We start from the raw sequence: 44,102 nt of genomic DNA, 5'->3' as shown, positions 1-44,102 counted from the left end.
TCTCGTGGGCGACCTGTTCACGGTCGTGCCGGAACTCGTTAAGGAACTCGGCTGAAGCTGGCCGGTGAATCTTGCGACGAGCGCCGCGATCATGATTGAGTGCGCGGCGTGAGACGAAGCAACAAAGGGGCGCTGCGGCGCCCCTTTGTCATTTGAGGAGTCGCACTCTGGAAAGGGGAGGAGACTGACATGTACCAGGCGCCAACGAGCGACATGCTGTTCGTCATGAAGGAATTGGCCGGTCTCGAAGAGATCGCGAAGCTGCCGGGCGGCGAAGACGCCACGCCCGAGACCGTCGAAGCGGTGCTGCAAGAAGCGGCCAAGCTATGCGGTGAAGTGCTGGAGCCGCTGAACGCCGAAGGCGACCGCAATCCGAGCCGCTGGGAAAGCGGCAACGTGCATGCCACGCCCGGTTTCAAAGCGGCATTCCGGCAGTACGTGGAAGGCGGCTGGCAGGGCGTGCAACATCCTCAGGAATACGAAGGACAAGGTTTGCCGAAGCTCGTCGGCACACCGTGCGTGGAAATGCTCAACGCGGCGAATCTCTCGTTTGCGCTGTGTCCGCTGCTCACCGACGGCGCTATCGAAGCACTCCTCACCGCCGGCAGCGAAGTGCAAAAGCAGCGCTTCGTGCCGAAGCTCATCTCGGGCGACTGGACCGGCACGATGAACCTCACCGAGCCGCAGGCGGGCTCGGATCTCGCGGCCGTGCGCACGCGCGCCGAGCCGCAAGGCGATGGTACGTTCAAACTGTTCGGCACGAAGATCTTCATCACGTGGGGCGAGCACGACATGGCGGAGAACATCATCCATCTCGTGCTCGCGCGCACACCCACTGCGCCTGAAGGCGTGAAGGGCATTTCGCTTTTTATCGTGCCGAAGTTCCTCGTCAACGAAGATGGAACGCTCGGTGCGCGCAACGACGTGCACTGCGTGTCGATCGAGCACAAGCTTGGCATCAAGGCGAGCCCGACCGCCGTGCTGCAGTTCGGCGATCATGGCGGCGCGATCGGCCAGCTGATCGGCGAAGAGAATCGCGGCCTCGAATACATGTTCATCATGATGAACGCAGCGCGTTTCGCCGTGGGCATGCAGGGCGTGGCCGTTTCCGATCGCGCGTACCAGAAGGCGCTCGCCTATGCGAAGGAGCGCGTGCAAAGCCGCCCGGTGGATGGTTCTGCGAAAGCGGCGGTGAGCATCATCCATCACCCGGACGTGCGCCGCATGCTTGCGACGATGCGCGCCCTCACCGAAGCCGCGCGTGCACTCGCTTACGTGGCGGCGGGCGAGAGCGATCGCGCGCATGGCGATCCCGATGAGGCGGCCCGCGCGCGGCATCAGGCGCGTTACGAATACCTCGTGCCGATCGTGAAGGGCTGGAGTACCGAACTCGCGCTGGAAGTGACGAGCCTTGGCGTGCAGGTGCATGGCGGCATGGGCTTCATCGAGGAAACGGGCGCGGCGCAGTTCTACCGCGACGCGCGCATTCTGCCCATCTACGAAGGCACGACGGCGATTCAGGCGAACGACCTCATCGGGCGCAAGACGCTGCGCGACGGCGGCGCGGCGGCGAAGGCGTTGCTTGCCGATATCGCGCAGACCGTCGACGCGCTAGCAGCGCAACAAGGCGCGGCGTTCGAGTCGATGCGCAAGCATCTTGCACTCGGCCGCGAGGCGCTCGCCTCGGCCGTGGACTTCGTGCTCGCGAAGGCGAAGAGCGATCCGAACGCGGTGTTCGCGGGCAGCGTGCCGTATCTGAAGCTGGCGGGCATCGTGCTGGGCGGCTGGCAGATGGCGCGCGCCATGCTCGCCTCACAGCGTCTCATGCAGGACGACCCGAAGTTCCATGGCGCGAAGATCGCCACGGCGCAGTTCTTCGCGCAACACGTCTTGCCCCAGGCTGTGGCGCTCGAAGCGGCGATCGTCAGCGCAAGCGGCAGCGAGGGCGTGCTGGCGCTGGCGGAAGATCAGTTCTGACGCCGCGCGCCAATCGTAGCGAGCGAGTCGAGAAATGAAACACGGCGCCCCAGAGGCGCCGTGTTCGTTCATGCTGAAAGCGTTGCTTCAGGCATAAGCCGGGCGATGCGAGCCCTGCGTGTCGCCGAGATAGCGGTGAACCGAAAGATCGTCGGCGCGGATCGCGGGTTGCTTGCCCGAGATCAGGTCGGCGAGCAGTTGGCCCGAACCGCACGACATGGTCCAGCCGAGCGTGCCGTGGCCCGTGTTCAGGAACAGGTTCGAGATCGGGGTGCGGCCGACGACCGGCGTGCCGTCCGGCGTCATCGGGCGCAGGCCGGTCCAGAAGGTGGCCTTCGTCGTGTCGCCGCCGCCCGGGAACAGGTCGTTCACGCACATTTCGAGCGTTTCGCGACGGGCTTGCTTGAGCGACTTGTCGAAGCCGACAATCTCGGCCATGCCGCCCACGCGGATGCGATCGTCAAAACGCGTGATCGCGATCTTGTAGGTTTCGTCGAGCACGGTCGAGACCGGCGCGGCGTCGGCGTTGACGATCGGCGCCGTAATCGAATAGCCCTTGAGCGGATAGACCGGAATCTTCACGATGTCCGCGAGCATCTTCGTCGAGAAGGAGCCGAGCGCGACCACGAACGAATCCGCGCGCACCAGTTCCCTGCCGCATTGCACGCCCGCGATACGGTCGCCTTGCAGGAAGAGCTTGTCGATCGGCGTGTTGTAGCGGAATTTCACGCCCAGCTGTTCGGCCATCGCGGCAAGGCGCGTGGTGAACATCTGGCAGTCGCCGGTTTCGTCGCCGGGCAGACGCAGGCCGCCCGTGAGCTTGCCCGACACCGCGGCGAGCGCGGGTTCGGCGCGGCCCAACTCGTCGGCGGTGAGCAGTTCGTACGGAACGTTCGCGTCCTTCAGCACGGCAATGTCCTTCGCCGCGCCTTCGAACTGCTGCTGTGTGCGGAACACCTGGAGCGTGCCGCCCGTGCGGCCTTCATATTGAATGCCCGTGTCGGCGCGCAGTGCCTGCAGGCAGTCGCGGCTGTATTCGGCGAGGCGCACCATGCGACCTTTGTTGAGCGCGTAACGCTCGGCCGTGCAGTTCTGCAGCATCTGCCACATCCACTGCAGCTGGAATTTCGTGCCGTCCAGACGAATAGCGAGCGGCGCGTGCTTCTCGAACATCCACTTGATCGCCTTGAGCGGCACGCCAGGCGCGGCCCACGGCGCAGCGTAGCCCGGCGAGATCTGGCCGGCGTTCGCAAAACTGGTCTCGAGCGCGGGACCGGCTTCGCGGTCGATCACCGTCACTTCGTGGCCCGCGCGGGCGAGATACCAGGCGCTGGCCACACCGACCACACCACTGCCCAACACGACGACTCGCATAGCTGCTCCGTATAGATTCGTTGGGGCTACGCCGTGTTGCCGGGGCCCTGGAAGCGGTGTTTTGGCACCGATAGGGTGGAAGGCATGAAAATTCGCGTGTAGCCAGTATTTGTAGCTATGCTATTGTTGTATGCCTAGGTTTTGTTATCGTATTTTTCAGATTTTCGGGAAGAAATCATGAGAACGCAACGCCAGCCGGTCCGCGCGCTCGACCGGCTCGATCACCGCATCCTGAAACTGCTCCAGGAAGACGGCCGCATGGCCATGAAGGACCTCGCGGAGCAGGTCGGGCTTTCGGTGACGCCGTGCATCGAGCGGGTGAAGCGCATGGAGCGCGACGGGGTCATCACGGGCTATTTCGCGCGCGTGAATCCCGCGGTGCTGGGCGCGGCGCTGCTCGTGTTCGTGGAGATCACGCTCGACCACAAGAGCGGCAATATGTTCGACCAGTTCCGCCGCGAAGTGCAGAAGATTCCCGAAGTGCTGGAGTGCCATCTCGTCTCGGGCGACTTCGACTATCTGATCAAGGCGCGCATCGGCGAGATGGCCGACTATCGCAAGCTGCTGGGTGACATCCTCTTGCAACTGCCCGGCGCGGTTCAGTCGAAAAGCTACGTGGTGATGGAAGAGATCAAGGAGACGCTGACCATCGCCGTGGGGGAGTGAGCGGCTGTCAGCGCCCCGTTTTTAGGACTCGACAACGCGGCTCAGTACTGTATATTTGTACAGTATTGAGCCGCGTTTTTTTATGTCCTGTTCACTTTCGCCGTGACCGATTCCCGCCACCCCGATCCCGATACCGATACCTGGTATCCCGTTGCGCCGCCCACGGCACGCAAAGGGCGCGGTGCGGTTACGAACCTGCAAGGGCGCTATGAAGTGGACCAGCGCGAAGCGTTCGACGATGGTTGGCAGCAGGCGGGCGAAGGCGAGGAGGGCCAAGGGGACCAGGCCGACCACAACAGTGAGCCGAAGTTGCGCACTGAAGTCTTCGAAGAGCGTGCGAAAAGCATCCTCACGCGCAACCAGTCGCCGGACATTCCGTTCAACGTCTCGCTCAATCCATATCGCGGTTGCGAGCACGGTTGCATCTATTGCTTCGCGCGGCCCACGCACAGCTATCTCGGTCTCTCGCCGGGGCTCGATTTCGAAAGCCGTATCTACGCGAAGGTGAATGCCGCAGAACTGCTGGCGCGGGAGATCGCGAAGCCTTCGTACGAGCCCGAGCCCATTGCGCTCGGCGTGAACACCGACGCCTGGCAGCCGGTGGAGCGCGACTTGCGCATCACGCGGCGCGTGGTCGAGGTACTGGCCGAGCGTCAGCATCCGTTCGCGGCCATCACGAAGTCCTCGCTGATCGAGCGCGATCTCGATCTGCTCGCGCCGATGGCCGCGCGCAAGCAGTTCATGGCGGCGATCACGATCACCACGCTCGACGCCGATATCGCCCGCTCGCTCGAACCGCGCGCGGCGACCCCTGCGCGTCGCCTGCGCACCATTCGCACGCTAGCCGAAGCCGGTGTGCCGGTCGGCGTGAGCATCGCGCCTGTCATTCCGTTCGTGACCGAGCCCGACATGGAGCGTGTGCTCGAAGCCTGCGCCGAGGCCGGCGCAACGAGCGCGAGCTATATCGTGCTGCGTTTGCCATGGGAGGTCGCGCCGCTCTTCCAGGATTGGCTGGCGGCGCATTTCCCGCAGCGCGCCGAGCGCGTGATGAGCCGTGTGCGCGACATGCGCGGCGGCAAGGACTACGAGTCGGCGTTCTCGCAGCGCATGAAGGGCACGGGGCTTTGGGCCGACCTGCTCAAGCAGCGCTTTCACAATGCCGTGCGGCGCCTCGGGCTCAATGAGCGGCGTCACGGCATTCTCGATATGTCGGCGTTCGTGCAGTCGAAAACCGTGCGCGAGAAGCCGCAACTCGACTTGTTCTGATCGGGCTCGCGGCGTTACTGCGAGATGGCCTTTGCGGCCTCGACCTGCGACTCGAAATAGGTCTGGAAAGAGAGCGCGAGTCCCGTCATCAGCAGGAATGCGCCAATCAGCAACGAAAAGATCACGACGAAGATGACCGTCCAGCCCGAGCGGCTTGTGCGGCCTTGCTCCACGAACGCGGCGTTGAACTGCGCGTCCCATTTGGCGTCGGGGCGCAGCCCATAGACGATTGCCGCCAGAAACGCCGAAATGACGGAAACCGCGCCGATCACGGCGAGGCCCCAGCCGGGAATCGAGGCGCGTTCGGTTGCGACGAGCAGCAACACGCCCGGAATGCCGATTAGCGTGCCGAACAGATGCGCCCAGCCCCACACGTCGCGCGGACCATACAGATAGAAGCGATGTGCGCCGAGGCTGCCAAACAGGAACGCGAGGGCGGCGGTGAGGGTCTTGGAGCGAAAGCGTGCGGGGTTGTTTTCGTTGGGCATGGGCTCGGGCATAACGTGAACGTTTGGCCGTCATGGGCGCATCACGTCATCGCACACGGGCCGCCGGGCATTGTATGCCGCGCGCCTCGCTTGCAGCACAAGCGCACGCTTATGCCCGGCACCATGCCATCCGCTTTAGCGTGGCGCGCGCGTCACGGTTTGGCGTACGTCACGCGATAGATCGCGCCCGCGTAGTCGTCGCTGATCAGGAGCGAGCCGTCGGGCAGCGGCAGCACGTCGGCGGGGCGGCCCCATTGGGTCTCGTCGGCGTTGAGCCAGCCCTGTGCGAACACGTCCTGACGTGCGTTCGTGCCGTCGGGGTTGGCGCTCACGCGCACTACGCGGTAACCGACCTTCTTGCTTCGGTTCCACGAACCGTGCTCGGCGATGAACAGGCTGTTCTTGTAATCGGCCGGGAACATCGAGCCGGTGTAGAAGCGCATGCCGAGCGACGCCACGTGCGCGCCGAGTTTCGCGACCGGGGGCGTGAAGCCGCTGCAAGGATGGCCCGCGCCGAACTCGGGGTCGGCGACGTTGCCGCCATGGCAATACGGAAAGCCGAAGTCCTCGCCGGTGTGCGCGAGGCGGTTGAGCTTGTCGTCGGGGATGTCGTCGCCGAGCATGTCGCGGCCGTTGTCGGTGAACCAAAGTTCGTGCGTCTGCGGATGCCACGCGAAGCCGACCGTGTTGCGCACGCCGCGCGCAATGGTCTCGTAGTGCGAGCCGTCGGGGTCCATGCGGCCGATCATCGCGAAATGCACGCGCTGCGGGTCGCTTGCCGGCAGGCAGACGTTGCACGGCGCGCCTTGCGGCACATATAGCTTGCCGTCGGGGCCGAAGGCGATGAACTTCCAGCCGTGGTGGCGCTCGGTGGGCAGCGAATCCGTGACGACTACGGCCTTGGGCGGATCGTCGAGATGACGGTCGATGTCGTCCAGCCGCACGATCGACGACACCGCCGAGACGTATAATGCGCCGTTGCGCCAGGCCACGCCCACCGGCATCGTCAGCCCGGATGCCACGATATGGCGCTTCGCCGCTTTGCCGTCCTTGAGTTCGAGCGCGTACACGTCGCCGCTCATGCTCCCTACATATAAGGTGCCGTTGCCCGAGAGCGTCATTTCGCGCGCGCCGGGAACGTCCTCGGACAGCGCCGCTATGTGGAAGCCTGGCGGGAGCTTGATGCGCTCGATGGGAAGCGCCCCGTGAGCGAGCGGCGCCGCGAGCAGGGCGGCGGCAAGGCCGAGCCACGCCAGTGCGAAGCGTCCGGCCGACGCTCGGGGTGCCCGAAAAAGGGAGCTGTCACGCCCGCCGGCGCCGCAAGTGCGACGCAGCCATTGCACGAGTCGTCTGAAAGTCGCCACAATTCGCTCCAGGGCCCGCCCGCCGTGGCCACGAGCGGCACTTTGACTGCCGCGTCTTGCCGCTTTCCCGGCGCCAGCGCGCAATTTCCCGTTAAGTGTTTGTTATGCCTCCGGTTTCGGGCTATAATCGCATGTTTCAGTAGTCCCGAACCCCGGTTTTCAAGGATTTTAGTATGGTCATCATCCGTCTGGCACGCGGCGGCTCGAAGAAGCGCCCGTTCTACAACATCGTCGCAACCGATTCGCGCAACCGTCGCGACGGCCGTTTCATCGAGCGCGTGGGCTTCTACAACCCGGTCGCTACCAAGGGTGAAACGCTGCGTATCGCTCAAGATCGCGTGACGTACTGGAAGGAAAACGGCGCGCAAATGTCGCCGGCAGTCGAGCGCCTCGTGAAGGAAGCGCAAAAGACCGCCGCCGCTGCGCCGGCTGCTTAAGTTTTTAAGCGTCTTTCAGTCTGTTGTCCGTGTTTTACCCGCGTACGCGCTCCATGAGCGTGTGCGATATCAAGCTGGTCGCAAGGGGTGCCGATGTCCGCGCATGACGCTAAATCTGCCGTAAAGGCGAACGACGCGTCGGAAAGCGGGGCGCCCGACGTTGCAACAAGTGCTGCGACCAGCGGCGCTGGCAAAGCTGCGGCCCGCAGCGCGCCTTCGTTTGGTGCGTTCGTGCGCAAGCCTGCGCGCGAGAGCGCCGCGAAAGCTGCGCCTGCAACCGAGGGCCTGCGCGCCGAAACCGAAGCGAGCTGGCCGGACGACGCCGTTGAAGTCGGCGCCGTGATCGACGCCTATGGCCTCAAGGGCTGGTTGAAGATCGCGCCGCACGCGCAGGACGGCCGCGCGCTGCTTTCCGCTAAACGCTGGTGGCTTCTCAAGGGTCGCGAGGGTCAGGGGCATCGCGAGCGTCATTCCGCGGTGCGCGTGAGCGCCAAGGTTCATGGTGACAGCGTCGTCGGCGAGCTTTCGGGCCTGGCCGACCGCGACGCCGCGCTGCTGTTGCGCGGCGCGCGCGTGTACGTGAGCCGGGCCGAATTCCCTGCGCCCGCAGCCGATGAATATTACTGGGTCGACCTGATCGGCCTCGACGTCGCCAACGAGGCGGGTGTCGAGCTCGGCAAGGTTGCCGACCTGATCGACAATGGCGCGCAATCGGTGTTGCGTGTCACTTACCCGTCTACGGACAAGGATGGCAAGCCGGTCACCGGCGAGCGCCTGATCCCGTTTGTGGGCGTGTTCGTGAAAACGGTGGACCTGGCGGCGAAGCGTATCGTCGTCGACTGGGAAGCCGATTACTAAGCAACACGGCAATACCGCGCGCCGTGATTCAATTTCGCTGAACGGAGAGAGCGATGCAGTTCGATGTCGTCACGCTCTTTCCCGAGATGTTCCGCGCGCTGACCGACTGGGGTATTACCAGCCGGGCGGCGAAGCAGCAGCGTTACACGTTGCGCACGTGGAATCCGCGTGATTTCACGACCGACAACTATCGCACGATCGACGATCGCCCCTACGGCGGCGGCCCCGGCATGGTCATGCTGGCCAAGCCGCTCGAAGCGGCGATCGATGCGGCGAAGGCCGCGCAGGCGCAAGCCGGCGTGAGCGCTCCGCGTGTGCTGCTGATGTCGCCGCAAGGCAAGCCGCTCACGCACGAACGCGTCATGCAGTTCGCGCAGGAGCCGGGTCTCGTGATGTTGTGCGGCCGCTACGAAGCGATCGACCAGCGTCTCGTCGACCGCTGCGTGGACGAAGAAGTGAGCCTCGGCGACTTCGTGCTCTCGGGGGGCGAATTGCCCGCGATGGCCTTGATGGACGCCGTGGTGCGCAACCTGCCGGGCGTGCTCGGCGACGCGCTTTCGGCGGTGCAGGACAGCTTCGTCGACGGTTTGCTCGACTGTCCGCATTACACGCGCCCCGAGGAATACGACGGCGTGCGCGTGCCCGATGTGCTGCTTGGCGGCCATCACGCGGAAATCGAGTTGTGGCGGCGCCGCGAGGCGTTGCGCAACACGTGGAACAAGCGGCCCGATCTGATCGAGCGGGCCAGAAAGAACAAGATGTTGAGCCGTGCCGACGAGGCGTGGCTCACTAGTCTCGCGAAGGGCTCGAACGAAGCCTAAGGCTTCGGGCGTGCGCGACAAGGGGCGCAAAAGGCGGTGCCGCTTCATGCGTGAACGGCGCCAGTTGTGAATCCATCCTCTATCGGGGCCGTAGTTGCAGGTCATCCTGCACAGGTACGAACGCCGACAAGATGGCATACGGAGTCATTCCATGAATCTGATTGAAAAACTCGAGCAGGAAGAAATCCAGCGCGTGCTGGGCGAGAAGACCATCCCCGAATTCGCCCCCGGCGACACGGTGATCGTCAACGTGAACGTGGTTGAAGGTAACCGCAAGCGCGTTCAGGCATACGAAGGCGTCGTGATCGCGAAGCGTAACCGCGGCCTGAACTCGTCGTTCATCGTGCGCAAGATCTCGTCGGGCGAAGGCGTCGAGCGTACGTTCCAGACGTACTCGCCGCTGCTGGCCAGCATCGTGGTGAAGCGCCGCGGCGACGTGCGTCGCGCGAAGCTGTACTACCTGCGCAACCTGTCGGGCAAGAAGGCACGTATCAAGGAAAAGCTGGTGTCGAAAGACCGCGCAGCTGCTCCGGCCGATCAGGCGTAAAAGCTGTAAGAAAGAAGCACCCTTCGGGGTGCTTTTTTCTTTTTGGCCGCAAAATAATCTCGTGTACGTGTCATCCGGGACCGCCGTTGATCCGCCCAGTATTTGAACCCGAAAGCCTGCCGATCGAATCGACGGGCGCGAGCCTTCCGCAGGTCGCCGCGGAGCGCCTGACCGCCGCCGGCTTGCGCGCGCGCTTCGAGCAGCGTCTGGCGTGGGACCCCGAACCGCAGGAAGCCCGTCTCGCCGAGATGCGCGATCCGCGCGAGGCCGCCGTGCTCGTGCCCATCGCCATGCGCGCGGGCGGCCTGACCGTGCTGCTCACGCAGCGCGCCGACAATCTCAGCAATCACGCGGGGCAGGTGAGCTTTCCCGGCGGCAGTCGCGAGCCTTCCGACCCCACACCCATTGCCGCCGCGCTGCGCGAGGCACAAGAGGAAGTGAATCTCGACCCCGCGCGCGTCGAGGTGCTCGGCGCATTGCCCGAATATCTCACTGGCACGGGCTTCAGGGTCACGCCCGTGGTCGGCCTCGTGCACGAGCCGTTCAGCCTTGCCGCCGATTCGCTCGAAGTGGCGAGCATCTTCGAGGTGCCGCTCAGCTTTCTCATGAACCCGGTGCATCACCAGGTGCGCGTGTTCCGTTGGGAGGGGGGCGAGCGGCGCTTTTACGCGATGCCTTATCCAGACCGCGATGCGCCAGACCGCAATGCGCCGGAATCCGCTGTCGCGTCAGGCGTCGGGTCCTCGCACTTTATCTGGGGGGCCACGGCGGGTATGCTGCGCAACTTCTACCGCTTCCTGCTCGCGTAACACGTCTGGCGGCACGCGCAAGCGCCGCTGCGCACTGTTGCGAGATTGCCGCCCGATTGACCGGCGATGGTCAGGCACATCTGGCCCTGTGATATCGTTGCAACACTTTCTAAAACCCTTTCGCAACTCGATCTGCACGGCGCGTCGCATGACCTTCTTTTCCGTATTGCTGGCCCTCGTCATCGAACAGGTGCGGGCGCTGTCGCCCAATAATCCAGTCATGGCGCTCGTGCGCCTCAATGCGGAGTGGGCCGCTCACGGCTTCGACGCCGGCAAGCAGAAGCACGGCCTCATCGCCTGGCTCGTGGTCGTGTTGCCGTGGACGCTCGCCACGGCGCTCGTCTACTACGTGCTGTACCACATCAGCTTCGTGCTGGCCTTCCTGTGGAACGTGGTGGTCGTGTACTTTACGCTCGGCTTTCGCCAGTTCAGCCACTATTTCACCGACATTCATCTCGCGCTGAACAACGACGACGTGCCGCGCGCGCGCGAAATTCTCCACGAATGGACCGGCCTCGACGCGGTGGACATGCCCGTGAGCGAGATCGTGCGTCACACGCTCATTCATGCGGTGATCGCCTCGCATCGGCACGTGTTCGGCGTGTTCTTCTGGTTCCTCGTGCCGATCGGGCCCGCGGGCGCCGTGCTGTACCGCATTGCCGAATACCTCGCGCGCGAGTGGGCGCGTCCGGCGGAAGACCGCACCGAGGCGTTCTCGAACTTCGCGCAGCACGTGTTCTTCGTGATCGACTGGGTGCCGGCGCGGCTCACGTCGCTGGGCTTTGCGATCGTCGGCAACTTCGAGGACGCGATCTACGCCTGGCGCAATCACACGAACCAGTGGCCCGATACCAACGAAGGCGTGCTGCTCGCGACCGGCAGCGGGGCGCTCGGCGCTCGCCTCTCGGGTCCGCTCGCAGAGCAGTCCAGCGTCGATGCGCTGGCGCAGCCGGGCGAGGGCGGTCCGTACACGGTGGGCGACGACTGCACGCCGCGCACGCTGCAATCGGCGGTGGGCCTCGTGTGGCGCGCCGTGATCCTGTGGATGATCCTGCTCCTCATGCTGACGATCGCCGTGTGGCTCTGAGCGCCGGATCGCCAGCCGCGAACATGCAAATGGGCCGCTAAAAGCGGCCCATTTGCATTTGCGACGGTGCTTGCGTCATTCGTCGCGCACGTCGCGGTCGCGCCCGCAATTCCAGCACACGGTGAACTGCGCCTCGAGCACCTCGCCGCAGCGCGCGCAGCGCCATGTGGGCGAGCCTGGCGGCGGTCCGCTCACCGCCTCGTCGATCAAACGCCGGGCGAGCTTCTCGTCGCGGTCGTCCACGAGCCACAGTTCGGGTGCGCACTGCTCAGCGGGAATCTCGCCCATCGCGCCGCTCAGGTAGCGGTTGTGCAGCTCGCAGGGCACGCCCGCCGTCGCCAGGATGTTCATCCAGTGCTGGGCGATCAGCAGATTCGGCGCGCGTACGAGTTTGAGCATAGGCGCAGGGGCAGGCGGCGCGTCAGCGCACGACCTGGCTGATCTCGTGCATGAGCTGCGCGTAGAGCGCCTGGCGCTCCGGCGCGATGCGGCCATCGTCGACAGCTTCCAGAATCGCGCAGCCCGGCTCGTGCAGGTGATGGCAGTTGTAGAAGCGGCAGTGCGCGAGCAGCGGCCGGAATTCGGGAAACGCGCGCTCCAGCTTGCCTTCGGTTAGGTGATAGAGGCCGAATTCCTGGAAGCCCGGCGAGTCGATCAGCGCGCCACCCTCGGGCAAGCTGTAAAGCCGCGTGAACGTCGTGGTGTGGCGCCCGCTGTTGAGAGCCGTCGAAATCTCGCGCGTGGCGGCTTCGGCATCGGGAATCAGCAGGTTCACGAGCGTCGACTTGCCCATGCCCGACTGGCCGAGCAGGATCGTCTGATGGCCGTGCAGGTGCTCGGCGAGCACCGCGCGCGCCTCCTCGGGGCGGCCCTTCACCGAAACCTCGAGCACCGTATAGCCCAGCGCGCGATAGCGTTCGAGCCGTTCCCGCGCGAGCGGCAGCGCGCCCTGGACGTCGATCTTGTTGAGGACGATGAGTGGCTTGAGGTCGTTGGCATCGGCGGCCACGAGCGCGCGCCCGAGCAGGTCTTCGCTGAAGTGCGGCTCGGTGGCCAGCACGATCAGCAGCTGGTCGAGGTTCGCCGCGAAGAGCTTCGACTTGAACTGGTCGGAACGGTAGAGCAGGTTGCGCCGCTCGCCAATCGCGACGATCACGCCCTGATCGGCGGAAGTCGATTGATACTCGACGCGGTCGCCGACCGCCACCTCGCTCTTCTTGCCGCGCGGGAAGCACTGCAGATGTGCGCCGCCGCCGTCGGGCGCGACGAGATAATGGCGCCCGTGGGCGGCGATCACCACGCCGTGCAGCGTGGCGCCTGCGGCTTTAGCATTGCCGGCGGCTTTCGTTGCGCGCCGGTTCATGCGTGCGCTAGCAGTCGGTCGATCCGCTGCGAAGCCGGCGGATGCGAGTAGTAGAACGCGGTATAGAGCGGGTCGGGCGTGAGCGTCGACGCGTTGTCCTCGTAGAGCTTCACGAGCGCGTTGACGAGATGCTGCGCGTCGGTTTGCGTGGCGGCAAAGGCGTCGGCCTCGAACTCGTGCTTGCGCGACGAGAGGCTGCCAAGCGGCGTGACGAAGAACAGGAACACCGGCACGGCGAGGAAAAACAGCACGAGCGCAAGCCCTTCGTTGCCGCCGAGCAGCGACGGCCGCACACCGAGGCCTTCATAGAACCACACGCGCTGCGAGAGCCAGCCGAGCAGGGCGAGCAGCGCGAGGCTGATCGCGAACGTGACAATCATGCGCTTGATGACGTGACGGCGCTTGAAGTGGCCGAGTTCGTGCGCGAGCACGGCCTCGATCTCGCTACCGGAGAGGCGCGCGAGCAGCGTGTCGAAGAACACGATGCGCTTGGCTGCGCCAAAGCCCGTGAAATAGGCGTTGCCGTGTGCGGAGCGGCGGCTGCCGTCCATCACGAACAGGCCCTTGGCCGCGAAGCCGCAGCGCTGCATGAGCGCTTCGATGCGCGAGCGCAGGGCTTCATCGCGCAGCGGTTCGAACTTGTTGAAAAGCGGCGCGATGAAGGTGGGGTAGAGCACCAGCACGAGCATCTGGAAGGCGACCCAGACGGCCCATGTCCAGAGCCACCAGAGGCTGCCCGCCTGCTTCATGAGCCAGAGCACGACGAAGAGCAGCGGAATGCCGAATGCGGCGCCGATCAGGAGCCCCTTGATGCGGTCCATGATGAAAATGCGCTTGGTCATGCGGTTAAAGCCGAAGCGCTCCTCGACCACGAACTGGCGGTAGTAGTCGAGCGGCAGTTCGACCACGCCGGAAATGGCGAGCACGGCCCCGATCAGCGCGATCTGGCCCACATAGTCGCGCCCGATCGCGTCCGAAATGCCGAGGTCGAGCGCCTGCACGCCGCCGAGCAGCGTGAGCGCGATCAGCACCACGGCGCCGAGCACGATTTCGATCATGCCAAGCCGCGTGCGCGCGACCGTGTAGTCGGCGGCGCGCTGGTGCGCGGCGAGCGGGATGGTCGCGGTGAACTGCGCGGGCACCGCGCCGCGGTGGGCGGCCACGAAGCGGATCTGGCGCGACGCGAGCCAGAGCTTGGTCGCGACCATGGCGAGCACGGCCACGACGAAGAGCACGCTGAAGTACAGCGCAGGGGAGGGGGACAGATTAGGCATCCAGGAAGTCCGTGGTATCTATGCGACAATTATATGTTCTCGCCGGCCGGGCATCGCATCCTGTCGATGCCGCGCACGCGCCGCGCTTCCAACGCTCTCCGGGTTGCCTTTCATGACTGACATTACCGCTGCCGGCGCGCCGCTCATCGAGCGCACCGACATGAACCTGATCTGGCTCGATATGGAAATGACGGGGCTCGATCCCGACAACGACCGCATCATCGAGATCGCCGTGGTGGTGACGAACTCGACGCTCGACAAACTCGTGGAAGGTCCCGTGCTGGCCATCCATCAGCCGGAGTCGGTGCTCGACCGCATGGATGAATGGAACCGCAACACGCACGGCCGCTCGGGTCTCACCGAGCGCGTGCGGGCCTCGACGGTCACGGAAGAAAGCGCGACCGAGCAGATCATGGCGTTTCTTTCGCAGTACGTGCCGCCGGGCAAGTCGCCGATGTGCGGCAACTCGATCTGTCAGGACCGCCGCTTCATGGCGCGCTGGATGCCCACGCTCGAGCGCTTCTTCCACTACCGCAACCTCGACGTGAGCACGCTCAAGGAGCTGTGCCGCCGCTGGCAGCCAACCATCTACAAGGGCTTCCAGAAACGCGCGATGCATACGGCGCTCGCCGACATCCACGAGTCGATCGACGAGCTCAAGTACTATCGCGAGCATTTCCTCGTGCCGGCGCCGGGCATCGTGCCGGATAACGCAACGGGCGAGGCCGGTCCGGCGCTTTGATCTGAGCCGACACGGCAACGCCGCGGCGGCGGGTTCGTCCCGTCGTCGCCGCGTTCTGTCCCGCGTTGTGTCATAACGCAGCAAGAAGTTTGAGTCTTACGCGCGCGGCGCTCGCTGCGCGTTCTTTGGCCGGAACGCCGCCACGACGTTCGGATCGGTTTCGATATACGGGCCGCCAATCAGGTCGATGCAATACGGCACCGCAGCAAAAATACCCGGCACCTTGACGGCGCCCTGATCGTCGCGCAGGCCTTCCAGCGTTTCCTTGATCGACTTCGGCTGCCCCGGCAGGTTGATGATGAGCGCCGCATGGTCGTCGTTTTCGCGGATCACGGCGACCTGGCGCGAGAGAATGGCCGTCGGCACGAAATTCAGGCTGATCTGGCGCATTTGCTCGCCAAAGCCCGGCATCTCCTTGGTCGCCACGGCGAGCGTCGCCTCGGGCGTCACATCGCGGCGCGCGGGGCCGGTGCCGCCCGTGGTCAGCACGAGGTCGCAGCCCAGACCGTCCACGAGCGCCGTGAGCGTGGCGGAGATCGTCGCCGCGTCGTCGTGGATCAGGCGCGTTTCGGCGCGCCAAGGCGTTTTCAGCACGCTGCCGAGCCACTCCATCAGCGACGGAATGCCCTTGTCCTCGTAGACGCCGCTCGTCGCGCGGTCGCTGACCGACACAAGGCCGATCACGAGCTCGTCAGGGTGGCTGCGCTCAGGCTTCGTCATCTTCGCGGTCCTCGTCGGCGCGCTCGTCGTCGTGGTCGTCCGCCTCGCCGGCGCCTTGCGCGCTCACGTCCTTGATCCACTGGAACAGTTCGCGGAAGGACTTCGGCGGCCGGTTTTGCTCCTGCTCGCGGCGCGCGTTGCGGATCAGCGTGCGGCCTTCCTGCGGGTCGGCGGCGGGGTACTGGCGGATGAATTCGGTGAGCGCGGCGTCGTCGGCGAGCAGCTTGTCGCGCGTGCGCTCGATCCAGTGCAGGCGCGCCGTGGCGGCCCTGTTCACGCCGCGGTGCTCTTCGAACTTCGTGCGCAGCGCGGCGACTTCGGCTTCGGTCAGACCGCGCATCATGCGGCCCACATACTGGAGCTGGCGGCGACGGCCTTCGTGGTCGGTGATGCGGCGGCACTCGTGGACGGCGTCCGCGAGGTCTTCGGTCATCGGCATGCGCTTGAGCGCGTCCTTGGGCAGCTCCACGAGGGCCTGGCCCAGTTCCTGGAGCGCTTCCATGTCGCGCTTGAGCTGCGATTTGCTCGGGCGATCGTAGCCGTTGTCGTCCTGGTCGGCGACAGCGTCGTTCATCGGTTGAATGCGGGTTTTGCGTTTCATGGGGCGTATTGTAGCGTGCGCGGGCGTGCGGCCTGGGCTTGAAGGCGCCGCCGGCGGCCCGATATCGGTGTGAGGGTTCATGCGCAGCGCGAGGCGGCGAAAGCGCCTGTGATGCGTGTTCACATACCTTGCTATGATCGCGTGATGCGCTTTGCGAACGCAGCGCGTTCCGAAGCACCGGTCGCACTCGAAGCGACACCAGCGAAACACGACATCAGCGGGCCGCATCGGCCCAGAACCGGACCGTAACGACAATGGCAGCAGACATCGAAGCCCGGCAACGCTTTTTCCCGCACACCCAGGACGAACTGAAGGAGATCGCGTCCGACATCCTCCGGCACGCCAATGCGCTCGGCGCAAGCGACGCCGCGACCGAGATCTCCGAAGGCGACGGCTTGTCCGTCTCGGTGCGCCGCGGCGAGGTCGAGACGATCGAGCACAACCGCGACAAGATGGTCGGCGTGACCGTCTATATCGGCAACAAGCGCGGTAACGCGAGCACCTCCGATTTTTCGCCGCAGGCGCTCAAGGACACGGTGGCGGCCGCGTACAACATCGCGCGCTTCACCGCCGACGACGACTGCGCGGGCCTCGCGGAGCGCGAGCTGCTCGAAACCGCGCCGCGCGACCTCGACCTTTACCACCCGTGGAATCTCTCGGCCGACGAGGCCGTGGAAATCGCGCGCCGCGCCGAAGATGCCGCGTTCGCTGTCGATCCGCGCGTGAAGAACTCCGAAGGCGCGAGCGTGTCGGCGCAGCATTCGCAGTTCGTGCTCGCCACCTCTGGCGGCTTCATGCACGGCTATCCGTACTCGCGCCACTACATTTCGTGCGCGCCCATCGCAGGCGCCGGCCGCAACATGCAGCGCGACGACTGGTACACCTCGCGGCGCAGCGCGGCCGAGCTGGCCGCGCCCGAAGCCGTCGGGCGCTATGCGGCCGAGCGTGCGCTCTCGCGCCTGAACGCGCGCAGCCTCGACACGCGCAAGGTGCCCGTGCTGTTCGAGGCCCCGCTCGCCGCTGGCCTGCTCGGCGCGTTCGTGCAGGCCGTGAGCGGCGGCGCGCTGTATCGCAAGACGTCGTTCCTCGTCGACAGTCTCGGCAAGCCCGTATTCGCGCCGCACATCCAGATCGTCGAGGACCCGCATGTGCCGCGTGCGGCCGGCAGCGCGCCGTTCGACGAAGAGGGCGTGCGCACGCAGCGGCGCGAAGTCGTCAAGGACGGCATCGTGCAGGGCTATTTCCTGTCGTCGTATTCGGCGCGCAAGCTCGGCATGCAGACCACGGGCAACGCCGGCGGCTCGCACAACCTGCATCTGCAAAGCTCGCTCACGAAGCCCGAGGACGACTTCGAAGCGATGCTCAAGAAGCTCGGCACGGGCCTCTTGCTGACCGAGCTGATGGGGCAGGGCGTGAACTTCGTGACGGGCGACTATTCGCGCGGGGCGTCGGGCTTCTGGGTGGAGAACGGCAAGATCCAGTACCCGGTCGAGGAAATCACGGTGGCTTCGACGCTGCAGGAGATGTTCCACCACATCGTCGCCGTGGGCGCGGATACGCTCGCGCGCGGTACGCGTCAAACCGGCTCGGTACTGATCGACCGTATGACGGTGGCGGGGCAGTAAGCGGCTTTTCCGCAGGCTCAATCCTCAATCAACAACGGCACGCCAAGGCGTGCCGTTGTGCTTTTGGGCGGCAGATTGCAGGCGCGCGCTCGGGTAGCATTGCGCGCCCAGTTAATCAATCGCGCCGCACGTAGCGTACGAACGCAAAGTCGAAGTCGTTCGGCGCATTCGCATGCAGCGTCTCGCGCGACGTTTCTTGCCACACGTCGGGGTCCGGTGCGGGAAAGGTGGCGTCGCCCTCGAAGTCCGCGGAGATTTCCGTCACCACGAGCTCATGCGCGAGGCCCAGTCCCTCGCCATAGAGCTGCGCGCCGCCGATCAGGAATGCCGTAGGCGCCTGATCCAGCGCCGCGAGCGCGAGCGCTTCGTCGAGGCTCGTGGCGGTGTCGCAGCCGGGAAAGCGCTTGCCCGCGTCGCGCGTCACGACGATGTTGCGGCGGCCCGGCAAGGCGCGGCCGATCGATTCGTGCGTTTTGCGGCCCATGATGATGGGCGCGCCCATGGTGGTGCGCTTGAAGAACGCGAGGTCTTCGGGGAGCCGCCAGGGCAGCGCGTTGTCGCGGCCGATCACGCCGTTGCGGGCACGGGCGACGATGAGGGTGAGCGTCGTCATCGAAAGGGTAGAGGTGCGAGGTTGTAAGCTGTTCGCAGCGATTCTACCTGAGCGCGCCGGGCGGCCCGGCGCGCTCACTCGTGCCCTGTCTTGCCCTGTCGTGCCCCGGCGTCCGTTTCACTCCTGCACGTCGGGCGGCAATTCCGCCTGGTTCTCCGCTTCGCCGTCGAAGAGCGTTTTTTCGTCGCGCAGGCCGTGCGTGCCCATTAGCCGGTAGAGCGTCACGCGCGAGATGCCGAGGTCGGCAGCGGCTTCCGTGAGCCGGTGCCGGTGCCGCAGCAGCGCCGCCTCGATCGCGCGCCGCTCCGCGGCTTCGCGCGCCTGCGCGAGCGTGACCGTCTGCTGCGCCGTGAAGTGGGCGAGATCGAGATCCTCCGCCGAAATCAGCTTGCTTTCAGCCATGACGATCGCGCGGCGCACGCGGTTGATCAGCTCGCGCACGTTGCCCGGCCAGTTGTAGTTGTACATCGCCTCGATGGCGTCGGGCGTGAAGCCGCGTATGCGGCGCGCGCTGTCCTGCTTGAATTTGTGCAGCACGTGGTGGGCGAGAATTTCGATGTCCTTGCCGCGTGCGCGCAGCGGCGGCTCGTCCACGCGCAGCACGCACAGGCGGTGAAAGAGGTCGGCGCGAAAGCGGCCGTCGCGCATCGCCGTTTCGAGATCGACGTGCGTGGCCGAGATGATGCGCAGGTCCACGGGAATCTGCTCGTGGCCGCCCAGCCGCTCGATCTTGCCTTCCTGCAGGAAGCGCAGCAGGCTCGCCTGGCTTTCCAGCGGCAAGTCGCCGATTTCGTCGAGAAAGAGCGTGCCGCCGTTGGCCGATTCGACGCGCCCGATCTTGCGCTGGTTCGCGCCCGTGAAGGCGCCGCGCTCATAGCCGAACAGTTCGGATTGCAGAAGATGATGCGGGATCGCGCCGCAGTTGATCGGCACGAACGTCGCCTTGCGCCGCGCGGAGCGCTCGTGGATCGCGAGCGCGGTGAGTTCCTTGCCCGTACCCGATTCGCCCGAGATGAACACGGTGGCGTCGGTATTGGCGACCTTGCGGATCGTGCGAAAGAGCTGCTGCATCGCCTCGCAGGTCCCGACCATCTCGTCGTCGTCCTGGCTCGCGGCGGCGGCGCCCGGCGCGTCGAGATCGCACAGCGACACCATGCCGAACGCGTGGCCCACGAGGTAGTCGAGCGTCGCGTGCGAGACCGGCACGTGCACGTAGTCGAAGCAGTAGTGGCGGATCAGGCGCCGCACTTCGGCGTCGGTCAAGCGCGAGTCGTCGGTGAGCGCGATCCATCCGACCTGCTGCAGCCGCAGGATCGTCTCGAGGCCCGCGAACTCGCGCGGCGCGAAGCCGGTGACATCGACGATGCCGGCATAGGCCGCCTCCGGCTTCACGAGGCGCGATGCTTCGTGCGCGGTGCGCGCGGTTGCGATTTCCCAGCCGCGGCTCTTCAGGTAGGCGCTGAGCAGCGGGTCGGGCGCGCGCGCGACGTACAGCAAGGTGCGATCGAGACCTGTCTCGGACTTCGCATCGCCCGGGTGGCCGGCGTCGGGTGCAGCGCCTGCAGGGGGCGGTCCGGTCACGGCGAGACGCTGACCGGCTCCTGCGAGCGGTGTCACGGTGGCGCCCAGATGTGAGGATTCGCGCACGATCGGCCTCATGACATCAGAAGGTATAAGGGAAACGCACGCCGACGACGAAGTTCGGTGCATCGGGCGTGAGCCCGACGGAGACCGCGCCGTTGATCGTCAAGTGCTTGTTGACCACGTGATTCAGGCCGAAGTTGAGCACCGAGGCGGTGGTCTCGCTGCCCGGCACGCCGGTCCAGCTGCCGCCGGGCGACTTCGTCTTCGACTGCGGTTCGATGGCCATGGTGTACGAAATGCTTGCCGAATCCTTGTCCGAGAAGGCGAGCGCAACGCCGCCGCCGAACTGGATGATGTCGCCGAGCTTCACTTCGGCGGGCTCGGTCTGCCCGATCACCGAGGAGATGTCGGCAAACGAGCGCGAGATGTTGTACGTGTACGAGAGGCTGCCGAACAGCACCACCGGGTCGTAGGTCTTCAGCACCGAGAGACCGGCCGTCACGTTCCAGAAGCCCGTGCCCGTGGGCAGCTTGCTCGGCGCGACGAGGTTGGTGTTGTCGGGCGTGATCTGCTGCACCTTGATGCCGAACGGCGAGGTGCCGGTCGCCGTCTTCACGCGCAGGCTGCCGACTACGTCGGGAATGCTGTTGGTCTCTTTCAGGAACTGGTAGTAGATCCCGAAGTTCACGTCGCCAATGGCGTTCGAATTGACCGATGCGTCCGTGAGCGTGCTCGCCGAGCCGCCCGCGCCGCCCACGATGAAGGTGCTGTGGCGGTACACGTACGGCACGTCCACGTCCACGCTCATGCGGTCGGTGAGGCCGTAGCGCGTGTCCAGGTCGGCGGTGATCTGGTGCGACTTGGTCTGCCCCAGATTGATGTTGCCGAGAAAGATCGCGTCGAGCGCGAGGAAGCCCGAAAGCTGCAGCTGGCGGCGATCGTAGTAGCTGTCGCTGATACCCCAGTCCAATGTCAGCTTGTGGTCGAAGAGCGGTGCGTGCTCGCGCTGCACGACCGCTTCTTCGGCTTGCGTGCGCGAGGGCTCGGCGTTCTTCTGGGTTTCGCCCACGGTCGGGCTGCCGTTGGGGTTCACGCCAACCGGCGCGCCCTGCTGCGGGCCGCTCGCGGCCGCGGTGCCGGTCGCGCCGCTGGTCGCTCCGGCGTCGGGCGAAGGCGGGTTCACCGGCACACCGGTTGCCGTGCCGGTGAGCGCACCGGGCGCAGTGGCGCCCGGCAGCGCCTGGGCGAGCGGCGGCAGGGGCACCGGCAGGCCGTCGGCGCCGGGCTGCTCCGCAACCGTTGCGTCCGACGCGGCGTCGGGCGCGCCTGCGCCCGGCATGCCTCGGCCGCGTTGCGCCATTTCGAGGTTCGTCACCTGGCGCTCGAGTGACTGGATTTGCCGCTGCTGCTCGTCTACCACCCGCATGAGGGTGTTCAGCCGCTCTTCGATCGACTGGCTTTGAAGCGCCTGCGCGTGGGCGGACTGCGAGAGCGCGAACAGCAAAACCGCTGCTGGTATGGCGGCCAGCGTCGCGTGCGGCGTGGCCGTCCTTGACATCATCTTCATTCTTCTTCCCCCGGGATCGAATGCGGGCGCGAACCGGAACCCCCTGGTTCCGCGCCCGCGCACGTCGATGCTCCTCATTCAAAGTGCTGCTGCTCGCGCGGACTCTTGCCCGCGTGGTGGTCTCCTTGTTGGTGCGCCTCGTGATGAGCCCTCGGTTAGTGGAGATTTCGCAGCGCCTGTAATACGCCGGACTGCCGGATCATTTGCGACGTCATCTGCTGCGTCTGCAGACTCAGTTGCAACTGGTTGGCGACCTGCTGGTTATTGCCTGCGACCTGGAGTAGCTGGGCGATCGCGCCGGCCTGTTGCGCGTTGCCCGGCATGACGTTTTGCGTGGCGATGCCGGCCGGCGTTTGCAGCGTGACATTGACGCCGTTACTGCCGAACGAGATGCCCGATTTGATGCTGCCGCTCGCGTTAGAGGCGGACGCGCTCGACTGGTTGGCGCCTGGCAGGTTGGCGACCTGCGGCGCGTTGTTGTCGTAGGAGATGGTTGCGGCATTGGCGCCCGTATTGCCATTGCCGGCCACCTGGGTGATCTGCGAAACGCCGTTGACCGAAACGTTCTGGCCGCCGGTGGCCGTCGCGTTCGGGTTGGCGCCGCTGTTCGCGCTCGTGGTTCCGCCCTGCGTCGGGTCGATCACGGCTGCATATGTCTTGACCTGCGCGCTCACCTGGTTGGCCGCGTTCTGGGCGACCGCAAGCGCGCCTTGCGCGACTGCGGCCGCGCCGTTTGGCAATTGCCATTGAGAAAGCAGGTTCAGAACGAACCCGGAAATCATGTTGCTGCCGGCATATTTGCCGGTCTGATGCGCGAGCACGTCGTCGCCGACGGCCTCGCAGCGGATGCCTGGCGCCTGCGCGTCGGCGTTCGAGAGAAACGCCGGCACCGGCTGCGGCAAGCCGATGCCATCGGCCGCTAGCGCACCGCTCGAGAAAGCGCAGGCGAGCGCGGAGACAGCTGCCGCGATGCCACACTGTGAGAGGTTGCGTTTCATGATTCTTCGGACTTCAGAACATGACGGCCTTATCGAGGCCGTATTCGAAGAAGGGAGTCGCGGCCGTGCCATTGAGCAGTGCGTTTTCACGCAGCTTGAGCGCGAGCGACTCGTTGTTCTGCAACAGCGGAGAATCCTCCAGGAACGGTTTTCCGAGCACCGCGAAGACGAGGCCGTTCCATGTCCTGGCAAAGTCGTCTTCGGCGACGATACGGTTGCCGAGCGCGGGGTCCGCAATGAAGATGCGGCTGTTCTCGGCATGCTTGACGATCACGAAGTGCTCGTAGCCATCGATGTTCATGAGCACCAGCACGGGAATCTGCAGGTGGTAGAGCGCGTCGGTGTTGACGCGAAAGCCGCGGCCGCGCAAGCCGATCGTCTCCACGAACTTCTTCATGTCGAGCATGGAGAAGCCGTTCTTGACGACCACCTCGGGTGTGGAGAACACCATCATCTGGCGGATCAACTCAGGTTCGGGGATGTCGATGCCGTAGCCGTACTTGAGCAGCGTGGCGAGTGCGGCAGCGCCGCAGCTGTAGTCATACTGCTGGCTGACGATGCTGCGATAGCGCAGGTCCCGCATCGAGTGGACCGGAAGCTTCACCGGCACGCCGATGAGGTGGGTCGCGTCGAGCGTCGACTGCTGTGCATGCACAGGCACAAGCGCCGCGCTGGCGGTAAGCGTCAGCGCGAGCACAAACATCCTTGACGCCGGGGTCGAGAGGGGCCCGGACATGGTGGTCTCCTGCCTTCTGGTTTGCGCGCCGGCTGCGGTGGGACAGCCGGCGCGCGTTGCTTGCTGCGTTACTGCCTGGGACGAGCCCAGTTCCTGCGGTACTGCCAGCCGTGCTTAGTGGCCGTTGTTCATCGCGGCGATTGCCATGCCGTTGTGCTGCAGGTTGCCGATGCCGCCGGCAATGTTCACGCCGATGTTGCCTTGCGCGCCGGTGAGCGTATTGGCGCCGAGGCTAGCCGTGCCCTGGAACTGGCCGGTTGCCGACATGTTGGCGTTCTGCACGTTGTTATCCGTCGCGACCATTGCAACCGTCGAGGCCGAACCCGGGTTTGCCGTCGTCACCGAGCCGGCGAGGCTGTTGTTCTGCGCGTTGCCGATACCGGATGCGACGTTCACGCCGACGTTGCCCGAGACGTTCGCAAGCGAGCCGTCACCGACCGACGCGTTCAGATTGAAGTTCTTCACGTTCGCGCGGCCACTGGAGCTTTGCGTGTTGAAGATCTGCGCGTTGCCGAAGACGTTGCCCATGTCGACGGAAGCGAGCGCGACATCGTTGCTTTGCGCGTTGTTGATGCCTTCCGCGATGTTCACGCCAAGGTTGCCCGTGACGCCGGTTGCCGCGTTGCTGCCTGTGTTGGCGTCGAGCGTGCCGGCTTGTTGCGTGTTGATGTGCTGCGTGACGTAGCCGGTCGTGTGCTCGTCGACGGTGTTGAGCGTGTCGCTCACGCTATAGCCCCAGCTCTTGGTCGAGCTCGATTGGTGCGACGACTGATGTTCATGCGAATTCGCGCTGGTGCTCGATTCGCTGTACGTATGGGCATACGTGTTGCTTGAGTCCTTCGTCTTGCTGCTCGAGCCGCTCACGCTGGCCGAGAGTGATGCGCTCGCCGTGCCGTCGGCGTAAGCCGTGTTGGCGGTGGTCGAGCTGTTGCTCGTGTTTTTGGCGTTGTTCACATCCCACGCTGCGCCGACGTTCGTCGTGTCGCTGTTGTTATGCGAATTCGTCTTCGTGTGCGACGTGCTTTCCGAGCCGCTGAGGTTCAAGCTTGCCGAGCCATTGTGCGGGTTGCCGCTGTGCGACCACGACGCGTTGGCTGTCAGGCTGCCATTGCCGCTCTGCGACTTCGTGGACGTGTTGTTGCCAACGCTGCTGTAGCTCGTACCGAGAGCCGCGCTGCCCGTATCGCTAAAGGTGCTCGATGTCGTGTGGTCGTGCGTGCTGCCGTTATCGGTCTTGACGTGATAGTCGGCGCTCGCGCTTGCGTCGAGCGACTTGCTGAAGGTCGAACTGCTCGACGAGCTCTTCGTGGTCGATGCATTGACATCATGCGTCCTCGACTGGCTGCTCGACGATGACGACATGCTCGACTCGCTCGAACTCGACGACTTCGTGAACGTGTTGCTGCCCGTGCCCATCACGCTGAAATTCGTGTTGTTGAACGTCGTCGTCACCTTGCCGCTGTTATAGCTTTGCGCTTGCGGAATGAGCGTGCCGCCGCCGGTAGTCTGGTTGTTGTTGATGACGGCGCCAGCGGTGCTCGAAACCGAGACGCAGCCGAACAGCGCGACAAAGCCTTCGATGCCGACGTACTGGGTTACGCCTGTGGCGTTGAACAGATACGCCGAATTAGCCGCGTGAGCGGAACCTACCGCCGACGCGAGAACTGCCGCTGCTATGAGGGTGCGCTTCATGATTTCGCTCCGATACTGAGTGGTCAGTTAAAAAAGAGTGCCCGCCGGGGGACGGAGCACAAAACTGTTTGCCGTAGCGTTACCGGCGCCGGCTGTCTGGTTCACCTGCACGAGGCCCGTCGCATTCCTGAATGCCGCATTGTCGATGCGTACCTCACGAATACCCCCTGCCTGGGCCATTTGCCCCCGACTGCCGTTTTGGGCAGCCGCCGCGGACAATTCCCCGTCCGAGACCGCCACCACACCAATCGCACCACTGCTGATGAGTGCAGTGTTGCGCTGGACATTGCCCACGCCCGCCGACTGATTCACCATCATTGCGCCGTTCGCGTTTGCAAAAGCTCCTGTACCTATCGTCGCGGTCGCGCCCTTGAGCCGCGCCGTGACGGTGGCGAGCTGGTCGTCGCCGTTCACGTTGATCGACACGTTGCCGGTCGTGATCGTCAGCTGGTTGGCCTGGGCGTTGTCGACCCCCGCTGTTTCGTTCACGGTGAGCGCGCCCGTCGTCGAGGTGGCGGCGCCCGGGGCGATGCTTGCCGTCGCTCCGACGCTGACCTGGGCCTGCGCGCCGCTGGCAAAGGCGAGCGCGGCGGCGCAGACGAGCGCGCCGGGAAGCGCCGTGCGCAGCGTGCGCCACGTGCATGGCGTCTGGACAGAACGGCTCATTTCATGCCTCCCATGGCGCCCGAGAGTGGGGCGAGCGCGCCTGTGATCGTCGAGGAAATCGTGCCGCCGAGGCCGCCGCCTACGCCGGCGCTCGCGCCGGGGCCGGCCGCCACGTTCGCGCCGGTCGCGCTGCCCGTGAGAATGCGCGTGAGCGCCTGCACGCCGGCGGTTTGCGCGCTCAAGGCGCCGTTCGCGTTCACGCCACTCGAGCCGTGCGCGTTGGTGAGGTCCGTGTCGGTGACGAGCGTCGCGATCGCCGGGTCGAAGCTGTTCTTGGGGAAGGTCGTGGCGCGCACGAGCACGGGGTCCTGGCTCTTTGGCACGTTGTCGAAGGCGCTGCGCGGCGTGATGTCGCGTTCGACGATGATGTCGCCGGGATTCGTCACCTGCTGGGCGTACACGCCCGCTGTGACGCTCGCGGCCAGGGCGCCGCACAGGGCGGCGGCGGCCTGGATCGAGCGGCGGCTTGCGCCGCGCGTCGAGTTGCGTGCTGTCATTCTGGTCTCCTCCTGGCCGGAGTCGGCGCATGGGCGCCTTGTCCGGTCCATTTGTCCTGGCTTCGCGTTATTCACCGCGAACCGGACACCGCGCCGCAGGCGGCACGGGTGCTATCTCATCGTCACTTTCTCGTGTAGCTTGCGAGGTTGCCCTGCGCGTTCTGCGTGGCGTCGACGGGGATCGGCAGCGGTGCAGGCGGCGCGATTTCGTCCCAGAGCGTCACGTTGTTGTTTCCACGCATCAGTTGTGGCGTGGCCGCAACCATCACCATGCCGACGGCGCCGCCGCGCTGGCGCGAGAGCGTCTGATCGTCGAGTGAGCCGATGCCCGCGAAGGCGCCATCGTTGCCAGAGGCGACAGGGTCGGCCGGCGCCTGCGCGCTGGTGGCCGTGGCGCTGGTCGAGTCCGTGGCGGCGGCGTTTGTATCGTCGGCCGGCGCGCTTACGGCGAGCGTGGCGGGAACGAGTGCCGCAGGTGTTGCAGGAACGACATCCGGGGCGGCGTTCGCGACGCTGACAACCGTGTTTGGCGCGGCTGACGCATCGTCCGGCGCCTGTGCGCGAGCGGCGGGCGAGAGGACGAGGAGGGCGGCCGGTACGAGCATGGCGGCGCATGCGCTGCCGTAGCCGATGACACTGCGCAGGACCTGCTGGATGTTGAGTCGCATGGCGTATCTCCTGGTGCGAGACATTTAGCGAAACGTGTGCCATCGCCCGCAATCCATTGATACGCTTCGAACCGCACTATTCTCTGCAAACTTTGAATGGCGGATATTCGCCAAAATGTTTCAGCGCTGAAACGTGAGGCCGTTTAAACCCATTTGGAATGCCATATGGTTTCAAAGGAGAACGTTTGCGCGCCAGACGCTTAACTATTCAGAGAATGGAAACATCCGTAATTATTTCTGCACTGACAAAATGCCGGGAAACAGGTGGAAACATTTCCATCAGTCCCTTATGCATTCCAATTGCATAAATTCTATCCAAGTGCCATGAGGCTATAGTAAGCTTCAGAAAAAGCCGTAATGCCTAAAAGAAAAAGCCCGCAACTGGGCAAGTTGACACACACGCCACAACTCGGGGATTCACTGTCAGCAAAAGCATGCGCGTTCACTGTTTTTTTGCAGGTACGCGAAAGTCGCTTTTTGCTGCGTGTCTGTACATTCAGGTGCGTGCCGTCATTCCCAAACGATGGTGTTGGCAAGAGGATCTGAATAATGGAACCTGCAACGCGGCAATTGGTGTACGTGACGCGAAAACCGGTCGAAGCGTTGAACGAGCGGTTCCACGAGCGTGGCTGGCAGGTGGAGATCGTCGGCAACGCACGGGACGCGCGGCGGGCGCTTCGCGCAGGTATGCCCGCGGGGGGCTTGCTCGATCTATCAAGCGAATTTCATCTGCATGAAATCGGCTCATTCGAGCCGTGCCTCACGCTGCCCAACGTCGGCTGGGTGGCGGCGACCACGACCGGGCAACTGCAGGACGCAACGCTGCGCCGTCTGGTGCGCGATTACTGTTTCGATTACGTAACGGTCCCCTGGAACGGCGATCGCATCGTCGATTCCGTTGGCCATGCGTATGGCATGGTCTCGCTCGGCGAAGTCGCCTCCAACGACACCACGGGCGGCAGCGAAGGCGAAATGGTCGGCTCGTGCGAGGCGATGCTGGCGCTGTTCCGCTCGATCCGCAAGGTCGCGCTGACCGACGCGCCGGTGTTCATTTCGGGCGAATCCGGTACGGGCAAGGAACTCACGGCGGTGGCGATCCACGAGCGCTCGTCGCGCCGTAGCGCGCCGTTCGTGCCGATCAACTGCGGCGCCATTCCCCCGCACCTGCTGCAGTCCGAGCTGTTCGGCTACGAGCGCGGCGCGTTCACGGGCGCGAGCCAGCGCAAGGTCGGGCGCGTCGAATCGGCCAACGGCGGCACGCTCTTTCTCGACGAAATCGGCGACCTGCCCATGGAAAGCCAGGCGAGCCTGCTGCGCTTCCTGCAGGAAGGCAAGATCGAGCGGCTGGGCGGCCATCAGTCGATTCCGGTGGACGTGCGCATCATCTCGGCCACCCACGTCGACATGCGCGCGGCGATGGTGGAAGGGCGCTTCCGCCAGGACTTGTATCACCGCCTGTGCGTGCTGCAGATCGACGAGCCGCCGCTGCGCGCGCGCGGCAAAGACATCGAACTGCTCGCGCGGCACATGCTCGAGCGCTTCAAGAAGGACGGTAGCCGGCGCCTGCGCGGCTTTTCGCCCGACGCCATCGCGGCGCTGCACAACTACAGCTGGCCCGGCAACGTGCGCGAGCTGATCAACCGCGTGCGGCGCGCCATCGTGATGTCGGAGGGCCGCGCGATCACGGCGCGCGATCTCGAACTCGGCGACTACGTCGAAGTGGTGCCGGTCTCGCTCGCCCAGGCGCGCGAAGCCGCCGAGCGTCAGGCCATCGAACTTGCGCTGCTGCGCCACCGCGGCCGTCTTGGCGACGCCGCCCAGGAGCTTGGCATCTCGCGCGTGACGCTGTACCGGCTCTTGTGTGCGCATGGCATGCGCCACATGGAAAGCGAGCCACTCGCGCCGCATCCGGGCGGGCTGGCGTCGGGCGGTTGAGGCGCGGTGAGGTTGTTCGAGTCTGATTCAGGTTGCTTGAAGCGGCCGGCGCTTTCGTGCGCCGTGCGTTGAGCGCGCGCCGTCGCTTGTGGCGGGTCATTGTCATGGTGTTTCATCTCGCTGCGACTCGTTGCGCCGCGAGCTTTTCCCAGGGCTCTTCGTAGCCCGTCCTGCGGGCGTTTCGCCCTTGTCCCCGTTTCGTGACGGACTCGCGCTTTCGGCGCGGCCGACCCGGGACGCGCGCGCCGGGTAAAATCCTCCTTTTCCATCCTGAATCCGACCCGGGCGCTATGTGCCCGACGAGGGAACCGCGCATGAAACAGTATCTCGAGCTCGTCCGCTCGATTCTCGACACCGGCACCTGGCAGGAAAACCGCACCGGTATCCGCACGATCAGCCAGCCGGGCGCCATGCTGCGCTTCGACCTGCAGGACGGCTTCCCGGCGGTGACGACGAAGAAACTGGCGTTCAAGTCGGCGGTGGGCGAGCTGATCGGATTTTTGCGCGCTTCGCGCAGCGCTGCCGATTTCCGCGCGCTGGGCTGCAAGGTCTGGGACGCCAACGCGAACGAGAACGCCCAGTGGCTAGCCAATCCGTACCGCGAAGGCACGGACGATCTGGGCGACGTGTACGGCGTGCAATGGCGGCGCTGGCCAGCCTACAAGGTGCTCGACGCCCAAGCCGCCGCGCAGCTCGCCGACGCGCAATCGCGCGGCTACGCGCGCGTCGCAGAATTTACCGAGGATGGGCGAGCCAAGGTGCTGCTCTACAAGGCGGTCGACCAGCTGCGTCAGTGCCTCGACACGATCATGAACAACCCGACCGACCGTCGAATTTTGTTTCATGGCTGGAATCCGGCGGTGCTCGAAGAGATCGCGCTGCCGGCTTGCCACTTGCTGTATCAGTTCGTGCCGAACCCGACGAAGCGCGAAATCTCGTTGTGCCTGTATATCCGCAGCAACGACGTGGGCCTCGGCACGCCGTTCAACCTGACCGAAGGCGCGGTGCTGCTGCACCTCGTGGGCCGGCTGACGGGTTATACGCCGCGCTGGTTCACGTACTTCATCGGCGACGCGCACATTTACGAGAATCAACTCGATATGCTCAACGAGCAGTTGCGCCGGGAGCCGTATGCGAGCCCGCGTCTGGCCATTTCCGAGCGCGTGCCCGAGTACGCGAAGACGGGCGTCTATGAGCCGGAGTGGCTCGAAAAGGTCGAGCCGTCGGACTTCTCGCTCGTGGACTACCGCCATCATGAACCGCTCACTGCGCCGATGGCGGTGTGAGGCGCTTGCATTGACGGTAGTGGCGCGATGACAGCGCCATGAAAAAAGCCCGCGAACGGCGACGTTCGCGGGCTTTTGCGTTGCTGGCGCGGCGATCAGCCGTGGTGGCGATCGTCGTGATTGTTGCCGCTTGCGCGCTCTTGCGGGTGAGGCGCGGGTTGCGGTTGCGGACGCGGTTGAGGCTGCGGCTGCGGGCGGGCTTCAGCGTGCTGCTGCGGCTGAGGCTGCGGGCGGGCTTCAGCGTGCTGCTGCGGCTGAGGCTGCGGATGGAACTCCTGGCGCGGTTGGGGCTGTGGCTGCGGACGGGCTTCGGCGCGCGGCTGCGGCTGAGGTTGCGGATGGAACTCCTGGCGCGGCTGGGGCTGCGGCTGCGGACGCGCCTCCGCGTGCTGCTGCGGCTGGGGCTGCGGATGGAACTCCTGACGCGGCTGGGGCTGCGGCTGCGGACGAACCTCAGCGCGCTGTTGCGGCTGCGGCTGAGCTTGCGCCTGCGGATGGACCTCGGGGCGCGCCTCGGGCTGCGGCGCTTGCCGTGCCTCGGCTTGCGGCGCGCGTTGCACCGCGGCGGGCTCGGGCATGCGTTGCTGCGGTTGCGCCTGCGGCTGGCCACGTGCCGCGTCACGCTGCTGTTGCATCGCGACGACGGGCGGTCTGCCTGCCTCGTTGCCGCCCGGCTGGCCACGCGTGGCCATCGGCGCGTGCGGCTGCGTCCATGCTGGCTGATGCGCTTCGCCGCGCGGCGCTGCATTCGCCGCGTTCATGGCGCCCGGACCCGGCTGGCCCGCTGCGGGCGCGCCGCCTTCCGGACGGCCGGCGAACTGCGGCGGGCGCGGCACACCGTGTTCTTGCGCGGCGGGTGCCATGCCCGGCTGGCCATGCTCGGCGCCACGCGGCATGGCGTTGGCGGGCGCGGCGCCCACTTGAGGTGCGCCGCCAGGCATGCCTGGACGGCCAGCCTGCGCCTGCGGGGCAGCCGGCCTGCCGCCCGCGCCGAGCACCGGCGAATGCGGCGGCACGACGCGCACGTTCTGCGCGGGCCACGCGCCATGCGAAGCCGGCGCGAACGGCGAGGAAGGCGCATGCGCCGGCGCCGAGACGCGCACCACGGGCGCACCCGCGCCCGGCACCGCGCCGCCGGTGTGGGCGAAGCGCTGCGCGAGGTTGTCGTGGAACGCAGGCGGTGCGACCGGCGCGCGCGTGGCTACGACCTGGCGCTGGTTGAGCGCTGCGGGCGGCCGGTAGTTGGCGCGGCGCATGTTGGGTCCGAAACTGCCCTGCACTGGCGCGATGCCGGGCGTACCCGGGTTGATCCGCGCATTACGCCATTGCTGCGGATCGACATGCTGCGCGAAGCGCGAGACCGGCTGACCGTGGACGAACGCCGTGGCCGGCACGGCGGTCACAGCGCCCGGCGCGCGATAGTTCACGTAGGTGTTGCGAACGTTGATATTTGTGATGTTGACGTCGCGCCGGTAGTTGTTGACGACGACGGTCTGGTTCACGCGCTGGTAGTAGTTCGGACTCCAGCCGCCCCAGTGCGGATGCCACGGCTCGCCGGGCCCGAGCGCGAACCACGCGACGCCCGCGGCCGCGACGCCGCCCACGGCGAGGTTGACGCCCCAGTCCGTGCCGCCGTCACCGCCGCCTACGAACGCCACCAGCGCCGGCGCATAGACGGGCGGTGCGCTCTCGACGACCGGGCCGGGCACCCAGGCCCACGAATCGTCGACGTACGCCCAGCGGCCGTAGTGGTACGGCGCGAAGCCCCAGGGCGCGTCGTCGACCCACGTCCAGCCCCACGGCGCCTGCCACACCCAATGGCCGTCGTGATACGGCGCCCAGCCGGCGGGCACCGAGTTCGGCGTCCAGACTTCGCCGTACTGCGGATCGCTGCGCCACGTGCCGTTGTTGTCGAGGTCCTGGTAGCCCGGGACGTCACGCGAGACATAGCGCGCCGAGACCGAGCGGTCTTCGGCGGCGTCGCGTGCGAGAGCCCACTGGTCGAAGGTGTCCGGCGGCGGCGCCTGGTCGCTCGCCACCTGCTGCAGGTCGGTGCCGGCAAAGCGGATCTGCTGACCGGCCGTCATCGGCATCTGACCGTTTTCGCCGTACACGGTCACGCTGCCGTTGCGCACGGTCACGGTCGTGCTGCTGCCATCGGGCGCCACATCCACGCGGTAGTCGCCGGGGCTCGTCACGCCGAGCGCGAGGTTCGGCGTGTCGATCTCATACGAGGTGCCGGGCGGGACTTCGCGCACACGCGTCGAGAGCGTGCCTTGCGGCACTTTGAGCTGCGCCGTTTGATCGTCGAGGTTGAGGACGTCGAGGCTCGTCTGCGCGCCGAGGCGCACCGCCGTCGAGCCGATGTGCAGCTCGGAGCGCCCGTTGGCGTCGTTCCAGAGCTGGTCGCCGGTCGTGAGCGGGCGGTTGAGCTGCGCGTACGACCAGTCGCTCGCGCCGGCCGGCTCGGTGGTCACGGCGCCGGCCATGTAGTCGAGCCGCGCCACGCGGCTGGGCGGATCGCCGCCCGTAGCGGTGGGGCTGGCCGCCGCATCGGGGGGCGCCACCTGCGCGAAAACCGCGCTCGTGCCGGCGAGGTTCAGCGCCGCGAGCGCGGCGAGTGCGAACAGCGTGCGGCGGGACGTGCGGCGAAACTGGGTGATCGTAGGTGTGCGCGTTCTCATCTTTGTTCTCCTGTCCATGGGACCGGGCGCTTTGGTGCTGTTGCGCCGATTGCCATCCCATGCAGGGCACTGTATCCGGCAGGCTTGTTTCCATGCTCGCGGATTTGTTAAGGCTTATGCAGCAGATGTAACAGAACGTGTGGCCGCGGGAGAAACACGACCTTTTGCGCGCGAAATCCGCGATTTCGTTGGGTATTTGTCAGTTAATACGGCCTCGCTCGCGCGCTGTGTTATGCGCCGACGAGCGCATCGAATTCGTGTTGTCCTTTAGGCGTGATGCGCAGCACGCGCGGGCGGCTCGTGCGCTCGATCCAGCCGCTGTGCGTCCACGAATCGAGCAGCGCCGCGCCGAGTGCGCCGCCCAGGTGCGGCCTGCGCTCACTCCAGTCGAGGCAGGTACAGGCAAAGCGCCGCCGCCGTGCGCGCAGCGCGGCAACGTCCACGCCCCACGCCGCGAGACGCGCCGCGCCCTCCGGCGTGGCTTCGAGCATGTCGCCGTCGCGCACCAGCAGGCCGCCGTCCACGAGGCGCTCGAACACTTGCACGGCGACTTCGCCGGCCATGTGGTCGTAGCAGGTGCGCGCATGGCGCATCTCCAGCGGCACCGTCCGCGCGGGGCGGGGTGTCGGGCGCTGCGACGCGACGGCATTGGACACATGCGCGACGTTCATGAGCGCCTCGATCGCTGCTGCGATCTCGGGGGTGGCGATCCGGTAGTACCGGTGGCGGCCGCGCACGTCGAGCGCGAGCAGGCCGCCATCGGTCAGGCGCGCGAGGTGGCCGCTCGCCGCCGAAGGCGAGAGGCCCGCGATCATCGTGAGTTCGCCCGCGGGCCGCGCGCTGCCGTCCATGAGCGCCCATAGCATGGCGGCGCGGCCGGGATCGGCGAGCAGCGCGGCAACGCGTGCGAGACCCGGAAAGTGGCTCGATTCGTCGGTGGCGGGCAGGGTCATGGCGGCTCCTTCATGGTTGGCGATGGCGGCGGATTTCACCCACACCGTCACTTTAGCGAAATGGCGCATTCGACGTTTCACTCTGCGATGAAGTGTCGATTGCAACCGCTCGATGAGTGCCGAGTCGCGCGCGGTGGTACGTACTGCGGCGCGCGGGAGCGCCGCGCTAGAATCGTTTATTCACGCTATCGGCTTGCCCTTTATGAAACGTTTCCTGGCTCTTTTCGCCGCCGCCGCGCTCGCCGCCTTGTGCGCCGCCTGTGCAGGCGGTTCCACGCCGCCGTCGAACAGCACGAGCGGCATCACGATGTACGGCACGATCGACGAAGGCGTCACGTTCCATAAGTGAGCGGCCACGCGTGATCCTGTCGTCACCGTCGACTGGCAGGATTTGACGTTACTTTGACCTGACTGCCAATCGCGCGCGTGCGATGATGAGGGCACTTCGTCAGCATCGAGTTCGCCGTCATGCCGTCTGAACCGACTTTCCCTGCCGCTGCACGCCACGTCGTATTTGCCGTCGCGCCCGAGCTTGTGCTGCTCGACGCCTGCGGACCCATCGAAGCATTCTGGCGCGCCGAGCTGGCGATGCGCACGGCCGGCGGCGCGAGCGGCAGTGCAAACGGCGCGCAGCCTTGCGCCTACCGCACGACGCTCGCCTCGGTCGCTGGCGGCGTGCTGCCGACCTTTGCGGGCATGCCCATCGTCACCGAGCGGCTCGACACGCTCGACCCCGCCACGATCGACACGCTGATCGTGCCCGGCGTCCCCGTCGACGACACCACCGTGCTGCAACCCGAACTCGTCGCCTGGATCGCGGCGGCCGCGCCGCATGCACGCCGTGTCGCGTCGGTCTGCACGGGGGCGTTCTATCTCGCCGCGGCGGGCCTGCTCGACGGCCGCCGCGCCGCCACGCACTGGCGTAACGCGTCCCAGCTCGCGCGGCGTTTTCCCCGCGTGGAAGTCGATCCTGAGCCGATCTTCATCCGCGACGAGCGCGGCGGCCGTGTGGTCTGGACGTCGGCGGGCGTGACGGCGGGCATCGATCTCGCGCTCGCGCTGATCGAGGAGGACTGCGGCCACGCGGTCGCGATGCAGGCGGCGCGCCGCCTTGTCGTGTTCATGAAGCGGCCCGGCGGCCAGTCGCAGTTCAGCGAGGCGCTTGCGGCGCAAGCCACCGCGGGCGGGGAGTTCGACGCGCTGCACGGCTGGATGGCCGCCAACCTGCACGGCGCGCTCAGCGTCGAGCGCCTCGCCGAGGAAGCGCGCATGAGCCCGCGCACCTTTGCGCGCCGCTATGTCGACGCGGTGGGGCGCACGCCTGCGCGCACGGTTGCGGCGATGCGCGTGGAGGCCGCTGCGCACGCGCTCGCGCAGTCGCGCCGGCCGCTCAAGCGGATTGCGGCCGATTGCGGTTTCGGCACTGAGCAGAATCTGCGGCGCGCGTTCGAGCGATGCTATGGCGTGCTGCCGCTCGATTACCGGGCGCGATTCGCGGCGAGCTGAATCAATCGCGAATGGGGTTTCGCAAGCGGCTGCGACTGTCTGTCTTATTGCACTCGTATAATCGACGCCTCTATTCCCCACACTACGATACGGGCCGCCGTATGCGGTAATCGCCATGAGCCAAGCCGAGATGAAGACGCCTACCCAGCCGCTGGACCGTTCGGAAACGACGTTCCGGTTCCTCGCCGAGCCGACTTCGGTGAACTTCGGCGGCAAAGTGCACGGCGGTGCGCTGATGAAATGGATCGACGAGACGGCATATGCGTGTGCCGCGGTCTGGTCCGGCCGCTATTGCGTGACGGTGAGCGTGGGCAACATCCGCTTTCGCCGGCCAATTCTCGTCGGCAACATGGTCGAGCTGCGCGCGCGCGTGGTCGCCACGGGCCGCACGTCCATGCACATCCACATCACCGTGCATGCGGGCGACCCGAAGAGCGGCCAGCTGCGCCTCACCACCGACTGCCTGATCGTGTTCGTGGCCGTCGACGAAAACGGCAACCCGATTCCCGTGCCGACGTACGTGCCGGAAACGGACGAGCAAAAGCGCCTCGCGAAATACGCGCTCGACGTGAAGGAAGCGCTCGACGCGATCGTCGAACTCAAGCCCGAGGAGGTGGCGAAAGGGCAGGTTTGATCCGCATGCGCGCCGTTGCGGCCGCATGAAAAAAACGGGCGGCGAAGGTGTGAACCTCGCCGCCCGTTATGCATTTCAGCCCTTCAAACAGGGCTTATTTCTTCGCCTCGCCCACCATCTCGCCGGGCTTCACCCACTCGTCGAACTGCTGCTCGGTCACGTGGCCGAGTGCGAGCGCGGCGGCCTTGAGCGTGGTGCCTTCCTTGTGCGCCTTCTTCGCGATCTGCGCGGCCTTGTCGTAGCCGATGTGCGGATTGAGCGCCGTCACGAGCATGAGCGACTCGTTGAGCAGCGTGTCGATGCGCGAGCGGTTCGGCTCGATCCCCACGGCGCAGTGGTCGTTGAAACTGAGCGCGCCGTCGGCGAGCATGCGGATGGACTGCAGCACGTTGTGCGCGATCATCGGGCGGAACACGTTCAGCTCGAAGTTGCCGCTCGCGCCGCCCATGTTCACGGCCACGTCGTTGCCGAACACCTGACAACAGAGCATCGTCACTGCTTCGGACTGCGTAGGGTTCACCTTGCCCGGCATGATCGAGCTGCCCGGCTCGTTCTCGGGAATCGACAATTCGCCCAGACCGCAGCGCGGGCCGCTGGCGAGCCAGCGGATGTCGTTGGCGATCTTCATGAGGCTCGCGGCCACGGTCTTCAGCGCGCCGTGTGCGAACACGAGCGCGTCGGCGGCGGCCATCACTTCGAACTTGTTGGGCGCAGTGACGAAGGGCACGCCCGTGAGCTTCGCGATGCTTTCCGCAACCTTGTGCGCGAACTGCGGATGCGCGTTCAGGCCGGTGCCCACGGCCGTGCCGCCCTGCGCGAGTTCGTACAGATGCGGCAATGAAGATTCGACGTGCTTGATGCCGTGATCGAGCTGCGCGACGTAGCCCGAGAACTCCTGGCCGAGCGTAAGCGGCGTGGCGTCCTGCAGGTGCGTGCGGCCGATCTTCACGATGTCGGCAAAAGCCTTGGCCTTGGTGTCGAGCGTATCGCGCAGCGTCTTGAGCGCCGGCAGCAAATGCTTGACGATGCCGTAGGCGGCCGCCACGTGCATCGCGGTCGGGAACACGTCGTTGGAGGACTGGCCGCGGTTCACGTCGTCGTTCGGATGCACCTTGCGCGCCTCGCCGCGCTCGCCGCCCAGAATCTCGCTCGCGCGGTTCGCAATCACCTCGTTGAGGTTCATGTTGGTCTGCGTGCCGGAGCCCGTTTGCCACACGGCGAGTGGGAACTCGCCGGGGTGCTTGCCCGCGATGATCTCGTCGGCGGCCTGCATGATCGCTTTCGCTTTGTTCTCGTCGAGCACGCCTAGCGAGAGATTCACTTCGGCGGCGGCGCGCTTGATCGTCGCGAGCGCGGTGATCAGTTCCGGCGACTGCTTTTCGGTGGAGATGCGAAAGTTTTGCAGGGATCGCTGCGTTTGCGCGCCCCAAAGCTGCTGGGCGGGCACGGCGATCTCGCCGAACGTGTCGCGCTCCATGCGGACGTTTTCGTTGCTTGCGGTCATTTGATACTCCGGTGATTGAGGCGGCGCATCCTCGCTCGCGCGAGGGCGCCGCTTTCGTGACGGGTTCGGATCCGCGTGGTGGCTGGGCGGCGGCGCTGTGCTGGCGCGGCCGCTGCGAAGGCGCGACGCTCATGGCGATGAAGGCGGCTTCGCGGCTGGCTCGACGGCGGACGTTACAACGTAAATCAAGCGATCTTGCGCGGGCGACAGCCAGGTCGTGCTCACAGTCGCTTCACGACCGGTTCACAGCTGGCTGTCGACCGGCAACAGCAAGAATAGCCCGGTTAGGACATTTCTGTAGAAACCCGCACCAGGGTCGAGGTTGTAGGTGCGGATCATGCCGTTTTCCTCGTCGGTCCAGACGAGCGGCGAGTTGACCGTCGTGCCCTGGAGCTGCGCCAGTTGCGCGGGCGTTGCGAGCGTCACGTGGTAGCTCACCTGCGGCGAGATCGCACGCTTGAACAGGTCGGCCACTTCGTGCGCGATCGGTGGGCTCTCCACGGTCAGCGCAAGCTCGGTGTTCAGACGCGCGGAGCGCGGGTCGAGATTGAGCGAGCCGATCACGAGCGTTCTGTCGTCGATCACGTAGGCCTTGGCGTGCAGGCTCGCGCGCGAGCGCGAACCGACCACGCCGAAGCGCCGCTGGTCGGCGTGCTCGGGCTGCAGCGGCTTGAACTCGTAAAGCTCGGCGCCGGCCTCGAGCAGCGGCACGCGGTAAGGGCTGTAGCCGGCCTGCACCGCAACGGCGTCGGTGGCGGCGAGCGAATTGGTGAGGATCGCCACGCGCACGCCGTGCGCAGTGAGCGTGCGGATGGTCTGTACGCCCGTGTCGTGCGGCACGAAGTACGGCGAGAACACCAGCACGCTGCTATGCGCCTGATGGATGCGGTCGAGCAGCGAGCGCATGGCGTCGCCCAATTCGCCTTTCTCGCTGCCCGCGATCTTGCCTGGCGAGTCGGCCACGAACGCCCATTTCGCCCAGACGAGCCCGAGCGTATTGCCCGTGATTTGCTGCGCGAGCGGCGTGGCGTTGAGCGGTTTGGCGTTGTAAGGCTCGGCGCTTTCGCGCCAGTGCTTGCGCAGGTCGTCGCGCGCGGTGTCGAGATCGTGCGCGTCGAACTTCTGATGATTGAGCACGCTCAAGGGGTACGAGATCGAGCTGTTCCAGTACTCGTCGAAGCTTGCCGAAACGCTTTGCGCGACCGGCCCGGCCGTGAGCACGTCGAGGTCGCGGAAGTCGAGCGTCGGGCTGGCGTTGAAGTACTCGTCGCCGAGATTGCGCCCGCCGACGATCGCCATTTCGTTGTCGACGATCGTCGCCTTGTTGTGCATGCGCCGCGTGAACTGGTCGACGTTCGAGAAGAAGTTGCGCGTGCGCAGGTACATCGACTCGCTCGTGCTGCCGTACGGGTTGAACACGCGGATCTGGATGTTCGGATGGCTGTTGAGCGCGGCCATCAGCTGGTCGATGTCGTGAAAATTCAGGTCGTCGACCAGCATGCGCACGCGCACGCCGCGATCGGCCGCATAGAGCGCCGAGCCTAGCAGCAGCTTGCCGGTGGTGTCCTCGTTGGCGATGTAGTACTGCATGTCGAGCGTTTTCGTCGCCGCGCGCGCGAGTGCGACGCGCATCTGCAGCGAGTCCGGCCCGGTGGCGAGCAGGCGAAAGCCCGATTCGCCCGGGTGCGCGGCTTCGGGCGCGGCGAGCGCGGCGCCAAGCGGCGTGGCGCTGGCCTGCGTGGCCGGCAGCGCCGCGCTCGTCTCGCGCGGGTAGTCGGTGGCGGGCGGGCGCGTTGCGCAGCCGGCGACCAGCGCGAGGCAAACGAGCGCAAAGCGGGCATACGGCGCAACCGTGGGCGCGCACGGCGAGGCGCCAGGCTTCGTCATGCGTCGCGTCGCGGCTGCGGTTGGGGCGGGATGCGCGGGCAAGCGGATTCTCCATGGCGGCACGCCGCATGATGGTTCGTTTTCATTGCACGACTTCACAAAAATTCTACGGGAAGCGGCCTACTGGTCCTGCGGCGGCGAGCAAGTCCCTTGAGCAATTCTTGGGCCGCATGCAACTGACGTTTCAGCGCGGCCGGAAACGTTCGTGGGGCTTGCGGCGCGACACTGCGCGCATCTCGAACGAACGGAGCGCGCAATGAGAGCAGAAACCCGCGTGGTGATGCACGCAGACTTCAAGGACGCGTTGGCGCTGTGGGTGCCGTGTGACGCTTGCCGCACGATTCGCGTGGCGCAGGGCGGCGTGGTGATGGCGCTCGAGGGCCGCGTCTGGATGACGGTCGAAGGCGATACCGAAGACTACTGGCTCGAACCGGGCGAAGCACTGCCGCTTGCGCCTGGTGAGCGGGCGCGCATCAGTGGATGGCGGGAGGGGGTGCGCTTTGAAGTGCGCTGCGAGGGCGAGCTTCTGGCACAGCCGCGCGAATGGCGCTTCGCGAGGCTGCGAGCATGGCTGCAGGTGAGGCTAACGCGGCGTGCGCCCCGCAGGCTGGCGGGGGCGCGAGACCGCGCACCGCAGGAGCGTGTGGCGTAAGCGTCGGAACGCTGGCCCGGCGCTTGACCACCGTATCGATCAACCGCGCTCGGGCGACGCGTTCGCGGCGCTTTGCGCATTGCGCGTGCTGCCGCGCGCCGGCTTGCCGGCCCAGTAACCCGCGAGCACGGAGCCCGAGAGGTTGTGCCACACCGAGAACAGCGCGCCCGGCAGGGCCGCGAGCGGCGAGAAGTAGAGCTTGCCGAGCGTCGCGGCGAGCCCCGAGTTCTGCATGCCCACTTCGATGGCGAGCGTACGGCACACCGACTCGTCGAAGCCGAGCAGGCGCCCGCCCCAGTAGCCGCCAAGCAGCCCGATGCCGTTGTGCAGCACCACGCCGAGCGCGACGAGCGGGCCGACCGTGGCGATGCTCGCATGCGTGCCGCCCACCACGGCGGCGATGATCGCGAGGATCGACACCATGGAGACAAGCGGCAGCACAGGCTCGACGCGGCGCACGAGGCCGCCTGCGAGCCGGTTGACGACGAGGCCGATGGCGATCGGCAGGCCGACGATCTGCAGGATGCTCATGAGCATGCCGCGCACGTCGACGACGATCGACGCATCGACGTAAAGACGCGTGAGCAGCGGCGTCGCGAACACGCCCACCAGGGTGGAAAGCGCGCTGATCGTCACCGACAGCGCGACGTCGCCGCGCGCGAGATAGATCATCACGTTGGACGCCGTGCCGCTCGCGACGCTGCCGACGAGCACCATGCCTGCCGTGAGATCGGGCGGCATGTGCAGCACCTTGGCGATCGCCCAGGCGGCGAGCGGCATGACGAGGTAATGCAGCAAGATGCCTGCCGCGACCGGCGCGGGCCGCGTGAAGACGCGCTGGAAGTCGGCGAACGAGAGCGTGACGCCCATCGACAGCATGATGATCATCAGGAGCGTCGTGACGTGCGGCGCTATCGGCGCGACGAGGCCCGGATCGAAGTAAGCCAGCAATGAGACGAGGACGGCCCAGAGCGGAAAGAGTCGGGTAATCGGGGCAAGCATGAAAGGGTGGTCCGTGAGTGGATTCGTTATATGTCGTGGCGCGGGACGCTTCAGCGGCACGCGCGCTGGGCGTGTGCGCTTGCATGGCGCGCTGTTGCGTCGCGTGTTTGTTTCGCGCTTTGCGTCGGATCGTGGCGGGGTGTCGATGCGTGCGACCTGAGCGCTCCGCGCGCGGCAAGCGTAGCCGGGGTGGCCGGCGGCGCTCGCGGGGCGCGGCTGTCTCCAAACTGTTCTTGCCCTCGTGGGACGGACGCCGCGTGCGGCGCCAGGCGCGTATTTTACCCGGTCGCGCCGGTACGGCCTGGCCGGTTAAGTGAACGCTTCAACCAACGCGGCTTGTGGCGGCAGCGTGAGCCTGCGCGCGCCGGCTCATACGGTGAAAGCGCCACGTCATGAGCACGGCGACCGTGGTGAGCCCGGCGGCGAGCCCCCACCAGAGCCCGAGTGCGCCGAGCCCGAAGTGGAACGCGAGCACGTAGCCGAGCGGAAAGCCGATGCCCCAGTAGCCGAGCGTGGCCGCGAGCATCGGCACGCGCGTGTCTTTCAGGCCGCGCAGGCAGCCCGAACCGACGGTCTGCGCGCCGTCGACGATCTGGAAAATCGCCGCGACGCCGAGCAGCGTGGCCGCGAGCGAGACCGTGTGCGCGTTGGCCGGGTCGTCGAGGTGCAGGTAGAGCCCGACGATCCAGTGCGGCGCGAGCACCATCACGAGCGCCGACAGCGACATGAAGCCAACGCCGAGCCCGAGCGCGACGAAGCCCGCATGGCGCGCCGCGCGCGGCACGCCCGCGCCCGACCAGTACCCCACGCGCACGTTGGCCGCCTGACCGATCGCGAGCGGCACCATGAAGGTGACGGAGGCCACGTTCAAGGCGATCTGGTGCGCCGCGAGCGGCGTTGCGCCGAGCAGGCCCGCGAGCAGGCCGGTGGCGAGAAAGAGCGTCGCCTCGACCGCATAGGTGATCGCAACCGGCCAGCCAATGGTGAAGAGTTCGCCCATCAGCGGCGCCGTCGGCCGGCGCGCAACGACGAAATGCTGGTGCGAAGGCCGCAGGTGCAGCAGCGCCATCAGCACGAACGCGGTGAGCCACACGGTGATCGTGGTGGCCACCGCCGAGCCGAGAAAGCCCAGGCGCGGCAGGCTCCACGCACCGTGGATCAGCCCGTAGTTGAGAAAGCCGTTGATGAACACGCACGCGATCGACACCCACAGCAGGCGCCGCGCCGCGCCGATGGCGGGCAGGAACGAGCGCATGAGCCCCACGCCGATCAGGCTCGCGGGCGCGCCCCAGCGCAGCACGGCCGTGTACTCGCCGATGTGATGCGCGAGCAGCGTGGGCTCGCCGAGCGCGCGCAGGATCGGCTCGGCGAAGGAGAGCAGCGCGAACGCCGGCACAGAGAGCAGCAGGGAGAGCGCGAAGCCGGTCCAGTAGATGTGCGGCACGTGGCTTTCGTTGTCGGCGCCGCGCGCCTGCGCGACGCTCACGCTGACCGAGGTCAGCACGCCTTGCAGCACGGTCACCACCACGAAGAACATGTTCGCGCCAAGTCCGCCCGCGGCGAGCGCATCGGCGCCGAGCGAGCCTAGCAGGACCGTGTCGGTCACGCTCATCGCCATCTGCGAGAGCTGGGCGATCGCAAGCGGGCCGGCGAGGCGGGCGGTGTCGGCGGCGTGGCCGCGCAGCGTGGGCGGCGCCGAAACGGCGCGGCGGGAAAGCGTGGTTCGAGTCATGAAAAACAAGCGGCGCGATATAAGCGCGCCGCGCGGCAGGGTTCGTCTGTCGAAACTGAAAGCTTATTGCGAGACAGCGACCTTGTCGATCCAGATGCTCAAATCTGGTGCATAGCTGGCGCCTGCGGGCAAGTTTCGGGGCGGTTCACTCGTGCGCCTTGACGGCAATGCGCGTGTCGCCCAGCAGCACGGCCTGGCCCGCGCGGATCTTGCACGTCTTGCGCAGCTCGACTTCGCCGTCCACCTTCACCGCGCCCGAGGCAACGATCTGTTTGGCCGAGCCGCCGCTGTCGGCGAGTCCGGTGATCTTCAGGAGGTTGTGCAGTTCGACGTAGTCGCCGGTCAGCGTGAAATCGAGGTTGGGCATGGCGGATTGGAATTTCAAAGGCGTGCGGCAAGCGCGCGAAGGGTGAGCATCATAAGCGATGGCGGCTTTGCCGCGGCGGCTGTCACATCTCGGGGCCAGATGTTATGAATTCGTCAGAAAATGAAACGTTGAGTAACGTTGCGGGACCCCACGGCGATCTTCATACCAAAATGGTTTCACCCGGATCGACAGCGCCGCTCAGATTTCCCTTGAACGGCTCCGTCGAGCGGGGGCGCGGCTCTGGCGGGCTTGCCCGCTGCGAACGCGCCTTCGGAACCACTGCAAGGAGGATACGCCATGACCCAGATTCGCAAGCTGCTCACTGTTACCGCCGCTTTTGCCACCGTGACGACTGCCGCCGTATTCGCGCAAGGTGCGTATGCACAAAACGCGGCACAAAACGCGACCCAGGGCGCGACGCAGGCCGGCGAAGCCCCAACGATGGCGCCGCGTGCCGCGCCTGGTCAAATGCCGGGCCAGATGACTGGTCACGTACCGAGCCAGGCGCCGGCGGCCGCCGGGATCGCGCAACCCGCGCCCGCCCCGCAAGCGCTGACTGCTCCGCAATCCGCTGACCCGCTGGTGCAAAAGCGCAACGCCAACGCCGCCGCGAACGCGGAATACCGCAGCGCGAAGAAGTCGGCGAACGCCGAGTACAGCGACGCGAAGAAGCAGGCGAAGTCGCAGTACAAGGCGCAGGTGAAGGACGCGAAGATCAACCACAAGGCCGACCGTCAGGCCAACGATTCGGAAATGAAGGATCAGATGAACGGCACGTCGGCCCAGCAGCAGGGCGGCCAATCGGAATAACGCGCTAACGCGCGGCTGGTGCAGGCGGCGTCCGTGTACTGGGCGCTGACCTTGTTCGCACACCGAGAGCGGCGGCGTCGGGCAACGGACGCCGCCGCTTCGCTTCATGA

Annotated in this window: 42 protein-coding genes; 17 read left to right on the top strand and 25 right to left on the bottom strand. The window is 66.1% G+C overall.

The window, feature by feature from the left end; all coding sequences use genetic code 11:
* The first annotated feature begins 189 nt into the window (after positions 1–189).
* The gene (locus U5A52_RS21780) at positions 190–1,977 is read left to right on the top strand and encodes an acyl-CoA dehydrogenase (protein ID WP_321936135.1); all 1,788 of its coding nucleotides are present in this window, start codon (positions 190–192) and stop codon (positions 1,975–1,977) included.
* A gap of 87 nt (positions 1,978–2,064) precedes the next feature.
* Here U5A52_RS21780 and U5A52_RS21775 read toward each other — a convergent pair whose 3' ends face one another.
* Positions 2,065–3,351 (bottom strand): D-amino acid dehydrogenase, encoded by a 1,287-nt coding sequence (locus tag U5A52_RS21775; protein WP_321936134.1) that lies wholly within the window; start codon positions 3,349–3,351, stop codon positions 2,065–2,067.
* A 177-nt stretch (positions 3,352–3,528) separates the two neighbouring features.
* Between U5A52_RS21775 and U5A52_RS21770 the strand changes: the two genes are divergently transcribed.
* Positions 3,529–4,017, top strand: coding sequence for an Lrp/AsnC ligand binding domain-containing protein (locus tag U5A52_RS21770; RefSeq protein WP_321912635.1), 489 nt, complete (start codon positions 3,529–3,531; stop codon positions 4,015–4,017).
* Between the two features lie 102 nt (positions 4,018–4,119).
* A complete protein-coding gene (locus tag U5A52_RS21765) occupies positions 4,120–5,283 on the top strand; it encodes a PA0069 family radical SAM protein (protein WP_321936133.1) in 1,164 nt (387 codons plus the stop codon).
* Positions 5,284–5,297: 14 nt separating this feature from the next.
* On the opposite strand, the gene U5A52_RS21760 is transcribed toward U5A52_RS21765, so the two are convergent.
* Both U5A52_RS21760 and U5A52_RS21755 read right to left on the bottom strand, forming a co-directional pair.
* Positions 5,298–5,771, bottom strand: a complete 474-nt coding sequence (locus U5A52_RS21760) for a TM2 domain-containing protein (protein ID WP_321936132.1) — start codon at positions 5,769–5,771, stop codon at positions 5,298–5,300.
* A 152-nt stretch (positions 5,772–5,923) separates the two neighbouring features.
* The gene (locus tag U5A52_RS21755; protein WP_321936142.1) at positions 5,924–7,027 is read right to left on the bottom strand and encodes a PQQ-dependent sugar dehydrogenase; all 1,104 of its coding nucleotides are present in this window, start codon (positions 7,025–7,027) and stop codon (positions 5,924–5,926) included.
* 281 nt (positions 7,028–7,308) lie between these two features.
* Here U5A52_RS21755 and rpsP point away from each other — a divergent pair, with 281 nt between their 5' ends.
* The 6 genes from rpsP to U5A52_RS21725 all read left to right on the top strand — a co-directional run bounded on the left by rpsP (position 7,309) and on the right by U5A52_RS21725 (position 11,694).
* Entirely contained in the window at positions 7,309–7,572 is a 264-nt protein-coding gene (gene rpsP, locus U5A52_RS21750) for a 30S ribosomal protein S16 (RefSeq protein WP_028206744.1), read from the top strand.
* Between the two features lie 93 nt (positions 7,573–7,665).
* The gene (gene rimM / locus U5A52_RS21745) at positions 7,666–8,430 is read left to right on the top strand and encodes a ribosome maturation factor RimM (RefSeq protein WP_321912629.1); all 765 of its coding nucleotides are present in this window, start codon (positions 7,666–7,668) and stop codon (positions 8,428–8,430) included.
* A 53-nt stretch (positions 8,431–8,483) separates the two neighbouring features.
* The gene (trmD, locus tag U5A52_RS21740) at positions 8,484–9,251 is read left to right on the top strand and encodes a tRNA (guanosine(37)-N1)-methyltransferase TrmD (RefSeq protein ID WP_321912627.1); all 768 of its coding nucleotides are present in this window, start codon (positions 8,484–8,486) and stop codon (positions 9,249–9,251) included.
* A gap of 151 nt (positions 9,252–9,402) precedes the next feature.
* Positions 9,403–9,798, top strand: coding sequence for a 50S ribosomal protein L19 (gene rplS / locus U5A52_RS21735; protein ID WP_028206741.1), 396 nt, complete (start codon positions 9,403–9,405; stop codon positions 9,796–9,798).
* An 86-nt stretch (positions 9,799–9,884) separates the two neighbouring features.
* The gene (locus tag U5A52_RS21730; protein ID WP_321936131.1) at positions 9,885–10,607 is read left to right on the top strand and encodes a CoA pyrophosphatase; all 723 of its coding nucleotides are present in this window, start codon (positions 9,885–9,887) and stop codon (positions 10,605–10,607) included.
* A 148-nt stretch (positions 10,608–10,755) separates the two neighbouring features.
* Positions 10,756–11,694, top strand: a complete 939-nt coding sequence (locus U5A52_RS21725) for a CobD/CbiB family protein (RefSeq protein ID WP_321912622.1) — start codon at positions 10,756–10,758, stop codon at positions 11,692–11,694.
* A 75-nt stretch (positions 11,695–11,769) separates the two neighbouring features.
* Here U5A52_RS21725 and U5A52_RS21720 read toward each other — a convergent pair whose 3' ends face one another.
* Genes U5A52_RS21720 through U5A52_RS21710 form a run of 3 tightly spaced genes read right to left on the bottom strand, consistent with a single transcriptional unit; the run spans position 11,770 to position 14,331 of the window.
* Positions 11,770–12,093 carry a DUF2007 domain-containing protein gene (locus U5A52_RS21720; protein ID WP_321936130.1) on the bottom strand — a complete coding sequence of 108 codons (324 nt, stop codon included), beginning with the start codon at positions 12,091–12,093 and terminating at the stop codon, positions 11,770–11,772.
* A 22-nt stretch (positions 12,094–12,115) separates the two neighbouring features.
* The gene (gene rsgA, locus U5A52_RS21715; protein WP_321936129.1) at positions 12,116–13,057 is read right to left on the bottom strand and encodes a ribosome small subunit-dependent GTPase A; all 942 of its coding nucleotides are present in this window, start codon (positions 13,055–13,057) and stop codon (positions 12,116–12,118) included.
* Positions 13,054–14,331, bottom strand: coding sequence for a M48 family metallopeptidase (locus U5A52_RS21710; protein ID WP_321912616.1), 1,278 nt, complete (start codon positions 14,329–14,331; stop codon positions 13,054–13,056). The genes rsgA and U5A52_RS21710 overlap by 4 nt, the downstream gene beginning before the upstream one ends.
* Before the next feature lie 112 nt (positions 14,332–14,443).
* Between U5A52_RS21710 and orn the strand changes: the two genes are divergently transcribed.
* Positions 14,444–15,073: an oligoribonuclease gene (gene orn / locus U5A52_RS21705; RefSeq protein ID WP_321936128.1), complete on the top strand. Its 630-nt coding sequence runs from the start codon at positions 14,444–14,446 to the stop codon at positions 15,071–15,073.
* 96 nt (positions 15,074–15,169) lie between these two features.
* Here the strand turns inward: orn and mog are convergent, their stop codons facing one another.
* Together mog and yjgA are read right to left on the bottom strand one after the other, a co-directional pair.
* Positions 15,170–15,793 carry a molybdopterin adenylyltransferase gene (mog, locus tag U5A52_RS21700; RefSeq protein ID WP_233882353.1) on the bottom strand — a complete coding sequence of 208 codons (624 nt, stop codon included), beginning with the start codon at positions 15,791–15,793 and terminating at the stop codon, positions 15,170–15,172.
* Positions 15,780–16,394, bottom strand: coding sequence for a ribosome biogenesis factor YjgA (gene yjgA, locus U5A52_RS21695; protein ID WP_321912610.1), 615 nt, complete (start codon positions 16,392–16,394; stop codon positions 15,780–15,782). The genes mog and yjgA overlap by 14 nt, the downstream gene beginning before the upstream one ends.
* A gap of 254 nt (positions 16,395–16,648) precedes the next feature.
* On the opposite strand from yjgA, the gene pmbA reads away from it, so the two are divergent.
* The gene (gene pmbA / locus U5A52_RS21690; RefSeq protein WP_321912609.1) at positions 16,649–18,019 is read left to right on the top strand and encodes a metalloprotease PmbA; all 1,371 of its coding nucleotides are present in this window, start codon (positions 16,649–16,651) and stop codon (positions 18,017–18,019) included.
* Between the two features lie 115 nt (positions 18,020–18,134).
* On the opposite strand, the gene U5A52_RS21685 is transcribed toward pmbA, so the two are convergent.
* The 9 genes from U5A52_RS21685 to U5A52_RS21645 form a co-directional block, all read right to left on the bottom strand.
* Positions 18,135–18,632 carry a dihydrofolate reductase gene (locus U5A52_RS21685; RefSeq protein WP_321912608.1) on the bottom strand — a complete coding sequence of 166 codons (498 nt, stop codon included), beginning with the start codon at positions 18,630–18,632 and terminating at the stop codon, positions 18,135–18,137.
* A 117-nt stretch (positions 18,633–18,749) separates the two neighbouring features.
* Positions 18,750–20,279 carry a sigma-54 dependent transcriptional regulator gene (locus U5A52_RS21680; RefSeq protein ID WP_321912606.1) on the bottom strand — a complete coding sequence of 510 codons (1,530 nt, stop codon included), beginning with the start codon at positions 20,277–20,279 and terminating at the stop codon, positions 18,750–18,752.
* Between the two features lie 16 nt (positions 20,280–20,295).
* Positions 20,296–21,774 (bottom strand): hypothetical protein, encoded by a 1,479-nt coding sequence (locus U5A52_RS21675; protein ID WP_321912658.1) that lies wholly within the window; start codon positions 21,772–21,774, stop codon positions 20,296–20,298.
* Positions 21,775–21,938: 164 nt separating this feature from the next.
* Positions 21,939–22,781, bottom strand: a complete 843-nt coding sequence (locus U5A52_RS21670) for a peptidase C39 (RefSeq protein ID WP_321936127.1) — start codon at positions 22,779–22,781, stop codon at positions 21,939–21,941.
* Between the two features lie 13 nt (positions 22,782–22,794).
* Positions 22,795–23,517 (bottom strand): C39 family peptidase, encoded by a 723-nt coding sequence (locus U5A52_RS21665; protein ID WP_415765922.1) that lies wholly within the window; start codon positions 23,515–23,517, stop codon positions 22,795–22,797.
* Between the two features lie 114 nt (positions 23,518–23,631).
* Positions 23,632–25,209: a cell wall anchor protein gene (locus tag U5A52_RS21660; protein WP_321912602.1), complete on the bottom strand. Its 1,578-nt coding sequence runs from the start codon at positions 25,207–25,209 to the stop codon at positions 23,632–23,634.
* Positions 25,210–25,236: 27 nt separating this feature from the next.
* Entirely contained in the window at positions 25,237–25,875 is a 639-nt protein-coding gene (locus tag U5A52_RS21655) for a hypothetical protein (RefSeq protein WP_321936126.1), read from the bottom strand.
* Positions 25,872–26,372, bottom strand: a complete 501-nt coding sequence (locus tag U5A52_RS21650; RefSeq protein ID WP_321912599.1) for a hypothetical protein — start codon at positions 26,370–26,372, stop codon at positions 25,872–25,874. The genes U5A52_RS21655 and U5A52_RS21650 overlap by 4 nt, the downstream gene beginning before the upstream one ends.
* Positions 26,373–26,494: 122 nt before the next feature.
* Positions 26,495–27,040: a hypothetical protein gene (locus tag U5A52_RS21645; RefSeq protein WP_321912597.1), complete on the bottom strand. Its 546-nt coding sequence runs from the start codon at positions 27,038–27,040 to the stop codon at positions 26,495–26,497.
* Between the two features lie 549 nt (positions 27,041–27,589).
* Here U5A52_RS21645 and U5A52_RS21640 point away from each other — a divergent pair.
* Together U5A52_RS21640 and U5A52_RS21635 are read left to right on the top strand one after the other, a co-directional pair.
* A complete protein-coding gene (locus U5A52_RS21640; protein ID WP_321912595.1) occupies positions 27,590–28,975 on the top strand; it encodes a sigma-54 dependent transcriptional regulator in 1,386 nt (461 codons plus the stop codon).
* Positions 28,976–29,289: 314 nt separating this feature from the next.
* Positions 29,290–30,261: a thymidylate synthase gene (locus U5A52_RS21635; RefSeq protein ID WP_321912593.1), complete on the top strand. Its 972-nt coding sequence runs from the start codon at positions 29,290–29,292 to the stop codon at positions 30,259–30,261.
* 95 nt (positions 30,262–30,356) lie between these two features.
* Here U5A52_RS21635 and U5A52_RS21630 read toward each other — a convergent pair whose 3' ends face one another.
* The 3 genes from U5A52_RS21630 to U5A52_RS21620 all read right to left on the bottom strand — a co-directional run bounded on the left by U5A52_RS21630 (position 30,357) and on the right by U5A52_RS21620 (position 34,255).
* Positions 30,357–32,945: a DUF6600 domain-containing protein gene (locus U5A52_RS21630; RefSeq protein WP_321936125.1), complete on the bottom strand. Its 2,589-nt coding sequence runs from the start codon at positions 32,943–32,945 to the stop codon at positions 30,357–30,359.
* Between the two features lie 230 nt (positions 32,946–33,175).
* Positions 33,176–33,892: a helix-turn-helix transcriptional regulator gene (locus U5A52_RS21625; RefSeq protein ID WP_321912655.1), complete on the bottom strand. Its 717-nt coding sequence runs from the start codon at positions 33,890–33,892 to the stop codon at positions 33,176–33,178.
* Positions 33,893–34,078: 186 nt separating this feature from the next.
* Positions 34,079–34,255: a hypothetical protein gene (locus tag U5A52_RS21620; RefSeq protein ID WP_321912591.1), complete on the bottom strand. Its 177-nt coding sequence runs from the start codon at positions 34,253–34,255 to the stop codon at positions 34,079–34,081.
* Between the two features lie 111 nt (positions 34,256–34,366).
* On the opposite strand from U5A52_RS21620, the gene U5A52_RS21615 reads away from it, so the two are divergent.
* Entirely contained in the window at positions 34,367–35,404 is a 1,038-nt protein-coding gene (locus U5A52_RS21615; RefSeq protein WP_321936124.1) for a GlxA family transcriptional regulator, read from the top strand.
* 130 nt (positions 35,405–35,534) lie between these two features.
* On the top strand, positions 35,535–36,038 hold the full coding sequence (locus tag U5A52_RS21610) for an acyl-CoA thioesterase (RefSeq protein ID WP_069262939.1): 504 nt from the start codon (positions 35,535–35,537) through the stop codon (positions 36,036–36,038).
* Positions 36,039–36,132: 94 nt separating this feature from the next.
* Here the strand turns inward: U5A52_RS21610 and fumC are convergent, their stop codons facing one another.
* Both fumC and U5A52_RS21600 read right to left on the bottom strand, forming a co-directional pair.
* Entirely contained in the window at positions 36,133–37,542 is a 1,410-nt protein-coding gene (fumC, locus tag U5A52_RS21605) for a class II fumarate hydratase (protein WP_321912588.1), read from the bottom strand.
* A 243-nt stretch (positions 37,543–37,785) separates the two neighbouring features.
* Complete coding sequence (locus U5A52_RS21600) at positions 37,786–39,429, bottom strand: phospholipase D family protein (RefSeq protein WP_321936123.1); 1,644 nt, start codon at positions 39,427–39,429, stop codon at positions 37,786–37,788.
* A gap of 256 nt (positions 39,430–39,685) precedes the next feature.
* Here U5A52_RS21600 and U5A52_RS21595 point away from each other — a divergent pair, with 256 nt between their 5' ends.
* On the top strand, positions 39,686–40,081 hold the full coding sequence (locus U5A52_RS21595) for a DUF2917 domain-containing protein (RefSeq protein ID WP_321936122.1): 396 nt from the start codon (positions 39,686–39,688) through the stop codon (positions 40,079–40,081).
* A 39-nt stretch (positions 40,082–40,120) separates the two neighbouring features.
* On the opposite strand, the gene panS is transcribed toward U5A52_RS21595, so the two are convergent.
* The 3 genes from panS to U5A52_RS21580 form a co-directional block, all read right to left on the bottom strand.
* On the bottom strand, positions 40,121–41,083 hold the full coding sequence (gene panS, locus U5A52_RS21590; RefSeq protein ID WP_321936121.1) for a ketopantoate/pantoate/pantothenate transporter PanS: 963 nt from the start codon (positions 41,081–41,083) through the stop codon (positions 40,121–40,123).
* Positions 41,084–41,405: 322 nt separating this feature from the next.
* A complete protein-coding gene (locus tag U5A52_RS21585; protein WP_321936120.1) occupies positions 41,406–42,815 on the bottom strand; it encodes an MATE family efflux transporter in 1,410 nt (469 codons plus the stop codon).
* 145 nt (positions 42,816–42,960) lie between these two features.
* Entirely contained in the window at positions 42,961–43,182 is a 222-nt protein-coding gene (locus U5A52_RS21580) for an RNA-binding S4 domain-containing protein (protein WP_321912578.1), read from the bottom strand.
* 297 nt (positions 43,183–43,479) lie between these two features.
* On the opposite strand from U5A52_RS21580, the gene U5A52_RS21575 reads away from it, so the two are divergent.
* Complete coding sequence (locus tag U5A52_RS21575) at positions 43,480–43,992, top strand: hypothetical protein (protein WP_321936119.1); 513 nt, start codon at positions 43,480–43,482, stop codon at positions 43,990–43,992.
* Positions 43,993–44,102 lie beyond the last annotated feature (110 nt).

Origin of the sequence: Paraburkholderia sp. J8-2, assembly GCF_905220195.1 — a bacterium.
GTDB lineage: Bacteria > Pseudomonadota > Gammaproteobacteria > Burkholderiales > Burkholderiaceae > Paraburkholderia.
Note: the sequence above shows the minus strand (reverse complement) of the source record. Positions and strands in the feature narration are given on the sequence as shown.

Excerpts from the sequence above, each read along its gene's own strand:
- U5A52_RS21780 (WP_321936135.1), top strand. The coding sequence starts at position 190 with ATGTACCAGGCGCCAACGAGCGACATGCTGTTCGTCATGAAGGAATTG.
- U5A52_RS21775 (WP_321936134.1), bottom strand. The coding sequence starts at position 3,351 with ATGCGAGTCGTCGTGTTGGGCAGTGGTGTGGTCGGTGTGGCCAGCGCC.
- U5A52_RS21770 (WP_321912635.1), top strand. The coding sequence starts at position 3,529 with ATGAGAACGCAACGCCAGCCGGTCCGCGCGCTCGACCGGCTCGATCAC.
- U5A52_RS21760 (WP_321936132.1), bottom strand. The coding sequence starts at position 5,771 with ATGCCCAACGAAAACAACCCCGCACGCTTTCGCTCCAAGACCCTCACC.
- rpsP (WP_028206744.1), top strand. The coding sequence starts at position 7,309 with ATGGTCATCATCCGTCTGGCACGCGGCGGCTCGAAGAAGCGCCCGTTC.
- rimM (WP_321912629.1), top strand. The coding sequence starts at position 7,666 with ATGTCCGCGCATGACGCTAAATCTGCCGTAAAGGCGAACGACGCGTCG.
- trmD (WP_321912627.1), top strand. The coding sequence starts at position 8,484 with ATGCAGTTCGATGTCGTCACGCTCTTTCCCGAGATGTTCCGCGCGCTG.
- rplS (WP_028206741.1), top strand. The coding sequence starts at position 9,403 with ATGAATCTGATTGAAAAACTCGAGCAGGAAGAAATCCAGCGCGTGCTG.
- U5A52_RS21725 (WP_321912622.1), top strand. The coding sequence starts at position 10,756 with ATGACCTTCTTTTCCGTATTGCTGGCCCTCGTCATCGAACAGGTGCGG.
- U5A52_RS21720 (WP_321936130.1), bottom strand. The coding sequence starts at position 12,093 with ATGCTCAAACTCGTACGCGCGCCGAATCTGCTGATCGCCCAGCACTGG.
- rsgA (WP_321936129.1), bottom strand. The coding sequence starts at position 13,057 with ATGAACCGGCGCGCAACGAAAGCCGCCGGCAATGCTAAAGCCGCAGGC.
- U5A52_RS21710 (WP_321912616.1), bottom strand. The coding sequence starts at position 14,331 with ATGCCTAATCTGTCCCCCTCCCCTGCGCTGTACTTCAGCGTGCTCTTC.
- orn (WP_321936128.1), top strand. The coding sequence starts at position 14,444 with ATGACTGACATTACCGCTGCCGGCGCGCCGCTCATCGAGCGCACCGAC.
- mog (WP_233882353.1), bottom strand. The coding sequence starts at position 15,793 with ATGACGAAGCCTGAGCGCAGCCACCCTGACGAGCTCGTGATCGGCCTT.
- yjgA (WP_321912610.1), bottom strand. The coding sequence starts at position 16,394 with ATGAAACGCAAAACCCGCATTCAACCGATGAACGACGCTGTCGCCGAC.
- pmbA (WP_321912609.1), top strand. The coding sequence starts at position 16,649 with ATGGCAGCAGACATCGAAGCCCGGCAACGCTTTTTCCCGCACACCCAG.
- U5A52_RS21685 (WP_321912608.1), bottom strand. The coding sequence starts at position 18,632 with ATGACGACGCTCACCCTCATCGTCGCCCGTGCCCGCAACGGCGTGATC.
- U5A52_RS21675 (WP_321912658.1), bottom strand. The coding sequence starts at position 21,774 with ATGTCAAGGACGGCCACGCCGCACGCGACGCTGGCCGCCATACCAGCA.
- U5A52_RS21670 (WP_321936127.1), bottom strand. The coding sequence starts at position 22,781 with ATGAAACGCAACCTCTCACAGTGTGGCATCGCGGCAGCTGTCTCCGCG.
- U5A52_RS21665 (WP_415765922.1), bottom strand. The coding sequence starts at position 23,517 with ATGTCCGGGCCCCTCTCGACCCCGGCGTCAAGGATGTTTGTGCTCGCG.
- U5A52_RS21660 (WP_321912602.1), bottom strand. The coding sequence starts at position 25,209 with ATGAAGCGCACCCTCATAGCAGCGGCAGTTCTCGCGTCGGCGGTAGGT.
- U5A52_RS21655 (WP_321936126.1), bottom strand. The coding sequence starts at position 25,875 with ATGAGCCGTTCTGTCCAGACGCCATGCACGTGGCGCACGCTGCGCACG.
- U5A52_RS21650 (WP_321912599.1), bottom strand. The coding sequence starts at position 26,372 with ATGACAGCACGCAACTCGACGCGCGGCGCAAGCCGCCGCTCGATCCAG.
- U5A52_RS21645 (WP_321912597.1), bottom strand. The coding sequence starts at position 27,040 with ATGCGACTCAACATCCAGCAGGTCCTGCGCAGTGTCATCGGCTACGGC.
- U5A52_RS21640 (WP_321912595.1), top strand. The coding sequence starts at position 27,590 with ATGGAACCTGCAACGCGGCAATTGGTGTACGTGACGCGAAAACCGGTC.
- U5A52_RS21635 (WP_321912593.1), top strand. The coding sequence starts at position 29,290 with ATGAAACAGTATCTCGAGCTCGTCCGCTCGATTCTCGACACCGGCACC.
- U5A52_RS21630 (WP_321936125.1), bottom strand. The coding sequence starts at position 32,945 with ATGAGAACGCGCACACCTACGATCACCCAGTTTCGCCGCACGTCCCGC.
- U5A52_RS21615 (WP_321936124.1), top strand. The coding sequence starts at position 34,367 with ATGCCGTCTGAACCGACTTTCCCTGCCGCTGCACGCCACGTCGTATTT.
- U5A52_RS21610 (WP_069262939.1), top strand. The coding sequence starts at position 35,535 with ATGAAGACGCCTACCCAGCCGCTGGACCGTTCGGAAACGACGTTCCGG.
- fumC (WP_321912588.1), bottom strand. The coding sequence starts at position 37,542 with ATGACCGCAAGCAACGAAAACGTCCGCATGGAGCGCGACACGTTCGGC.
- U5A52_RS21600 (WP_321936123.1), bottom strand. The coding sequence starts at position 39,429 with ATGACGAAGCCTGGCGCCTCGCCGTGCGCGCCCACGGTTGCGCCGTAT.
- U5A52_RS21595 (WP_321936122.1), top strand. The coding sequence starts at position 39,686 with ATGAGAGCAGAAACCCGCGTGGTGATGCACGCAGACTTCAAGGACGCG.
- panS (WP_321936121.1), bottom strand. The coding sequence starts at position 41,083 with ATGCTTGCCCCGATTACCCGACTCTTTCCGCTCTGGGCCGTCCTCGTC.
- U5A52_RS21585 (WP_321936120.1), bottom strand. The coding sequence starts at position 42,815 with ATGACTCGAACCACGCTTTCCCGCCGCGCCGTTTCGGCGCCGCCCACG.
- U5A52_RS21580 (WP_321912578.1), bottom strand. The coding sequence starts at position 43,182 with ATGCCCAACCTCGATTTCACGCTGACCGGCGACTACGTCGAACTGCAC.
- U5A52_RS21575 (WP_321936119.1), top strand. The coding sequence starts at position 43,480 with ATGACCCAGATTCGCAAGCTGCTCACTGTTACCGCCGCTTTTGCCACC.